Annotated in this window: 50 protein-coding genes; 5 read left to right on the top strand and 45 right to left on the bottom strand. The window is 30.2% G+C overall.

Annotated features, from left to right (window positions below; all coding sequences use genetic code 11):
* Positions 1-40 precede the first annotated feature (40 nt).
* The 25 genes from ppdK to gpr form a co-directional block, all read right to left on the bottom strand.
* Positions 41-2,680 (bottom strand): pyruvate, phosphate dikinase, encoded by a 2,640-nt coding sequence (gene ppdK, locus CLCOS_RS15360; RefSeq protein ID WP_063601561.1) that lies wholly within the window; start codon positions 2,678-2,680, stop codon positions 41-43.
* 67 nt (positions 2,681-2,747) lie between these two features.
* Positions 2,748-3,392 (bottom strand): helix-turn-helix transcriptional regulator, encoded by a 645-nt coding sequence (locus CLCOS_RS15355; RefSeq protein WP_013237478.1) that lies wholly within the window; start codon positions 3,390-3,392, stop codon positions 2,748-2,750.
* Positions 3,393-3,600: 208 nt separating this feature from the next.
* Positions 3,601-4,206: a DUF4342 domain-containing protein gene (locus tag CLCOS_RS15350; RefSeq protein WP_013237477.1), complete on the bottom strand. Its 606-nt coding sequence runs from the start codon at positions 4,204-4,206 to the stop codon at positions 3,601-3,603.
* A gap of 15 nt (positions 4,207-4,221) precedes the next feature.
* Positions 4,222-4,995, bottom strand: a complete 774-nt coding sequence (gene recO, locus CLCOS_RS15345) for a DNA repair protein RecO (protein ID WP_013237476.1) — start codon at positions 4,993-4,995, stop codon at positions 4,222-4,224.
* A 47-nt stretch (positions 4,996-5,042) separates the two neighbouring features.
* Positions 5,043-5,924: a GTPase Era gene (gene era / locus CLCOS_RS15340; protein WP_013237475.1), complete on the bottom strand. Its 882-nt coding sequence runs from the start codon at positions 5,922-5,924 to the stop codon at positions 5,043-5,045.
* Positions 5,925-6,121: 197 nt separating this feature from the next.
* Positions 6,122-6,820 carry a diacylglycerol kinase gene (locus tag CLCOS_RS15335; RefSeq protein ID WP_013237474.1) on the bottom strand — a complete coding sequence of 233 codons (699 nt, stop codon included), beginning with the start codon at positions 6,818-6,820 and terminating at the stop codon, positions 6,122-6,124.
* A gap of 41 nt (positions 6,821-6,861) precedes the next feature.
* Positions 6,862-7,356 (bottom strand): rRNA maturation RNase YbeY, encoded by a 495-nt coding sequence (ybeY, locus tag CLCOS_RS15330; protein ID WP_013237473.1) that lies wholly within the window; start codon positions 7,354-7,356, stop codon positions 6,862-6,864.
* Between the two features lie 37 nt (positions 7,357-7,393).
* Complete coding sequence (locus tag CLCOS_RS15325; RefSeq protein ID WP_063601562.1) at positions 7,394-9,499, bottom strand: HD family phosphohydrolase; 2,106 nt, start codon at positions 9,497-9,499, stop codon at positions 7,394-7,396.
* A 67-nt stretch (positions 9,500-9,566) separates the two neighbouring features.
* Positions 9,567-10,721 (bottom strand): sporulation protein YqfD, encoded by a 1,155-nt coding sequence (gene yqfD / locus CLCOS_RS15320; protein ID WP_029170142.1) that lies wholly within the window; start codon positions 10,719-10,721, stop codon positions 9,567-9,569.
* Entirely contained in the window at positions 10,705-10,989 is a 285-nt protein-coding gene (gene yqfC, locus CLCOS_RS15315) for a sporulation protein YqfC (RefSeq protein WP_013237471.1), read from the bottom strand. Before yqfC ends, yqfD begins: the two co-directional genes overlap by 17 nt.
* Before the next feature lie 231 nt (positions 10,990-11,220).
* The gene (locus tag CLCOS_RS15310) at positions 11,221-11,664 is read right to left on the bottom strand and encodes a GatB/YqeY domain-containing protein (RefSeq protein ID WP_013237470.1); all 444 of its coding nucleotides are present in this window, start codon (positions 11,662-11,664) and stop codon (positions 11,221-11,223) included.
* A gap of 29 nt (positions 11,665-11,693) precedes the next feature.
* Positions 11,694-11,870, bottom strand: a complete 177-nt coding sequence (rpsU, locus tag CLCOS_RS15305; protein ID WP_007061146.1) for a 30S ribosomal protein S21 — start codon at positions 11,868-11,870, stop codon at positions 11,694-11,696.
* A 140-nt stretch (positions 11,871-12,010) separates the two neighbouring features.
* Positions 12,011-12,355, bottom strand: coding sequence for a histidine triad nucleotide-binding protein (locus CLCOS_RS15300; RefSeq protein ID WP_013237469.1), 345 nt, complete (start codon positions 12,353-12,355; stop codon positions 12,011-12,013).
* Between the two features lie 59 nt (positions 12,356-12,414).
* Positions 12,415-13,719, bottom strand: coding sequence for a tRNA (N(6)-L-threonylcarbamoyladenosine(37)-C(2))-methylthiotransferase MtaB (gene mtaB / locus CLCOS_RS15295; protein ID WP_029702468.1), 1,305 nt, complete (start codon positions 13,717-13,719; stop codon positions 12,415-12,417).
* Between the two features lie 87 nt (positions 13,720-13,806).
* Positions 13,807-14,562, bottom strand: a complete 756-nt coding sequence (locus tag CLCOS_RS15290; RefSeq protein WP_013237467.1) for a 16S rRNA (uracil(1498)-N(3))-methyltransferase — start codon at positions 14,560-14,562, stop codon at positions 13,807-13,809.
* 10 nt (positions 14,563-14,572) lie between these two features.
* Positions 14,573-15,514, bottom strand: a complete 942-nt coding sequence (gene prmA / locus CLCOS_RS15285) for a 50S ribosomal protein L11 methyltransferase (RefSeq protein WP_013237466.1) — start codon at positions 15,512-15,514, stop codon at positions 14,573-14,575.
* 336 nt (positions 15,515-15,850) lie between these two features.
* On the bottom strand, positions 15,851-16,999 hold the full coding sequence (dnaJ, locus tag CLCOS_RS15280) for a molecular chaperone DnaJ (RefSeq protein WP_063601563.1): 1,149 nt from the start codon (positions 16,997-16,999) through the stop codon (positions 15,851-15,853).
* A 210-nt stretch (positions 17,000-17,209) separates the two neighbouring features.
* A complete protein-coding gene (dnaK, locus tag CLCOS_RS15275) occupies positions 17,210-19,087 on the bottom strand; it encodes a molecular chaperone DnaK (protein ID WP_013237464.1) in 1,878 nt (625 codons plus the stop codon).
* Positions 19,088-19,171: 84 nt separating this feature from the next.
* The gene (grpE, locus tag CLCOS_RS15270) at positions 19,172-19,813 is read right to left on the bottom strand and encodes a nucleotide exchange factor GrpE (protein WP_063601564.1); all 642 of its coding nucleotides are present in this window, start codon (positions 19,811-19,813) and stop codon (positions 19,172-19,174) included.
* A 50-nt stretch (positions 19,814-19,863) separates the two neighbouring features.
* A complete protein-coding gene (gene hrcA / locus CLCOS_RS15265; protein WP_013237462.1) occupies positions 19,864-20,904 on the bottom strand; it encodes a heat-inducible transcriptional repressor HrcA in 1,041 nt (346 codons plus the stop codon).
* A 189-nt stretch (positions 20,905-21,093) separates the two neighbouring features.
* Positions 21,094-22,242 (bottom strand): radical SAM family heme chaperone HemW, encoded by a 1,149-nt coding sequence (hemW, locus tag CLCOS_RS15260; RefSeq protein ID WP_063601565.1) that lies wholly within the window; start codon positions 22,240-22,242, stop codon positions 21,094-21,096.
* Positions 22,243-22,290: 48 nt separating this feature from the next.
* Positions 22,291-24,099, bottom strand: coding sequence for a translation elongation factor 4 (gene lepA / locus CLCOS_RS15255; protein WP_063601566.1), 1,809 nt, complete (start codon positions 24,097-24,099; stop codon positions 22,291-22,293).
* 121 nt (positions 24,100-24,220) lie between these two features.
* Positions 24,221-24,544, bottom strand: coding sequence for a hypothetical protein (locus CLCOS_RS15250; protein ID WP_192847911.1), 324 nt, complete (start codon positions 24,542-24,544; stop codon positions 24,221-24,223).
* A gap of 98 nt (positions 24,545-24,642) precedes the next feature.
* Positions 24,643-25,716 (bottom strand): stage II sporulation protein P, encoded by a 1,074-nt coding sequence (locus CLCOS_RS15245; RefSeq protein WP_063601567.1) that lies wholly within the window; start codon positions 25,714-25,716, stop codon positions 24,643-24,645.
* Between the two features lie 103 nt (positions 25,717-25,819).
* Complete coding sequence (gene gpr, locus CLCOS_RS15240; protein ID WP_013237457.1) at positions 25,820-26,794, bottom strand: GPR endopeptidase; 975 nt, start codon at positions 26,792-26,794, stop codon at positions 25,820-25,822.
* Positions 26,795-27,244: 450 nt separating this feature from the next.
* Here gpr and rpsT point away from each other — a divergent pair, with 450 nt between their 5' ends.
* Positions 27,245-27,511, top strand: coding sequence for a 30S ribosomal protein S20 (gene rpsT, locus CLCOS_RS15235; RefSeq protein WP_063601568.1), 267 nt, complete (start codon positions 27,245-27,247; stop codon positions 27,509-27,511).
* 29 nt (positions 27,512-27,540) lie between these two features.
* Here the strand turns inward: rpsT and holA are convergent, their stop codons facing one another.
* From holA to CLCOS_RS15220, 3 genes are all read right to left on the bottom strand, one after another.
* Complete coding sequence (gene holA / locus CLCOS_RS15230) at positions 27,541-28,566, bottom strand: DNA polymerase III subunit delta (protein ID WP_023162895.1); 1,026 nt, start codon at positions 28,564-28,566, stop codon at positions 27,541-27,543.
* A gap of 17 nt (positions 28,567-28,583) precedes the next feature.
* The gene (locus tag CLCOS_RS15225) at positions 28,584-30,362 is read right to left on the bottom strand and encodes a ComEC/Rec2 family competence protein (RefSeq protein ID WP_063601569.1); all 1,779 of its coding nucleotides are present in this window, start codon (positions 30,360-30,362) and stop codon (positions 28,584-28,586) included.
* A gap of 91 nt (positions 30,363-30,453) precedes the next feature.
* On the bottom strand, positions 30,454-33,042 hold the full coding sequence (locus CLCOS_RS15220; protein ID WP_063601570.1) for a cation-translocating P-type ATPase: 2,589 nt from the start codon (positions 33,040-33,042) through the stop codon (positions 30,454-30,456).
* Between the two features lie 178 nt (positions 33,043-33,220).
* On the opposite strand from CLCOS_RS15220, the gene CLCOS_RS15215 reads away from it, so the two are divergent.
* Complete coding sequence (locus CLCOS_RS15215) at positions 33,221-33,976, top strand: sulfite exporter TauE/SafE family protein (protein WP_204524439.1); 756 nt, start codon at positions 33,221-33,223, stop codon at positions 33,974-33,976.
* A gap of 64 nt (positions 33,977-34,040) precedes the next feature.
* Here CLCOS_RS15215 and CLCOS_RS15210 read toward each other — a convergent pair whose 3' ends face one another.
* The 3 genes from CLCOS_RS15210 to CLCOS_RS15200 form a co-directional block, all read right to left on the bottom strand.
* Positions 34,041-35,147 carry a LolA family protein gene (locus CLCOS_RS15210; RefSeq protein WP_063601572.1) on the bottom strand — a complete coding sequence of 369 codons (1,107 nt, stop codon included), beginning with the start codon at positions 35,145-35,147 and terminating at the stop codon, positions 34,041-34,043.
* On the bottom strand, positions 35,144-36,622 hold the full coding sequence (locus CLCOS_RS15205; RefSeq protein WP_063601573.1) for a HAMP domain-containing sensor histidine kinase: 1,479 nt from the start codon (positions 36,620-36,622) through the stop codon (positions 35,144-35,146). Before CLCOS_RS15205 ends, CLCOS_RS15210 begins: the two co-directional genes overlap by 4 nt.
* Positions 36,623-36,865: 243 nt before the next feature.
* On the bottom strand, positions 36,866-37,702 hold the full coding sequence (locus CLCOS_RS15200; RefSeq protein WP_063601587.1) for a hypothetical protein: 837 nt from the start codon (positions 37,700-37,702) through the stop codon (positions 36,866-36,868).
* Between the two features lie 316 nt (positions 37,703-38,018).
* Here CLCOS_RS15200 and CLCOS_RS15195 point away from each other — a divergent pair, with 316 nt between their 5' ends.
* Positions 38,019-38,636, top strand: a complete 618-nt coding sequence (locus CLCOS_RS15195; protein WP_063601574.1) for a HutD family protein — start codon at positions 38,019-38,021, stop codon at positions 38,634-38,636.
* A 49-nt stretch (positions 38,637-38,685) separates the two neighbouring features.
* On the opposite strand, the gene CLCOS_RS15190 is transcribed toward CLCOS_RS15195, so the two are convergent.
* From CLCOS_RS15190 to CLCOS_RS15180, 3 genes are read right to left on the bottom strand one after another with little or no spacing between them, the layout of a single operon-like run.
* Positions 38,686-38,985, bottom strand: a complete 300-nt coding sequence (locus tag CLCOS_RS15190; protein ID WP_063601575.1) for a ribosomal protein L7/L12 — start codon at positions 38,983-38,985, stop codon at positions 38,686-38,688.
* Positions 38,975-39,853 (bottom strand): DUF1835 domain-containing protein, encoded by an 879-nt coding sequence (locus CLCOS_RS15185; protein WP_082853570.1) that lies wholly within the window; start codon positions 39,851-39,853, stop codon positions 38,975-38,977. The genes CLCOS_RS15190 and CLCOS_RS15185 overlap by 11 nt, the downstream gene beginning before the upstream one ends.
* A 6-nt stretch (positions 39,854-39,859) precedes the next feature.
* Entirely contained in the window at positions 39,860-40,567 is a 708-nt protein-coding gene (locus CLCOS_RS15180; RefSeq protein WP_063601576.1) for a response regulator transcription factor, read from the bottom strand.
* A gap of 258 nt (positions 40,568-40,825) precedes the next feature.
* Between CLCOS_RS15180 and CLCOS_RS15175 the strand changes: the two genes are divergently transcribed.
* The gene (locus CLCOS_RS15175) at positions 40,826-41,752 is read left to right on the top strand and encodes a DUF475 domain-containing protein (protein ID WP_029170144.1); all 927 of its coding nucleotides are present in this window, start codon (positions 40,826-40,828) and stop codon (positions 41,750-41,752) included.
* Between the two features lie 199 nt (positions 41,753-41,951).
* On the opposite strand, the gene CLCOS_RS15170 is transcribed toward CLCOS_RS15175, so the two are convergent.
* The 7 genes from CLCOS_RS15170 to hcp form a co-directional block, all read right to left on the bottom strand.
* Positions 41,952-42,782, bottom strand: a complete 831-nt coding sequence (locus CLCOS_RS15170; RefSeq protein WP_242866934.1) for a sensor histidine kinase — start codon at positions 42,780-42,782, stop codon at positions 41,952-41,954.
* A gap of 128 nt (positions 42,783-42,910) precedes the next feature.
* Positions 42,911-45,529: an ABC transporter permease gene (locus CLCOS_RS15165; RefSeq protein WP_242866935.1), complete on the bottom strand. Its 2,619-nt coding sequence runs from the start codon at positions 45,527-45,529 to the stop codon at positions 42,911-42,913.
* A gap of 5 nt (positions 45,530-45,534) precedes the next feature.
* The gene (locus tag CLCOS_RS15160) at positions 45,535-46,218 is read right to left on the bottom strand and encodes an ABC transporter ATP-binding protein (RefSeq protein WP_013237444.1); all 684 of its coding nucleotides are present in this window, start codon (positions 46,216-46,218) and stop codon (positions 45,535-45,537) included.
* An 82-nt stretch (positions 46,219-46,300) separates the two neighbouring features.
* On the bottom strand, positions 46,301-47,035 hold the full coding sequence (locus tag CLCOS_RS15155; protein WP_013237443.1) for an ABC transporter permease: 735 nt from the start codon (positions 47,033-47,035) through the stop codon (positions 46,301-46,303).
* Positions 47,035-47,940, bottom strand: coding sequence for an ABC transporter ATP-binding protein (locus tag CLCOS_RS15150; RefSeq protein ID WP_013237442.1), 906 nt, complete (start codon positions 47,938-47,940; stop codon positions 47,035-47,037). Before CLCOS_RS15150 ends, CLCOS_RS15155 begins: the two co-directional genes overlap by 1 nt.
* A 117-nt stretch (positions 47,941-48,057) precedes the next feature.
* The gene (locus CLCOS_RS15145) at positions 48,058-48,735 is read right to left on the bottom strand and encodes a response regulator transcription factor (protein ID WP_013237441.1); all 678 of its coding nucleotides are present in this window, start codon (positions 48,733-48,735) and stop codon (positions 48,058-48,060) included.
* An 806-nt stretch (positions 48,736-49,541) separates the two neighbouring features.
* The gene (gene hcp / locus CLCOS_RS15140) at positions 49,542-51,107 is read right to left on the bottom strand and encodes a hydroxylamine reductase (RefSeq protein ID WP_063601579.1); all 1,566 of its coding nucleotides are present in this window, start codon (positions 51,105-51,107) and stop codon (positions 49,542-49,544) included.
* A 107-nt stretch (positions 51,108-51,214) separates the two neighbouring features.
* Here hcp and CLCOS_RS15135 point away from each other — a divergent pair, with 107 nt between their 5' ends.
* Positions 51,215-51,907 (top strand): Crp/Fnr family transcriptional regulator, encoded by a 693-nt coding sequence (locus tag CLCOS_RS15135; RefSeq protein ID WP_063601580.1) that lies wholly within the window; start codon positions 51,215-51,217, stop codon positions 51,905-51,907.
* Positions 51,908-51,937: 30 nt separating this feature from the next.
* Here the strand turns inward: CLCOS_RS15135 and CLCOS_RS15130 are convergent, their stop codons facing one another.
* The 4 genes from CLCOS_RS15130 to CLCOS_RS15115 form a co-directional block, all read right to left on the bottom strand.
* The gene (locus CLCOS_RS15130) at positions 51,938-53,185 is read right to left on the bottom strand and encodes a sensor histidine kinase (protein ID WP_063601581.1); all 1,248 of its coding nucleotides are present in this window, start codon (positions 53,183-53,185) and stop codon (positions 51,938-51,940) included.
* Between the two features lie 3 nt (positions 53,186-53,188).
* Entirely contained in the window at positions 53,189-53,887 is a 699-nt protein-coding gene (locus CLCOS_RS15125; RefSeq protein ID WP_063601582.1) for a response regulator transcription factor, read from the bottom strand.
* A gap of 386 nt (positions 53,888-54,273) precedes the next feature.
* Complete coding sequence (locus CLCOS_RS15120; protein WP_063601583.1) at positions 54,274-56,820, bottom strand: ABC transporter permease; 2,547 nt, start codon at positions 56,818-56,820, stop codon at positions 54,274-54,276.
* A 19-nt stretch (positions 56,821-56,839) separates the two neighbouring features.
* The gene (locus tag CLCOS_RS15115; protein WP_063601584.1) at positions 56,840-57,520 is read right to left on the bottom strand and encodes an ABC transporter ATP-binding protein; all 681 of its coding nucleotides are present in this window, start codon (positions 57,518-57,520) and stop codon (positions 56,840-56,842) included.
* Between the last annotated feature and the right edge of the window lie 151 nt (positions 57,521-57,671).

Here is a 57,671-nt window from a genome sequence, read left to right as displayed (position 1 = left end):
ATATCAAGCTTTCAAATTAAAATCATACTATTAATTTTATTTATTTGATTGGTCTTGGATTCTTTATCTGAGCCTGAGCTGCAGCAAGCCTTGCCACAGGTACCCTAAATGGTGAACAAGATACATAGTCAAGTCCTACATTGTGGAAAAATTCTACAGAAGATGGATCTCCTCCATGTTCTCCACATATTCCAAGATGAATGTCAGGTCTAGTCTTTTTACCTAATTTTACAGCAGTCTCTACAAGTTTTCCTACTCCAACTTGATCTAACCTTTGGAATGGATCAAACTCATATACTTTTTTATCATAATAATCATTCAAAAATTTACCTGCATCATCTCTTGAAAATCCAAAAGTCATTTGAGTTAAATCATTAGTTCCAAATGAGAAGAACTCAGCTTCTTTAGCTATTTCATCAGCTGTAATAGCTGCTCTTGGAATTTCTATCATAGTTCCTACTTCATATTTTAAATTGATTCCCTCTTTTTGTATTATTTCATCTGCTACCCTCACAACTACGTCTTTAACATATTTTAATTCTTTTATTTCTCCTACAAGAGGTATCATAATTTCTGGAACTATATCATACCCTTTTCTCTTTTTAACATCTATAGCTGCTTCTATAATAGCCCTTGTTTGCATTTCAGCTATTTCTGGATATGAAACAGTAAGCCTGCATCCTCTATGCCCCATCATAGGATTAAATTCATGTAGAGAATCTATAGTATCTTTTAGTTCTTGAAAACTTACTCCCATTTCCTTGGCTAAAGACTCTATATCCTCAGTTTCAGTAGGTAAGAATTCATGAAGTGGTGGATCCAAAAATCTAATTGTGACAGGTTTTCCTTCCATTGCCTCATATATTCCAATAAAATCTTTCTTTTGTCTTGGTAGTAATTTATCTAAAGCTTTTCTCCTCTGCTCTTCCGTTTTTGAAACTATCATTTCCCTCATTTCTGGTATTCTATCTTCATCAAAGAACATATGCTCTGTTCTACAAAGTCCTATTCCTTCGGCACCAAAGCTAATAGCCTGGTTTGCATCTCTTGGTGTATCTGCATTTGTTCTAACTCCCAATTTTCTTATATTGTCAGCCCATCCCATGAAGATTCCAAAATCTCCTGATATTTCTGGTGCTACAGTCTTTATAGGCTCTCCATATACATTTCCAGTACTTCCATCTAAAGATATGTAATCCCCTTCTTTGTAAACCTTATCTAATCTTTTGAAAAGCTTTTCCTTTTCACTTACGATAAGGTCACCACATCCAGCTACACAGCATGTTCCCATACCTCTTGCTACAACAGCTGCATGAGATGTCATGCCTCCTCTAACTGTAAGTATTCCTTCAGAAGCTGCCATTCCTTCTATATCTTCTGGAGAAGTCTCTAGCCTTACAAGTATTACCTTTTCACCTTGATCATGATGTTTCTTAGCATCATCTGCTGTAAAATATATCTTACCACAAGCTGCTCCTGGTGATGCAGGAAGTCCATTCGCTATTACAACTGCCCGTTTCAATTCATCACTGTCAAAGTTTGGATGCAATAGTGTGTCGAGCTGTTTAGGCTCAACTTTAAGTATGGCCTCTTCTTTAGTGATGAGACCTTCATCTACCATATTTACTGCTATTCTAAGTGCAGCTTGAGCTGTTCTCTTACCGTTTCTTGTCTGAAGGAAATACAATTTTCCCTGTTCTATGGTAAACTCCATATCCTGCATATCTCTATAATGATTTTCAAGCTTATTTGCTATACTCATAAATTGAGAATAACATTCTGGAAGGTCTTCTTTTAGCTTTGTTATAGGTTGAGGTGTTCTTATTCCTGCAACTACATCCTCTCCTTGAGCATTTATGAGATATTCACCAAATATGGACTTTTCTCCTGTAGATGGATTTCTAGTAAATGCAACTCCAGTTCCTGAAGTTTCTCCCATATTTCCAAATACCATTGATTGAACATTTACTGCAGTTCCCCAATCACCTGATATGTCGTTTAACCTTCTATAAATTATTGCTCTAGGATTTTCCCAAGATCTGAATACTGCAGTAACTGACTGAATTAATTGTTCTTTAGGATCTTGAGGAAAGTCTTCCTTTACTTCTTTTTTATAAATGTCCTTAAATCTCTGGATTATATTCTTTAAATCGGACTCATCTAAATCTGTATCGTATTTTACTCCTTTAGCATTTTTTACATCATCCAATACATCTTCAAATTCTCTCTTTTCAATTCCCATAACTACATCTGAAAACATTTGAATAAATCTTCTATAAGAATCATACGCAAATCTTTCATTTCCTGTCAACTTTTTAAGTCCTATTACAGTATCATCATTTAATCCTAAATTTAATATAGTATCCATCATTCCTGGCATAGAAACTCTGGCTCCTGATCTTACTGAAACTAACAATGGATTTTCTATGCTTCCAAATTTTTTTCCTGTTGTCTCTTCCACATTTTTAAGTGCATCATAAATTTGATCTATAACTTGCTGCGATATAGATTTACCATCTTCATAATATTTGGTACATGCCTCTGTGGATATAGTAAATCCACCGGGAACGGGTATGCCAAGATTGGTCATTTCTGCAAGATTAGCTCCCTTGCCTCCAAGTAAATTTCTCATGCCAGCATTTCCTTCATTGAAAAGATAAACGTACTTCTTACCATTCATACAAACATCTCCCTTATAAAGTTTTTAACATTTTTGTATATTAACAGGATTTACCTGAATAATCGGTTTATTTACTTTCTCCTATCTTTACAAAAAGTCTTGTTATGTTGGTTTTAGATACTTTTCCTATAATTTTAAACGTCTCGTTTTTGGATTTATCATAAGACTTTTCTACTACTGGAAGACTATCTACTTCATGCTCCATTATTTTTTGAGCTGCTAAATATGCAGGATCATCCTTCTGCACACATACTATATTAGGCATTCTTGTCATTATTACACCTACAGGTATTTTATGCATATCTGTACTGCCCATAGCTATTTTTATAAAATCTTTTCTAGAAACAGCTCCTATCAAAACACCATTGTTTTCTATAAATAAAGTCCCTACATCATTTAGAAACAAGTATAGTATCGCATCATACACAGTAGTATTTTCATCTACCATTACTGGTTTTGACATTATATCTTTTACTTTTATTTCCATTATATAATCATATAATAAACTGTAAGAAGGTTTTTGAGAATATATATATCCAACCTTTGGTTTTGCCTCTAATATGCCTGTCATTGTAAGTATGGCTAAATCAGGTCTTAAAGCTGCCCTTGTAACATTCAATTTAGACGCAAGCTGTTCACTTGTTATTGGTGCATGTTCTTTTACTAATTCTATTATTTTTTCTTGCCTTGGTGATAATTTTATGATGTCCACCCTCTCTCTTCATAGTAAATTAAGTTAATTGTAAAAATATTTACTAAGAGGAATTTACAGTTCATAACTGTATTCTTAAAGCTATTATACCACATATATACAAATTAATAATATACTCTTCTTTGTTTTATTCAAAATTGTCAATATATTTTAAATTGTATATGAGTTGAACCCAAAATATCTTTTTAATACAACTTAATAATAAAATTTATTGCTTATCACTACTTTTTTCCTCATTTTCTCCATATCCTTTTTCATCCTCATCAATGTCATCAAATTTTACAGTATACTTGTATGTGTTTTTATCTTCATCTTCGTTTTTATTAGTAAATTTATCTTTTACAGAAGATGCTGCATTAAAAACTTTATCTTTTACATCATCTACAGTGCTCTTTACTCCACTTTTTATTATTTTATCTACTACTTCTACACTTCCATCATCTTTTATTATCTCTATGCTCAGTTTTGTAAACACAGCAGTCAATATGCCTATAGCTATAAGTGGAGGCCATACAAGTGCTGTTAATGTAGCTGCAATACCTGCATTTACTGGAATATCAAGTACTGTTCTATCCTCTCTTCTTATTTTTATCCTAGTTACATTTCCCTTTCTAACCAAGTCCTTTAACCAATCAAGAAATTCGTCTTTTGTAGTATACATACTATCCTTAGTTGATTTTTCAGTTTCTTCTATATATATAAGTGCATCAACCACATTTCCTTCACAATTTTCTAAAGCTTCCTTTGCTTCGGCGTAAGTTACCCCAGTTCTCTCTCTTATAATATCAATTTTTTCTAATGTTATTTCACTCATAATTTTCTCTCCTTTTCAATTTTTATTTTTTTCAAAACTTTGAAGGCAATTTAAAACATCTAAACTTTTAGGTTTTCTAAAATAGTTTTGAGAAATAATTAATGTTAAAATTTTATATAGTTCTTTTTTTACATCTTCTGATAATATAACCTTATATACATTTTCTAAAGGAATTTTAGACAAATATTTGAGCGCACTTGACGTAGCATATTTTATAGGTATACCATTTACTTTTTCACATTCACTGCAAACTCCACCTAAATACTGAAGATTTAAATAATCAAAAGAGGTAATTTTTTTTCTACATAGAGCACAATGATCAAAATTAAGACCATATCCTGTAATCTGTAAAATTTTTAGTTCAAATGCTCTGGCTAAAGTTTCTACATCAACTCCATGACTTCTTATAAGATAAAAACAAGTAACCAGATATCTAAATAATTCACTGCTAGTTTCACCGTCATTCATTGCTATATCGGTAAGTTCACAAAAATAAGAAGCATAAGTTAAATCATTTAAATCATTTAATAAATCCTGAAATGAATCTATTAAACTACTTTCATTTATTACATACAAGTTCTTACCTTTATACACTACATAATCTCCATAACAAAACTGAAGTGTAGTAGAAAATAGAGAGTTTTTACTACTTTTTGATCCTCTAGCTATAGTTGCTATCTTGCCTAATTTTTCAGTAAAAAGCCATACCAATTTATCTGACTCTTTTATATCTTGAGTTTTAATTATGACAGCTCTAGTTTTGAATATGTTCAGAAAATCATCCCCCACTACAGTTCTAATTATATTATGTCCTTATTTTAAAATAAATTCCCATACTATTTATATCCTAATTCTTTTAACAATCTATCACTATCTCTCCATTCTTTCTTAACTTTAACCCATACCTTTAAATAGACCCTAGTATCTAAAAATTTTTCAATATCTTTCCTTGCATAAGTTGAAATTTTCTTCAACATGGCACCATTTTTACCTATAATTATACCCTTATGGGAATCTTTTTCACAGAGTAATGTAGCTTCTATATTGTAAATTCCCTTTGAGTCTTTTTTCATTGAGTCTATTTCTACTGCTATTCCATGTGGGACTTCTTTGGAAAGAAGCCTGAGTGCCTTTTCCCTAATTATCTCAGACACTATAAATTTCTCCTGTTTATCCGTAATCATATCATCCGGATAATATTTAGGTCCTTCAGGCATATACTTTACCATAAGATCTATTAATTCTTCCACATTCTTTTTCTTTAATGCAGATATAGGTATTACCTCCACAAAATTAAATATAGCTGAATAATTTTTTAAAGTTTCTGCTACTCTCTGTTCTGGATTTTCATCTATTTTATTTAAAACTAAAAACACAGGTACATTACATTTTTTAAGTTCTTCTAAAATATACAAATCCCCTTTGCCTGGCTCTAATTCAGGAGTAGTTAAAAAAAGCACCAAATCTACATCTTTGATGGAATCCTCAGCAGCTTTAACCATATAGTCCCCCAGTTTATGTTTGGGTTTATGTATACCTGGTGTGTCTACAAAAACCAACTGAAAATCATCCTCTGTTAGAATAGTCTGTATACTGTTTCTAGTAGTCTGCGGCCTACAAGATACAATAGACAACTTTTCCCCCATTATATTATTCAAAAGTGTTGATTTTCCCACATTAGGTCTTCCTATTATTGTAATAAATCCTGATTTAAACATAAATTTTCTCCTTATTTTCTAAATCTTTTTTGTAAAAGTTTCTACTAAAGTTTTTTCCATATTTTTATCATACAAATTTTCATATATCTTAAATAGTATACTTTCCATATTTCTGATGAAAATTCTAAAATTACTTGTCTACATAATTCATATTATTCCCCTAAAAAACATATAAATATAATATTTAAATTCTCCTTTTATCCAAATACTCTAAAAAGAAATACAGTTATTAAAACACCAAATGCTCCTCCACAAACTACTTCTATAACTGAATGAGTATCTGAATCCACCCTGCTTTGCGCCACTATAAATGCCAAAAGGTAACTCAATATTACCACTGCTAATTGTTCTGATATCAATGCTATAGTAGTAGCTATAGAAAAAGCTATGGCACTATGACCACTTGGCATTCCTCCTTTTAATGGGGTTCCTTCACCAAAAATCGCCTTTATAATTATTGTAGTTATAAATACAATTGCAAGTATTATAAATATTACATAAGGATTTGTACTTTTTACCTTCCTCATGACTATAAAATTAATATACTTTAGTTTATCCCAAAATATTATATATCCTACCACAACAGCATTTACAGCAGCAACTAGCACTCCACCAGCAGCCACATTTTTAGCAATTTTAGCAAGTGGATGATAGTAGTTTATAGTAGCATCTATAGCAGATTCTACAGCAGTATTAAAAAGTTCCGCAATAATAACAATACTTATCGTTATTATTACGGCTAATATCTCCATTTTACTTAAATCATAAATAAAGCATATAACTAATACTAAAAGAGCTGCTATCATATGTATTTTCATATTTCTCTGAGTTCTTACAGAATATATTATACCTTCAATAGCATAGTTAAAACTATCCAATAGCTTTTTAACCTTCATCTCTATTCCCCATTTTATGTAATTTTAACTTATATACATTATTATAGTTTGAATCCGCTTAAAATTTCCTCTTCCCTCTGCCTCATGATTTTTTTATCACTTTCTTCCATATGATCATATCCTAAAAGGTGAAGTACTGAATGTACTGTTAAATAGCAAGCTTCCCTTAAAAATGAATGCCCAAATTCCTGAGCCTGTTCCTCTGCTCTTTCAAGAGAAAGTGCTATATCACCTAATACTAAATTTCCATCATCCATATCGCTTTCTTCAAATTCATGATTTACATATACCTGTTTAAATACGCTGCCTTCTGGATACTCTAACATTGGAAAAGATAATACATCAGTTACCTTATCTATGTTTCTATTCTCCCTATTTATATTTTTTATCTCTTCATTATCTATAAAAATAACACTTATTTCACATGGAATATTTACATTCTCTTCTTTTAGAGCACATTGTATTACACCTTTTATATTTTCTTCTAACTCTTGTGTTACTTCTAGTTTATTTTGTCTATTATCTATAAAAATCATTTACGTTCCTCCCAATTTAGTATGTAAAAGTTCTACTTTAAGTAGAACTTTTTAATTGATTAATAGATTTTTTAGAGAATTTATCCTCCGGGTATTCTATTCTATGGTGATATATTCCCTGTAAAGCTTTTATAAATGCAATTTTTATTTTGCCTATATCTTTTAAAGTAAGCTCACAATTATTAAGCTGACCTTCATCTAATCTGTCTTTAATTATGTTATTTACCATTTCCTCAATTTTATCCTCAGTTGGGTCATTTATTGACCTTACAGCAGCTTCTACACCATCTGCTAACATTATTATACCCGATTCCTTTGTCTCAGGTATTGGACCTGGGTATCTAAAATCATCCTCTTTTACATCCTCTGGTTTTTCACTTGAATTTTTCATAGTAACATAAAAATATTTTACGAGAGATGTGCCATGATGCTGCTGTATAGCATCTATTATTATTTTAGGAAGCTTATACTCCCTAGCCATTTCAATTCCATCTTTAACATGGGATATTATTATTAAAGCACTTAAGCTAGGAGTTAACTTGCTATGAGGATTATCTTTTCCCAGCTGGTTTTCTTTGAAAAAATAAGGTCTTCTTATTTTACCTATATCATGATAATAAGCTGCTACCCTAGCCAAAAGTGGATTCCCACCTACTTCTTCTGCTGCTACTTCTGCTAAATTTCCAACTAATAGACTATGATGATAACTTCCCGGTGCCTCCATAAGCAATCTCTTTAGAAGTGGATTATTAGGATTAGATAGTTCTAAAAGTTTTATAGTTGTAACTATATTAAATACTCCTTCAAAAAGAGGTAAAAAACCTATAACTAAAATTCCAGAAATTATAGTTGAAATTCCAATATATACTGCCTTTTCAACTACATCTGCCATATTATCACTGATTAAAAACCCCATTGAAAAAGTAAGTATAACATTTATAACTGTCATATATAAACATGAAAATAATATATCCATTCTCTGCTGCATCTTTTTAAGGATAATAGATCCTACTACAGAATTTACCACAGCTAGCACTGTTATGTCCAGGCTAAATTGTACAGCCACACTTATTAAAACACAATTAATAGTACTTATTACTAGTGAAACTTTTTTTCCAACAAGAAGTGATACTATCATAGGTACAAATGTAAGTGGTATTAAGAAAGTAGAAATTATGCCAATGGTCCTAGCCATAAATATAGCTAATAAGCTCAATATATTAACCATTATAAGCATTTTTAAGTCATTATATATTTTAGGACAATATATAGAAAAATATGCCCATTCCAATACTAATACTAAAAGAATCAGTATACCTAATGAAATATAAATATGCCATTGAAAATGTGAACTATTATTTAGAAGTCCTAAGTCTCTTAACACTTCTATTTGGTATTTTGTTACAGGTTCGCCTTCTTTTACTATAATTTGATCCTTTTTTATTATAACTGGTGAAACTTTTTTTACAGCTTCTCTTCTGAGTTCTTCTGTCTTATCTTTATCATAAAAGAAATTTGGAGAAATTTGAGAATATCCTATTTTAGTAGCTATGTCCTTTAAATTTTTTGACAAACTATTAGAAGTACTCACTTTCAGCAATATAATTTCCTGGGCTCTTTTTATATCTTCTCTATTATCCCTTTGTGTGTTATCGCTTATATTATTGCTATCATACATATCTGAGAGAGATTTTTGCAAAAAATCCTGAAGTTGTTTTAATTCATCTTTATTCAACTTTATTATATCCTGATAATCATCATCTGCTAATCCTATATTATCTTCACTTTTTAATTTTTGTATTTTATCCTTTTCTTCCAATTGTGAACTATTTACCTGATCTATTTTAGAAAAAAAACTATTTAACTTACTGATAACTCCCGTTTTCACTTCAGGTTTTTTATTGTATTGAATTGGTACAGAATCCTCTGCCTGTCGAATGCGCGTTTCTGTGGATAATTCATCCTTAACTTCCCTTGGTGCTTTTATATCGACTTTGGCAATATCTCCTTCCTTCAAGTTATATTTTTTTGTCGTTAGTCCAGTTACAAGTAGCGAATAAATAAATATAAAACTTATCATAAAAACAATTATTTTATTAACTTTTTCTTGTAAAAAAACCTTTTTTAATGATAGTTTTTTCAATTAAGCTCACCCTTTATTCTTCATTTTATACGTATCTCTTTATATAATCTTTAGTTATATTTTGCCCTTAATTTGTAATTGTATCTGGAATGGCTATGTTTTCTTCTGCTGTAACTTGTACTTTAACCTTACAAGGATCCTGACCCTCATAAGTAATTACCTTATTTACAATTTTTATAGATTTATCCAAATTGCAAGATATATTATTGTAAAGTTTTTGCCCAGTGTCTTGTACTATTTTTTGAAGATTTCCTTTTACTGTAACTTGTTTAACTTCAAAATAAGTCTCTTTTCCAAAGATGAATTTACTTTCCTCTATTTTATCATATTTATTAAATTTATTATTATCTTTTTTCAGATACTGTTTCTTTCCCCTGAAATTAATATAATAGTTTTCTATTTTCTTACCTGTCCTCTCATTTTTTATATTATTTACTTTTACAGTTTCAGATGCCTCATAGGTAGTCGTGCATATAATATATCCTGCAGCATGAACACTATAAGTTGATCCTTCCAATCCTTGTTCACCTTTTACAAGTAGCTGTCCCTTTTTTACATCATCCCCCACTTTTACAACAACAGTTCCTTTAGTGGTATATGCTCTTACAACTTTTCCATCTCTTTTGGCTATTAAATTACAAGGAGTGTTTTCTTCCACTATATTAGGAGGTGATTTTCTCTGAACTACACTTACATTTAATTCAGAACCCTGTATTCTCACCTTTGCCCACATTATATTGTCATTATCCTTTACTAAATCTTTTTCTATTTTATATACATTTATTTTATCTTTGTTAATACCTGGCTTTATGCCATAAGATTTAAGCTGCTGTCTTATTATATAAGGCGGCAATCCTTCTTCAGAATTTATTTTTACACTCCATATAAAAGTAGATAAATAATATATTGTTCCTATAAATAAAATTATTCCGAATACTAAAGTTATTTTTCTCTTAAGCTTAATTATAAAAAATATAGGACCTCTTCTATTTATTATCTTTATTCTAGTTCCAGTTCTTCTTGCTATATCCTCTATCTTATCATAATCTCTTAAATTTATCTCCATAGTCATAGTTGTAATACTTTTCTTTTTAATATTTTTTATGTAGATATTATTTTTCCACATAACGTTAATAAATTTTTCAGGTATAAGGGATTGTATTTCCAATAAAATTATTCCGCTTCTATAGTTTTTAAAACTAAATTTACTTGTTTCCTTCATAGACTATAGATGTAAATCTTCCTCCTATAGTTATAGTGCTTCCTCCCATAAAAAGCACTTCAAATCTACTTCCATATATGGATATCAATCCTATACCTGAATTAACTTTTATTTGACTTTCATCAAACGCTATAATACCTCTATGATTTTCAATTATTATTTCATTATCTCCTGTAATTTTGATTTGGGGCATATTTAAAATTATATCTCCGGGCAATTCCAGTTTATCTGCAATATTCCGTTTTGCATTGTATATCTTGTCTCCCATAGTATCACCTCTAAGAATTTATATATATTCACTTAAATATATTAGCTTACTCCTAATAATTTATGAGATATGTATATAATAAATTACATAAAGTTCCTAAATTTATCTGATGGTTACCTACTGTAACACTCCCACTAAGTAAGCTTCATTGATTAGGCATCTGTAATTACAATCTTTAAAGCGTACCGGAAGTAAAAAAAGGTTGAGATACAATCTCAACCTTTTACTCATTTAATTTAAATGTTCTTTTACTATTTGACTTACAAGTTTGCCATCTGCTCTGCCTCTAGTTTTAGGCATAACAATTGCCATAACCTTTTTCATATCTTTAATACTTTCTGCACCCACTTCATTAACTGCATTCCGAATAATTTCGGAAATTTCCTCTTTACTTAACTGCTGAGGAAGGTATTCCAACAAGATATCTATTTCAGATTTTGCTTTTTCAACTAGATCCTGCCTTTTCCCTTTTTCAAATTCAAGTATAGATTCACGCCTCTCTTTGACTTCTTTTGCTATTATATCTATAATTTTCTCATCGTCAAGTTTTTTTCCATCAGTTTTTTCTACCAACAAGACAGCCGCTTTAGCCATACTTATAGTGTTTGCTTTAAATTTGTCTCCAGATTTTAAAGCATTCTTCCAGTCTTCTTGCAATCTTTCTTTAAGAGACATTACCAGTTAATACCCTCTTTCAAAGAATTCTATTTAAATTTTCTCTTTCTTGCAGCTTCTGATTTTTTCTTTCTCTTTACACTTGGCTTTTCATAGTGTTCTCTTTTTCTAACTTCTGAAAGAACACCAGCTCTAGCACATTTTCTCTTAAATCTTCTCAATGCACTTTCTATAGTTTCATTTTCTCCAACTTTTATTTCTGACATATTATCTCCCTCCCTCCGCTAGCTCAATTCAATTTAAAAAATCAAATACAGTTAACATGGGTCAAATAGCACATAGCCATTATACAATAAACCTTTCGATACTGTCAACAATTTCATAACTCTTAAATTGTCCTATAATTTTAGCCCGGAGGCCATGCAAACGATCTACCACCTAGTAAATGAAAATGAACATGATGTACTGTCTGTCCTGCCTCTTCTCCACAGTTAGTTACAATTCTATATCCTTTTTCATCTATACCAAGTTTAGCTGCAATCTGTTTTGCAACTAAATATATATGAGCAATTATTTTAGAATCATCTTCGGTAAGATCATTTATACTGCCTATATGTTTTTTAGGTATTATAAGTACATGCACTGGTGCAGCTGGTTCTATATCTTTAAAACTTAGTACCATATCATCTTCATATATTTTCTCAGATGGAATTTCACCCTTTATTATTTTGCAAAAAATACATTCTTCCATAAATTTCACCTCCCTTAACAGTATAATATTCAATAATTAATAATAAAATCCTGCTAAAGTCAAATAAATTTTTTCAACTTTCCTTCTATATATCCATCTTTTGTACCTTCAAGTTGCGTACACAAGATTTTTCCTTCCAAATTTAAAGCTTTTTCGCACTTTGTTATTACCTTTATATAATTTGGAGTATAGCCTTCGAAATATGTTCCATCATTGTCAATTTCTTGTTCATAGAGTACATCCATATTATATCCTAAAAATTTATTCATAAACTTCTTTTCTAATTTTTTATCTAACTCCAATACTTTGCTACTTCTTTCATCCTTAGTTTTACCATCTACCTGTCCGGGCATATCTGCAGCTTTAGTCCCACTTCTCCTGCTGTATTTAAATACATGCATCTTGGAAAGAGCTATTCTATTTAAAAAATCATAAGTTTTATTAAATTCTTCTTCTGTTTCTCCAGGGAACCCAACTATGATATCTGTAGTTATAGATGCATTTTCTATGGCATTTCTTATCTCATATACTATTTTTTCATATTCTGAAGTGGTATATCTCCTGTTCATTCTCTTTAAGGTTTCATCGCATCCACTTTGAAGTGAAAGATGAAAATGAGGACATAACTTTTCTAACTTTGACATTTTCTCTATAACACCTTCTGTAAAAAATTGAGGGTCTATAGATCCAATTCTAACTCTATCGATGCCTTTTACTTTATCTATCTCCTGTAATATTCTCAAAAGATTCCAGTCTCCGTCTATATCTGTACCATAAGATGCAATATGTATACCTGAAAGTATAATCTCTTTAAAATTATTACGAGATAATTTCTCTACTTCCTCAATTATTTTGTCTGGAGATTTACTGCACACAGCGCCCCTAGCAAAAGGTATTGCACAATAAGAACAAAATCTATTACATCCATCTTGAATTTTTAAAAAAGCTCTCGTTCTCTTTTGGTATTCGTCTATCTTCAAGTCTTCAAATGTTTTATTTTTCAATACTTCATTTACTTTGACTATTTTTTTCCCTTCATAAGAGACCCTACTTACCCAATATACTACGTCTCCTTTATTTCTAGTTCCTAGGACTACATCTACCCCTTCTATTTCTGATACCTTGTCTGGTGCAATTTGGGAATAACACCCTACTACAGCAATTACAGCATTACTATTTTTTTTCCTAGCCCTATGTATCATCTGTCTAGATTTTTTATCTCCCATATTGGTTACAGTACAAGTATTCACCACATACACATCTGCATAATCTTCAAAGTCTACAATATCATATCCCTCTTGTATAAATTTTTCAGCCATAGCTTCAGTTTCATACTGATTTACCCTACATCCTAAAGTAGACATACCTACCTTTTTATTTCTTCCATAAGCATTAAAGAATTCTTTGTTATCAAGGGTTAAATCAAATTTTTTTTCATTAATTGAATTCACCTAGTAAAGACCTCCTAAATCTCCTAATTCATACATGATAAGCGATATGCATACAAAACCTGCCGTTTCAGTTCTAAGTATTCTTGGGCCTAATGTAGCTATATGAGAGTTTATATTTTTAAGTTCATCTATTTCTTGTTCTTCAAATCCACCTTCAGGTCCTATCACAATAGCTATTTTCTCTAGATTACTTTTATCTTTTATAGAATTTACTATTTTTTTTATACCTGTATTACTTTCATTTTCATAGGGAACTACTATAACATCCATATATTCCCCTTCACTCAAAAGTTCTTTGAAACTAATTGGAACATTAACCTTAGGAATTATGCTTCTCTTACACTGCTTACAAGCTTCCTTAGCAATTTTATTCCATCTATCTACCTTTTTAAATTCTCCTGAATCATTTTTTACAACAACCCTACTTGTAACAACAGGTGTAATTTCATAAACTCCAAGTTCAACAGCCTTCTGTACTATCAAATCCATTTTACCAGACTTAGGTAACCCTTGAAAAAGATAAATTTTAATCTTGCTTTCATTATATAGCGTAAGTTCTTCTATAATGTTTACCACAACTTCATCTTTATCTATTTTCTCTATAGCACCTAAAAATTCTTTTCCATTACAGTTATTTATGTTTATCTTGTCTCCACATTTAAGTCTAAGTACTTTTCGTATATGTTTTACATCTTCGCCCCTAATATAGGCTGTATTAAAATTTATGTCTTCCTGAGGCACAAAAAATTTATTCATAACATACCACCTATTTCACTGATGCTACTATGCACACCCATTCTCCATCTTCATTTATTTCTTCTATTTTAAATCCTGTTTTATTTAATTTATCAACTACTTCTTCTTTTCTTTCTAATATTATACCGGAGCATATAAAAACTCCTCCTGGAAGCATAAAATCCTTAACTCCATCAGCTAAAAAAATTATAACATCTGCAATTATATTGGCAACTACAATATTCGCCTTGCCTTTAACTACATCCATAAGATCTCCGTGAAGTATATTCACATTTTTAATATGATTATATCCAACATTTGTTGACGCAGATTTTACAGCTACAGGATCCAAATCCACTCCTGTAACTTCTTTTGCTCCAAGTTTTGAAGAAGTTATTGCTAGTATACCTGAACCAGTTCCTATGTCAAATACAGTATATTCAGGTTTAATATATTTTTCTAATGCCTTTATGCACATTTTTGTAGTTTCATGAGTACCAGTACCAAAAGCCATACCTGGATCAAGTTCTACTATTATATCATCTTTTTCTGCTTCATAATTCTCCCATATTGGTTTTACTACTATATGTTTTCCAACTTTATAAGGCTTATAATATTCTTTCCACTTATTCTCCCAGTCTTCTTCATTTACTTTAGATACCGTAATTAAACCTTTTCCTTTATCTATACCAAAACTTTCTAAGTTATTTATACTATCTTTTATGTATTTCAAATATCCATTTAAGTTCTTATCCTGCTTATAATATCCTTTTACTACTGCCGTTCCATCTTTTATTTTAAGCAAGCTCTCATCAAAATAATCCCAATCTTCTGGATGCTTTTTCTTAAATTCTACATCCTGAGAATCTTCTATAGATACACCTTTAACTTCAGTATTGTAAAGTATTCCTGAAACTGCCTCTACTGCCTCACTGCTAGTAGTAATTGAGACTTCTATCCATTCTTTGTCCATAGGTTTCCTCCTATACAAAATTTTAACTTATACGCAGATATATTTTAGATTAATAATTCAACTTTCACAGTTTAAAAATATTGCGAAACAATTTTCCTAAAGTTCAAAGTTCAAAGTTCAAATATCAATAAAGACAATTTTCTTTCTAACGTCAGAAAATATTAAAATTATAGGTTTCCTGAGACACGAGGGAAATCATCTTTATCTGTTCTTTGTTATTTGAACTTTGTTATTTTAAAAAGCTTTGCTTCGCAATATTTTTATATTAAGTCAATTTCTTATGTGCGAAAATTGACTTAATAACTATTAACTATTAATTCTTAACTATTAATTATATTAGTGGTGATGTTTAAGTTTATCAAAGATAGACTTTTTTCCACTTTCTCCTGCAGGTATTTCTCCACTCGCCTCCATAAGCATTACAATGGCTTCTCTCTGCTTTTCATTTAAATCCTTAGGTACATCAACAATTACATTTACATATTGGTCACCTCTACCATGACCATTAACCCTAGGGACACCCTTGCCTTTAAGTCTAAACACAGTTCCTGATTGAGTTCCTGATGGTACATCATACTTTACATCCCCATCTATAGTTGCAACTTTTAAACTAGTTCCAAGGGAAGCTTTACCAAAGCTTATATGTGTATCTGTATATATATCAAATCCCTTTCTCTTAAACTTAGAATGAGGTGAAACCCTTATATTTACATAAAGATCTCCTGACTGTCCACCGTTCTTGCCACTTTCTCCTTGTCCCCTTAATGGAATTATATTTCCATTATCTACTCCTGCTGGAACCTTCACTTTTATCTTTCTATGTTTTCTTACTGCACCTTTTCCTCTGCATTCTGGACAAGGATCTTTTATTATAGTTCCTCTTCCACCACATTTATCACAAGTGCTCATACTTACAAAGCTTCCAAGAGGCGTATTCCTCTGAGTTCTCATCTGTCCTGTTCCACCGCATTTATCACAAGTATGGGGATGTGTTCCTTTTTTAGCTCCTGTTCCACCACAAGCCTCACATTTTTCATTTCTAGCTATATTTATTTCCTTTTCCACTCCAAAAACAGCTTCTTCAAAAGTTAAATTTAGAGTATATTCAAGATCTGCTCCTTTTTGTGGTGCATTTCTTCTTCTGCTGCTAGAGCCAAATCCGCCTCCACCACCAAAGAAAGAATCGAATATATCTCCAAAGCCTCCCATGTCTGAAAAATCAAAACCTCCAAAGCCTCCAAAGCCTGCATCACCGCCGCCATTGAAGTCAGTTGTTCCAAACTGATCATATTGTGCCTTTTTCTGAGGATCTGAGAGTACTTGATAGGCTTCATTTATTTCCTTAAATTTTTCTTCAGCTTTTTTATCATTGGGGTTCCTATCTGGGTGGTATTTCAATGCTAATTTTCTAAATGCTTTTTTTATATCTCCATCACTTGCACCTTTTTCAAGTCCAAGTACTTCATAATAGTCCTTCTGTGCCATTTTTTACTTTTCACCACCTAAAATATTTTCATTAAACTAAAATTTAAGTTCTAATTTCTGTAACTCCTTTTCCCTTCGGTCAAATGAGTAAGTGATTCACGCCAAATCGGAGATTTGGGTTCTCTACTTAAATTAAGGGAAGAGTATAAAAACTCATCCCTTAACTATTACCATTATACACACTTATTATATAATCGTGAAGAGGAAATATTATTTATCATCATCTACTTTGTAATCCGCATCAACTACATTATCATCTTTTTTTTCTGATGCACCTTGAGAACCTGCTCCTGCCCCTGGATTTTGTCCTGCTCCCATATTTGGATCTGCTCCTGGATTTTGTCCTGCTTGAGCATTCTGACTATATATTTTAGATGTAATTCCATAGAAAGTTTGAGTTAAATCTTCAGTAGCTTTCTTTATTGCCTCTAAATCTTCTCCATCTTTTATCTTCTTTAAAGCTTCAATTTTTTCCTCTACAGTTTTCTTATCTTCAGCTGATACTTTATCTCCTAAGTCCTTTAATGTCTTTTCTGTCTGATATACAGATTGATCTGCATTATTTTTTATGTCTATGGATTCTTTTCTCTTTTTATCCTGTTCTTCAAACTTTTTAGCTTCATCTACTGCCTTGTTTATTTCATCATCGCTTAAATTAGTTGAAGCTGTAATTGTTATATTAGCTTCTTTTCCTGTTCCTTTATCTTTAGCAGATACATTTACTATACCGTTGGCATCTATGTCAAATGTAACTTCAATTTGAGGAATTCCCCTTGGAGCTGGAGCTATTCCTGAAAGTGTAAATCTTCCAAGAGTTTTATTATCAGCAGCCATCTTTCTTTCACCTTGAACTACATGAATTTCAACTGAAGTCTGGCCATCTGCTGCAGTTGAAAATACCTGACTCTTCTTAGTTGGTACTGTAGTATTTCTATCAATAAGTGGAGTGGCAACTCCTCCTAAAGTTTCAATTCCAAGTGTAAGAGGTGTAACATCAAGGAGTAATACGTCTTTTACATCTCCAGTTAAAACTCCGGCCTGAATTGCAGCCCCTACAGCTACACATTCATCAGGGTTAACTCCCTTTGATGGATCTTTACCAGTAAAATTCTTAACTGCTTCCTGAACAGCTGGTATTCTTGTAGAACCACCAACTAATATGATCTTATTTATATCATTTATTGTAAGTCCTGCATCATTTAATGCTTTTCTCATAGGTTCAATTGTTCTTTCAACTAGATCTTGAGTCAACTCATTAAATTTTGCTCTTGTCAAATTCATATCTATATGTTTTGGACCAGTTGCATCTGCTGTAATAAATGGTAAGTTTATATTTGTTTGAGTAGATGCTGAAAGTTCAATTTTTGCTTTTTCAGCTGCTTCCTTCAATCTTTGAAGTGCCATTTTGTCATTTCTTAAATCTATACCATTCTTAGCTTTGAAATCTTCTGCTATATAGTCCATAACTTTCTGGTCAAAGTCATCTCCACCTAGATGAGTATCACCATTTGTAGCTTTAACTTCAAATACTCCATCTCCAAGTTCTAGTATGGATACATCAAAAGTACCTCCACCTAAGTCATATACAAATATCTTTTGACTTGTATCAGTTTTATCAAGTCCATAAGCAAGTGATGCAGCTGTTGGTTCATTTATTATTCTACGTACATTTAATCCTGCAATCTTACCTGCATCTTTAGTTGCCTGTCTCTGACTATCGTTAAAATATGCTGGTACTGTTATAACTGCTTCAGTTACAGTTTCTCCTAAATAAGCTTCAGCATCTGCTTTTATTTTTTGGAGTATCATTGCAGATATCTCCTGTGGTGTATAATCTTTTCCATCTATATTTACTTTATGGTCTGTTCCCATTTGCCTTTTTATTGACATTATTGTCTTATCAGGATTTGTTATTGCCTGTCTTTTGGCAACTTGACCTACCAATCTTTCTCCATTTGCCTGGAATGATACTACTGATGGAGTTGTTCTTGCTCCTTCTGAATTTGCTATAACTGCAGGATCTCCACCTTCCATAACTGCAACACATGAATTAGTTGTTCCTAAATCAATACCTATTATTTTTGACATATTAACTTACCTCCTAAATTTAACTGCGTTAAAATTATCTTACATATATTTAATTCAAACAAATTTAATTTGTATGTTTTAAACTTAATTTGCTACTTTAACCATGCTGTATCTGATTATTTTGTCTTCTCTTTTGTATCCTTTTTGCAAAACTTCTACTATAGAATTTTTATCATATTTATCATCTTCTATATGCATAACTGCATTATGTAGATTTGGATCAAATTCTCCTTCGCAAGGAATTTCCTCTACATTTAATTTTGAAAGGGCATTATTAAATTGTTTCATTGTCATCTCTATACCCTTTTTCAAATCTTCTGCATTTCCTTCTACATTTACTGCCCTTTCCAGGTTATCTAACACTGGTAAAACTTCTTTTAATATATCCTTACAAGCATCGGAATAAATATTGTCCTTCTCTTTAACAGTTCTTTTTCTAAAGTTGTCATACTCTGCCATAACCCTTGCAAGTCTATCTTTAATAGAATCCAATTCATTTATGGCCTTTTTATTTTCATCTTTTAATTTTGAATTTTCTTTTTTTAATTCTCCTAGCAAACTTATCTCTTTATCTTCTTCATCTTCTGTTTCTTCTACTTCTTCTTCTGAATTATCCTCTGTGCTTTCATTTACACTTTCATTATCTTTATCTTTTTTTTCATTTTCTGAATCATTTTCACATTCTTCATTAAGGTCTTTTTCATTATCACCTTTATCCTTTAACATTTAGATACTTCCTCCAATCTAACATTTATACCTATTTTACAAAATTCATTCTATTTTTCATCAGAATAGGCATTACTTAAAATATAATTCATTTCCTTTACTACATTTGCAAGTATTGATATGACTTTAGAATAAGGTATCCTTGTAGGTCCTATGACTCCAATTTCACCTATAGGTCTTTCATTCAAACTATAAACAGCAGATACAACGCTGCAATCTTCTGCACCTTCTGTATAATTTTCCTTACCAATTTTTACTGAAATATTTGAATTACTGTTCAGTAAGCTACTAACTTTATCTTTATTATCCATCATAGATAAAAATTCTCTTGCCTTTTCTATATCCTTATATTCCGGATAATTAAAAATATTTGTAGCCCCTTGAGTATATATATTTGAATTATCTACACTATTTAAACTATCATACAATGCAGAAATTATATTATTGAATATATCTTCATATCCTTGAAAATCATTTTTTAAATTATTTATAACTTCTAAATTTATTTGTTCAGCACTTAAATTCTTTAATCTGACGTTTAGCATATTACTTAATTTAACAAGAATATCATCTGAAATAGTTTTTCCTACCTTTATCAAATTGTTCTTTATAATACCACTATCAATTATAAGTACTAATAATATATTGGTGCTTGATTCAATATTTATTAACTGTATATGCTTTATATAACCTCTTTTAACTGAAGGTGCTCTAACTATAGAAGTAAGTTTGGTAAGCTCCGATAAAAGACAAACAGCCTGCTTTAATATTTTATCAACCTCAAATAAAGCTGCATCTATAATCTGTGATTTTATTATATACATTTCTTCTTGGCTCAAATTTGGTATATGCATCAATTTGTCAACATACAACCTGTATCCATTATTGGAAGGTATCCTTCCTGAAGAACTGTGAAGTTGTTCTAAATAACCCATTTCCTCCAGATCCGCCATTTCATTTCTTATAGTAGCTGAACTTACACCTAAATTGTATTTTTTAGCTATGGTTCTGGATCCAACAGGCTCCGCAGTGTTTATATAATCATTTACTATTGCCTGAAGTATTTTTATTTTTCTTTCATCCATTTCCATAATATCTCCTCTTTATTAGCACTCATTGTTGTTGAGTGCTAATTGCTATGATTAAAAAATATCACTCATAATTTTTTTTGTCAATACTATATAACTATATTATTAAGGTAAATAATATGTTTTTTATAATTTAAAATAGAATTAATTAAGGTTTCTCACATTTGCTTAAGATATCTAACTCACTTGAAATTATGTTAATATAAAATCACACATTACACTGTTAGATACTTCTATTCCTCTTTTGCTTAAGTACAGCATATGTCCCTCTTTTATTAAAATACCCATCTTTATGTACTTTTCAATTACATCCCCATATACAAAATAAATATCCTTGTTAAATCTTCTATAGAAATCTTCTGTAGAAATTCCATCTATTTTTCTAAGACCCATAAACACAAATTCCTCCATACTGTCCCAGATAGAATTTTTATGTTTATCTAATCTTAAAAACTGGTTTAAATTTCCCTGTAAAATATATTCTTCTATATTTTTGGTATTTCTATACCTGTACCCATCTACATAAGAATGGGCACCTGCCCCGCAACCTATATACTCCTCCATGTTCCAATAAATAAAATTATGCTTGCATTTTCTATCTTTTTTTGAAAAATTGGATATTTCATATTGTTCATATCCCATTTTAGACAAAAAATCAAGTGTAAAATAATACATCTGTCTTTCTTCTTCTTCTCCAGGCAAATTCAAGCTTTTTGACTGATGTGCATTGTAAAATGGAGTACCTTTTTCCACTATAAGACTATAACAAGATATATGTTCTGGATTCAACTTAACTACATTTTGCAGTGATTCTTTCCAATCTTTTATTGTCTGACCTGGAAGTCCAAACATAAGATCTATGTTTATATTTGAAAATCCAAATTTTCTTGCCATATCATATGTCTTTAAAAAATCTTCTAAAGTATGAATTCTACCTATACATTTAAGTATAGAATTCTGCCAAGCCTGAAGACCTATACTGAGTCTATTTACTCCCATCTTCCTTAAAACTTTGAATTTGTCTTCTGTAAATGTACCCGGATTACCTTCTACTGTAAATTCTAAATTATCTTCTGTATTTATTTTCTTTAATGCCTCATATATGTTATTCCAAGATTCTAATGATAAATAGGTGGGAGTCCCCCCACCTATAAATATAGTTCTTATTTTTCTATCTCCTATAGATTCTATATCTCTAGCTAGTGCTTTTGTATAACTTACCATAAGTTTTTCTTTTCCACTATAAGATGGGAAATCACAATAAAGGCACTTTTTTTTACAGAAGGGTATGTGTATATATAGAGCCACAGCCTTTTTAACATCTATATTTTTACCTTGCATAAAACCACTTCCAAACTCCTACTCTCTTAACAAATTTCCTGTTATATACTAATCCTCAGTTTTAAGTATGGCCATGAATGCTTCCTGAGGGATTTCTACGGAGCCAACCTGCCTCATTCTCTTCTTTCCTTCTTTTTGTTTTTCAAGGAGTTTTTTCTTTCTTGATATATCTCCTCCATAACATTTTGCAAGTACATCTTTTCTCATAGCCTTAACTGTTTCCCTTGCTATAATTTTTCCACCTATCGCTGCCTGTATTGGTATTTCAAAAAGCTGCCTTGGAATTATTTCCTTTAATCTTTCTGCTATACCTCTTCCTCTTTCATAAGCTCTCTCTTCTGGAACTATCATGGACAGTGCATCTACCACTTCTCCATTTAAAAGTATGTCAAGCTTTACTAATTCAGCAGCTTTATATCCTTTTAATTCATAGTCAAGTGAAGCATAACCTCTTGTTCTAGATTTTAATACATCAAAAAAGTCATATATTATTTCATTTAGTGGAATTTCATAATTTAAAGAAACTCTGGTAGTTTCTATATACTGCATATCTTTAAAAGTTCCCCTTCGGTTTTGTGAAAGTTCCATAACTGCTCCCACATATTCAGAAGGCGTTATTATTGATGCCTTTACTATAGGTTCCTCCATATACTTTATCTCCGAAACCTCGGGCATATTTGTTGGATTAGTAAGTTCTATTACAGTACCATCTGTTTTTCCAATCTTATATATAACAGAAGGAGCTGTAGTTATTATGTCAAGGTTAAATTCTCTTTCTACCCTCTCCTGTATAACGTCCATATGCAAAAGTCCTAAAAATCCACATCTAAATCCAAACCCCAATGCTATAGAAGTTTCTGGTTCAAAGCACAAAGCTGCATCATTTACCTGAAGCTTTTCTAGTGCATCTTTAAGCTCGCCATACTTTGCTCCATCTACAGGATATATACCACTATATACCATTGAAACAACAGGTCTGTATCCCTTCAAGGGTTCTTTGGCTTCTCTAGAAGCTTCGGTTACAGTATCCCCTACACGTGCATCTCTTACATTTTTAATAGATGCGGTAAAGTATCCTACATCTCCTGCTTTAAGTTCGTCTCTTGGCATAAAATTAGGAACAAAAATTCCTGTTTCCGTAACCTCATACACTTTTCCTGTAACCATAAGTTTTATCTTCATCCCAGGCTTTATTACACCTTCCATTACTCTTATATGACAAACTACTCCTCTATAGCTATCGTAATTTGAATCAAATATAAGAGCTTTTAAAGGTGCATTTTCATCTCCCTCAGGAGCTGGCACTTTGCTTACTATTGCCTCTAAAACCTGTTCTATATTTAGTCCAGTTTTTGCAGAAACTGTTGGTGCATCAGATGCTTCTATTCCTATAACATCTTCTATCTCATTTTTTACCTCTTCAGGCCTTGCACTTGGCAAATCTATTTTATTTATTACAGGAACAATCTCTAAATCATGATCCAGTGCCAAATAACAATTTGCAAGGGTTTGTGCTTGTATGCCCTGAGTTGCATCCACAACTAAAATAGCACCTTCACAGGCTGCCAAGCTTCTTGAAACCTCATAGTTAAAATCCACATGTCCTGGCGTATCTATAAGATTTAGTATATATTCTTCTCCTGAAGGTCTTTTATATATAAGTCTAACAGCCTGAGACTTTATAGTTATTCCTCTTTCTTTTTCCAACTCCATATTATCAAGTACCTGGGAGTCCATTTCCCTCTCAGTAAGAGTTCCTGTCTTTTCAATTAATCTATCTGCAAGTGTAGATTTACCATGGTCTATATGAGCAACTATAGAAAAATTTCTTATATGTTTTTGTCTTTCGCTCTGCATACTCTTTTCCTCCAATACCTATGAAAAGTTAAAAGATTTTCATTATTTGATTAATCTCTAGCTTTTCTGTACGAATAACTACAGTAAATTATATCATAACAAATATGCAGTGAAAAGTACATTATTTAGGGAGTTTACTTTCTAGATTTTTAAATGTCTCCGAAGTCTTATTTATAATATAAGAAGTACCTGAATGTACTTTTTCTCCCACTATATTTATAACTTGTTTAGATCCGTTTTCAAAATTATAAACTATTTTATTATTTAAACATAATGAATACTCCCCTACATCAACTGTAAAATCAAAGGGAGAAACAGTATAATTTATTTTAAAATTAGATTTATCTTTTATATATTTAGGAAGTCCTGCTGTTATAGTTACAAATCCGAAAAGTACTATCATAATGCAAAATATTATCACAGCCCTAATACCTTTTTTACTCAAAAAAAATCACCCCACATAGAAACTAGATTTAAAAGCATAAAGTTTCTATTATAAGGATGAACATTTTTACTAATTTTATACAAAAGTTTTCAAATTTATCACTTATTATTAAGTACCTCTGCTATTATCCTAGCAACATATTTACCTGTGGCTTTGGATTCATCCGAAGTGTTTATATCTGCTCCAATTTCCATTAGTATTGCATTGTTGCTCTTATCCTGATTAAAGTACCTTGTTCCATAATTATAGTAACAAACTCCCTTGCAAAGTCCTGGAAATAGCTTATTTGAAGTATCTATTATAGAATTTGCCATAGCCATGTTTTTATCAAAGTGAGGATTTTTTCTGGCCATAACCAACATAAATTTAGATATATTTTCTCCATTCATCCTGGCTGTAACTGATTTTTTATCATCTACAGAATCTCTGTGTAAATCTATTATAAGTTTAAAATCACCATACTTTTTTAAATACTTGTCAAGTGTTACAGCAGACCTAGAATAACTTTGAGTATAAGCTTCTGCATCATGCACTGTTTTATCATTTATTGCAGATATCCCATAGTTATTTTGAAGTTCATTTACCATTACATCTCCTACTGCACACACATTTTGAGTAGTATCAAAGCTATTTGCATCTCCTGGTTTATAGCTTTCCGTAGTATGGGTATGATATATTAGCACCTCAGGTTTACTCACATCTAAAGTTTTTTTAAGTTTTGGGTTATACACAGTTACATCCTTATTTTCCAAATTCAAATCATTTTGAGTATTTGATTTAGATGTACTTTCATTTTTTTTTATCTGTTTGTCATCTAACTTAAACTCATTAAAACTTATATCTTGATTTTTTGAATAGCCTAGTCCTAAAAAAGCCACCTCTCTTCCTAAAAGAGATTTAGGATTATTTATGTCTAACCCTACAGTCTTCAAAATAGTGTTTCCTATAGAAAAACAATTTTCTGCCATATCATCTTCAGAAAAAGAAGTAGTCTTTACTGTTGGCATGGCATAGTTTAAGACTTCAACATAGAACATATTTCTCTTTACATTGCTGCTGTACGAATTGGCCTTTGCTATGCAGGGCAAAATGATAACTAGTATTACCGTTAACATTAAGATACACATTTCTAATTTAGGATCACCTTTAAAATTAAATCTTCTGTAATTCAATATTTGACTGCTTTAAAATTTCTTAAAGCAATTCCCCCCTCTCATGTAAATTTAATACTGTTAATTTATATGAAAAGGAAATTAAAATTATCACAAGTGCAAATTAATTTAAATAAGTATTTATGTCCTCTAAATCAAGAGCAGGTTGAAGTGCTATATTTATACCACCAGCAATTATTTTCGAAATTGAATCCATTACTAAATCCACATCTTTAGGAGTCACTATAATATTTTCCCCATAAGGTTCCATTATTTCTTGTATAACCCCTTGTTTTTCATCTTTATCCACAGATTTCAGCATTTTGTAAAATTCACTTCCACCTTTACTTTTATTTATAAGGTCATCCAAAAGCAAGTCAATGGTATCATTGGCCATAGTAGCCGCATCTACTACCGTAGGAACTCCTATAGCTATTACAGGCACTCCTAAGGTTTTCTGGCTCAATTCCATTCTTCTGTTCCCTATCCCGGAACCTGGGGATATCCCTGTATTACCTATTTGTATTGTTGAATTTACCCTATCCATCTTTCTGGATGCCAGTGCATCTATACATACTATTAAATCTGGCTTTACCTTTTCACAAACTCCCCTTATAATTTCTCCTGTTTCAATTCCCGTAATTCCTAGTACTCCAGGAGATATGACACATACTGGCCTTATACCTTCATCTATTTTATCAGGCACAAGCTGCTTTAAATGCCTTGTTACCATTAATTTAGAAATAACCTTAGGCCCTAGTGAATCTGGCGTTATATTCCAATTTCCTAATCCTACAACTAATACCGTAGCGCTATCTTCTATTTTTATTACTCCTGATAATACTTTTCCAACTACTTTACTTACCTTATCTCTAATTTCACCATCGTAGTGGGTAAACTTAGGCATATCTATAGTTATATAAGATCCCTTTGGCTTTCCCATAACTTTTTCTCCTACGTCATCTACTATGTTAACATATGTTATTTTGATGTCATCTTCAATTTTTTCCTCTGTCTCTACCCCTGGAACTTCTTCTCCTCTTTCTTTTCTACATACTTCTCTTGCCTCTACTGCTAGATCAGTTCTCACACTAAACATATTATCCGCTCCTAATTCAACTTTTATTTTTATCCGATGGCTACTATCCGTAACACTCCATCCACTTTAGGTGGGAGATATTAGAACTCTTGAATTTCAGCAATTTAGAGTTCTTATGCTGTGTATAACGGCTAGTACGCCCCTGGATAAGTTCTTCTAAAACTTAGATGGAGAGATGTATTCCTCTTAAGCAAACTCCACCTAAGTCTAAGAATCACTTGATAGGACTTTAAAATAATTGATAAGTTTATTATTAGCTGTTTTCATACTCAATATACCAACACATAACTTCAATTAACAATTGACAGTTCACAATGCACAATTAATGAAGATTTTTTACTTGAAGTAGTTGAAATTTAATGCTATAATATCATTTGTTAAATAGAATGACCCACTAGCAAGTTTCCCCAACGCTGTTGAGGTCTATAAAACTAATAAGGGGGTGAAAGCATGGCAAATATAAAATCAGCAAAGAAAAGAATAAAAGTTATCGAAACAAAAACACTTAGAAATAAAATTATAAAGTCTTCATTAAAGACTACTATAAAAAAATTCTTAGCTTCTGTTGAAACTAAAAACGTAGAAGAAGCTAAAGTTAATTTTACAGCAGCTATAAAAGCTTTGGATATGGCTGAATCAAAAGGTATAATCCACAAAAATAAAGCATCAAGAAATAAATCTAAGTTAGCTTTTAAGTTAAATAAATTAACTGCATAATAAATAAACCGGTTTTAACCGGTTATTTATTATGCAGTTGTATTTATTATCAAAAGTTCCATTTCAGTTTTCTCATCTATAGATAAACTCTTTATTCTCTTTTCTGTATTCAAACACAATGCCACTGCTTTTTTTAGTTGATTTATTGTAAACTTTTTACTTTGTTTTACCATAATGCTGTAACCATATTCTGATTTTATGTTTAATTCTTTCATAATTTCTTCTTTGGTTATTCTCTCTTCCAAGCACATTTTTATTTTAAAAAGAAGGTTGAACTGTCTCTCTACCATAGATAAAATATAGCTTATTTTATACCCTTTATACATGAGTTCATTTAACATGTAAAGTGCATCTTTTATCTTTTTATCAGATATTGCATTTACCAAATCAAATATATCCTCATCACCACTTCTTAAAAACATCTTTTTCATGTCTTCTCTTTCTATATTTCTTCCATAAGTGTAACAACACAATTTTTCTACTTCATTTTCTATTATACTCAAATTATTTTCGCTCATAAGGCTGCAGAATATCCTCAAATCTAATTTTTTTATATCTTTTCCACGCTCATAAAAAAATTCTTGAACTTTATTTTCCAGCTGTTTTCCCTTTACTTTATCAGCTTTTACAACACAAATGTCCTTGTCAACACTATATATTTTTCTTCCTGGTTTATCCCTTTTACTTTTAAATACATAGTAAAATATTAAAATGCAGTACTTAGGTAGGTTTTTCAAGTAACTGTGTATAGTCTTAAATTCAGTGGATAATTTATTTTTATCTTCACCAAAAAAAGAAGCTCTATATACAAGTACAACTTTTTTTTCACTCATAAAAGGCAATGTCTCACAGGCATTTATTACGGGATCAAAACTTTCAAGGGAACTTCCATCAAATTTCATATAATTTAAATCCATAAAATTAGGATTTATAACTTTTTTAATTAAAGCTTTTATATTTTCTTTTATAAGTAGTTCATCTATACCACAAAACAAGTAACAATTCCTCAAATCTCCCTTTTCTAAATTTTTTTCAAAGGTAAATATGTCTATCAATTTTACTCACTTCCATTTTAATCGCATATTGTAGGTATTCTAAAAATCATATTAAATATTATAACATAAGAAGTACTACCTTCTAGTGGATTCTCATACTTTTTAGTTGAATTTTTATTTTGGGATTTAATTCTAGGAATGAATATGCAATTATTTCTACTAAAAACTTCGATATCATTTCTATTTCCATCATCAAATAAAATTTGGAACTCCTTCTTTTTTACATGAAGTTTGGAATTCATATCATTACCTATATTTAAATAGGCATTACTATTTATTATATAGGTAAAGTTTTTTACCGGATTGGTTATTACCTTTCCTATATACTGATCATCTTTTATATTTGTTATCCAACTGGAATGAAAGTCATCATAGCTGCATATCATAACTTTATTTATTCCCTGTTTTATAATTGCAGCCTTTCCATTGTCATTATTTATAAAAGTTATATTCATAAATGGTGCATAAACTCCTAAAAATACTAAAATAAAACATACTATTGGAACATATTTTAATTTTCTATATCCTTTTTTATACATTAAAAAACTTACAAATACTGCAATAAAGGCAAGTCCGTCTATATACTTTAAATATATAATTTCAGGACATAGTTTTAAAACAACCATATTGGCACCATCTATGGCAGTAAAAATAACCTCCATAGCTTTACACAATAATTTAAATAAAGGTTCTACAAAGCATATACAAAGCGCAGCATTTCCTAAAACAACTATAATTGAAAAAAGGGGAAGCAAAAATAAATTGCCAATCATAAATCCCCAACTGAAATTTTGAATTGTAAAAGCAATATAGGGTAGAGTAAATATTTGAGAACTAAAAGTTAAACTCATACTGGAGGCCAATTTTTGTGGAAGCATAAAAAGTTTTCTATAAATTTTCCCATTGTACAGAAGTATTCCAATAGTTGCTAAAAATGAAAGGTCAAATCCTAAATCCACTACATAATATGGTTTTACAGCTATTAAAATCAGAGCTGACAAGCTTAGAGAAGATATGCTATCATATTCTTTAAAAAATATTTTTGATAATTTGAATAAGAATATCATTATAAATGATCTCATAGTTGCAGCTGCCATACCCGTAAAAAATACATAAAGTGCTGATACAATCACAGCTATTTTAAGTCCTACTATACTCTCCAATACCTGGTATATTATAGCCATATGAAAACCTGATACACTTACTGCATGAATTACTCCAAGCTTTTGAAACTTCTGCATTTCATCTTGACTAATGTATGAAGTTTCACCATAGCATAATGCCATAACAAGAGCTGATCTTTCTTCGCCTATGACTTCTTTAAACCTTTCATATATATTTCTTTTAAATTCATATATGGAGTATATAAAATCTTTTTTTCCAGTCTCATATTTTTTTATATAGTAAGTACCTATTATACCTTTTTGTGCATTTAATTCCCTTTTAAAATTACCATATACCTTTATACTCTCTCCTTCTTTTAGCTTATCCAATTTATTTTTTAGCATAATTTTTCTTCCTCTATAGTCTCCTATAAAATAGTAGTTTTTCTTTTCCACTACCCTAATTTGAGAAGAATCTTGAGGCCGTATATTAAAATACATATTGAAACTTACCACTCCAAAAATAAAAAAAATAGCATTTAGAATACAAAATTTAATTTTCAAGGTATAAAACATTATTATAAAAAAAGAAGCTGCTATTACTGCAGCTATAAAAACATTATCTAAAAATACTAAAACGGACAAAGACCCTAACGCCAAGGAGATAGAATAAAACACTAATGGTCTTTTCATATCTTCCTTAACCTATTGTAGTAATAATCATAATATAATAAAGTCAAAAAATCCACCTCCTGTTATTTTATATTATCCAAAAAATAACAGGTTAAACATATTCATTTTTACTAAATTTATAGACCATACAAAATATAAACCAAACGGCAGTCCCAATTAAAAAAATCTTCCAATAATTTATGTCAAATAAAATTTTAAAATTTCCTAAAACTAATATAGCAATCAACTGAACAATAACATTTACAATCACAATTGCATTTGAATATATGTTGTTAAAAAATTTTTCATTTGAAAAGCTGTATACAAACAACGCAGCACAGGTATTTAGTAACGAAATAGAAGTAAATAACGGGAATTTATTTTTTTGTATACTAGCAAAATAAAAAACTCCAAATGCTAAAACCCCCATTAAAAATCCTCCAAAAACAATAAAACTCATGTTTTCTTTAATTATATCTTTATCAATAGTATACGTATCATAGTCGCCTTCTTCTTCCTTGTACTGACACATAAGAGCTAGAGATGATAAAAATACAAGTACGCTGTTGAACCAGAGTGATTCCACAATCATATTATTTGAAATATTGAGATCGAACAACAAACTTATCATTAAGAACGCGAAAAAACCGGTACTACAACTTATAATATATACAATCATTTTTTTTATCATATGCATAATTTTTCTTGAATCTTCTATGGTATCTATAATACTCATGAAATCCATGTTCTCTGTAAATATATCACATAATTTTTTCACTATGTTGCTTTTAGTATTAGTTATTCCAACATTAGACATTTTAAGTGCAGGCAAATCCGTTAGCTTCCACCCAGTTATAGCAGTTATATATCCATAGCTTTTTAAAGTCTTAACTATCTTTACTTTATGCTTAGAATTTATCATAGAAAAAATACTAACCTTTCCTCCTATACGTTCAAATTCTTTTTCTGTCATGTTATCTATTTCCACACCAGAAATTATTTGTGAAAGCCTTGATACAAAATTTAGCTTTTTTCCTACAGATAAAGCTGTAAGTTTATTATCTTCTGTAATTATAATAGGCTTAATGGAAAGTGAAAGGGCCTTCTTTATAGAATTTACTGCATTTTCTTTGAGCATATTATCAAAACCAATTAACCCTACAAACACTAAGTTACTCTCAATATTTTCTTTAGGACTCGGTTCATAGTTGAAATTTCTGTAAGCAAATGCTACCACATAAAGGCAATCATTAGCCATACTAATATCTGCATCTTTTATAGCCTTTATATCTTCTTCTGTTATCTCAACCTCTACACCATTTTTCATCATATGAGTACATCTATCTATAATAGAATCCGCTGATCCCTTTACATGAGCTCTATATTTGTCATCCATTCTATTTACAGTTGTCATTATACGTCTTTCACTATCAAATAAAATTTGAAATATTCTTTTATGTCTTTTGTCCAAATCTTTTTTATCTATTCCATTTTGTTGACAAAATTTTATAAGAGCCTGTTCTACTAAATGTTCTCTAGAATTTTCTATATTACCATTTATAGATTTAACATCATTACATAAAAGTCCTATATGCATCATCCTATACAAGCTTTCATGTATGCCATCCTCTAAAGATTCCTCACTAATATCAATAAATCCAGTACTTCCATAAGCTTTTACAATATCCATTTTATTTTTAGAAAAAGCCCCAACTTTATCTGTACAGACAGTAGATATCTCTGAAAGCTTTTCCACACTAGATAAATCTTTAAAATTTATATCCTTTTTTCCTAGATTTTTAAATAAAATAATTCCCATAAGTAAAATTATTACTGAAAATGTCTGAGGCAAGGAGAGTAAATATACATTTGCCACTCTCTTTAAGCTATAATACATTTCGTGATGAAATATGTAATTGGATACTCCTCCAGCAATTAAAAGACCAAAAATTAAAATTTCACTAAATATATTAAAAATCTTATTGAGTCTAAAACCAAAAGATTTCCTGTCAGCTTCTTCTTTCAGTAAAAGTTTTACCATGTTAGCTACTTGAGTATCCATTCCCACAGCTATAACTATTCCTGTACCATCTCCTGAAACAACAGAAGATGATTTAAATAGTATATTTTTCATATCTGAAAGTGTCAGTTCATTATCATCTATTTTAGATTCATATTTTTCGGATATAAAGCTTTCTCCCGTAACGGAGCATTCATCTATTTTTAAATCATTGCTTTCTATAATTCTCATATCAGCTGGTACTAATTGCCCCTGTTCAACTATAACTATATCTCCTACTACCAATTCTTCAAAAGGTATCCTCATAGTTCTTCCATCTCTTATTACCCTAGCTGTTCCAAAATTTAATTTTCTCAGCTCTTTAAAATTTCTTTCTTCCTTATATTGTTCTAGTGCTACAGCAAAAATATTTAAAAATACTATAAGCAGCGACAAAAATGTCTGTATAAACATACCTAAATAGGAAAATATGGCAGCAAATAAAATTAAAGATATAACCCATATCTCCTTAAACTGCACCATAGTAAGATGAAACAAACCTTTACTATTCGGCATAACAATGTGATTTTTCCCATACTTTTCCCTAAGAGGGGTAATTTGATCTTCATCAAGTCCATAGTATGTATTGCTATTTAATTCCTTTACTATTTCACTCCAGGAGCGTTTGTACCACTCAATCATATATTAACACCTTCCATTTCCAGGTCTAAAGCTATTAGCAATTTATACTTAATACAATTATCATCTTTTTAATAATCGTTTAGTTCTATTACATACTTTAATATTACGTCTAAAATATGGTATAATGCAAACATTATGTTAAGTTTTTTTCATATTTACTTTGAAAGAAGGAATGATGTTGGCAGTACAGATAATACTTGTAATGTTCATAGTTGGAATTGCACTTGGATTTGTAGGGGCAGGTGGATCTGGATTTATAATATCCATTTTGACTGTAATTTTTGGTTTTACCATTCATGTATCCCTTGGAACTGCTTTAGCTGCAATGATCTTTTCATCCATATCTGGAGCTTTTAGCCACTATAGAGAAGGGGATGCTGTACTAAAAGTAGGAATTGCCGTAGGAATTTTCGGAGCTATTGGCTCTTGGACTAGCTCTAATTTTTCTGCAATTATACCTGCTAATGAATTAAAGTGGATGACTTCAGGAATGTTATACTTATCTGCTTTAATCTTATGGATCCGTATGTTTGTGCTAGAAAAAAAGCATTCTTCTGAAAAAAATTCTTTACCTACTGGAATGAATTTTTGGATACGTGCCTGTGGAATAGGACTTGTTACAGGTACCATTTCAGGTTTATTTGGCATAGGATCTGCTTGTTTTATTCAAATCGGATTGATGTTTATTCTAGGTATGTCAGTACGTCAATCTGTAGGGACTACTATGATGGTAATTATACCAATTGCTTTAGCTGGAGGAGCAGGATATTACCACTTAGGATATTTAGATATACATCTTCTTATTGAAGTAGTTGTAGGTACAATAACAGGTTCCTATATAGGTGCTAAATTTACAAAACGAGTACCTATACCAATATTAAAAGTTGCAATGCTTTTAGTTCCTATTACAGCCGCCACATTACTTATAATTTAAATTTTTTATAAGTCATCAAAATAGAGACAAGTGATATAATTTATCCCTTGTCTCTGTTTGTTTTTTACTTGGAATGCTCCAAGCTCTCTACTATTTTCTTTGCCTGCTCCATATTCATAGAAGGGTCTTGTATGAGCATATCATAATTAAAGCCATCTTCACTCCATGATATGCTTTTTACATTATCCTCCATAGAAGTTCCCTTTTTACCTCTTATAGTAATATCTTTTTCCCCATCAAGTTTTAAATCGTCTTTACTAGAGGGTATTTTGTTATCATCAAAAATGATAGTTGTAAGAACTAAAGCTTCTGCTCCATTTTTTTCATAGGTCTGATTTATCTCTTTGTGCTTAACTGCCTTCGCATCCAAGTAGGTAATACTTTTCAATTTATATCCAGACTTTTCATTTAAAGTTAATATAGGTTTTCCTGCTATTTTTTCTGCTTGCTTCATATCAATTTTATTTTGATTAACTTTTTCATCAATCTGTTCTATCTTAACATCAGAAGGTAACTTTTGGGTAAATAAGCTATTATCAAACTTAGGTGAAAAATCAAGCTTTGTATACTCCATACTTGATTTGGTATTAGCATTTTCCGACGTATTTTTTACTAAGAACCAATTGTCCTTATCTATCCAAAAATTCACTTCTCCTATTAAACTCTTTTCCTGTTTTGGTTTAGCAAATATATGGTAAGTTTTAAATCCATTTACAGTTTCCTCACCTTTATAAATTAAAGTATGAGTTTTTGATATTGCATTAAGTTCCCTCATAAGTTGAGATTTATAATCAACACTATTGTCAGTCAAATCGCCATCTGCTTTCATAGTCATTGCCTTTTTTTCTTTTTCCATGTATATGAGCATTTTGCCTCCATCACTTGTAGATATCATTTTACCTGATTCATTGTCAACTTCTATACGCCTTCTTATTTTATTATTTGAATTATCTGTCCATTCCTTTATAGTGCCATTCATAACCGCCTTGCCATTTTCATAATTTTCCATCTTTGCCTCTCCATAATAGGACTTAGGCTTTTCATAGGCAGTCATAGCCTTACTTATAACATCTCCTGGTATTATAGTATCTTTTTTTAGACCATCACATCCACTAAATATACCTGCCGTTAATATCCCCATAGTCAACATTGCTATAATTTTCTTTTTCATAATAAATTTCTCCCTTCAATATCTATTTGATTTTTAATCATAGGTATAGCGCATATAAAAACAGTACTGTTTTCTTCTGAAAATACTTTTACTTCACCGCCATGTTTTTGTATTACAAGTCGTACAATACTTAATCCAAGTCCTACACCTTTCCACATATTTTTACTTCTAGAATCATCACTTTGATAAAATGGCATAAACACTTTTTCCTTTTCCTTATCTTTAATTCCACTTCCTTCATTTTTGATTAAAATCAAAAGCCTTTTTTCTTTCCAGCTTCTTATCTCATTTTGAAAATTAATTTCAAGCCAATTAGGAAGTTCCTCATCAGGTGAAAATGCTCCCATGTATATGGCTCCTCCTTCTTTTGTATACCTAAACGCATTTGCCATTAAATTATCTATTACCCTTGTCATTTGTCTCACATCTACATTGTACTTGCCATTTACTTCTATATTTGAAGTAAGTTTTATTTCCTTTTTTTCGCAGGACTTGTCATATCCTGAGAAAAGCATTTCAAATAACTCTGATCCTTCAAGTTCTACAAACTTCATTTTATAATCTGTTGTAAGGAGGTTGTACATCATTAGATCATCTATCATGTTTTTCATATAATCACTTTTGTGAAGTATAATAGAAACTTTATTTTTTAAATCTTTCATATCCAGGCCTTCTTCACATTCCATTGACTCCGCATAAGCTCTTATTGCAGTAAGTGGCGTCTTTAAATCATGGGATATTGCAGATATCATGTACTCCTTAGATTTTTGCTGAAGTTCTATAGTTTTTCTTTTTTCTTCAATATCATTTTTCATATTGTTAAAGTGGTTTATGAGCTCTCCTATTTCATCACTACATTTGTAATTTAAATTATCCTCATCTCCAACAGCAAACTTATTCATACCTTCTATTAAGAGCTTGATAGGCTTATTAAACTTTTTATTTAAAAGAATTACTACTAATGCGAATACAACTAAAACCATAAATATAAAACATAAAATGACTAAAACAGTTCTATAATTTACAGCTTCAATAAAGTCATCTCTTGTCATAACTATTTTATAAAGTCCAACTAATTTACTATCTTTAAATACAGGCATTTTCAAAGTATTGGCTTTAGTTCCTGTTTGTATTTTATATAGATCAGAATAAAGTTCACTCTTGTCAATATATCCTAACATGTTATCATCTGATGAATATATCTGCTGACCCATTGCATTATATACTTCTATTGCAACAGAACTTTTATCTTCATCCATTACAAATTTTTTATTCATTAAAGAGCTTCCATCGTATATATTTGGATCATCAAGTACTTTCTCATATGCCTTAAATTTACCCATGGTAGATATATAATTCATAACCTGTGTATTTCTGTTGTAACCATTTATAATTACAAACAAGATTAAAGCTAAAATTATAGGGGTCAACATAACTGCTAAATGAGATAATATAAGCCACTTTTTTAATTTCATATCTTTCTCCTAACCTGTACAATATCATTATACAAATACTTTTTATTTCTTTATAAAACTTAATAATTTCTTTATAATTAAGAAAAAAGCTATACCATCCTGCAAAGCTGCACATTATGATATAACTTTTTTATAGTTTGCTAAAAACTAATATGACTTTTTTTGAGTTTCTTTAAAGCCTTCTTATACCCTCTTTCTATATCTCTCCATAACAGTTTATCCCCGCGGCTGAGCAAACAGGACTTATTGTAGAAATTGGTATGAAATACTTTTTAACATTTTCCATAGAAATACTAATGCTACAAATGTGACCACACTAAAACAAATTATCAACGATATATTACTAGAAACGCCCATATTCATTGCAACAGTCATTAACGAAATAATATCAATATTAGTTATTATAGCAAAAATTATCATCATAGGTGCTAAAATATATCCTAACCTTTTCTTTTTAATAAGGCTTATTGCAGCAATAATCATTAACGGAAGGAAAAAAGAAAAATCTAAAGCTTGAACTGGATTTGTAGTCAAATTATCTTTAACAATGCTCTCTGGTACAGTACCCATTAAAACTGCAGGCAATGAATCAGAAAGCCATAAAAAAATGAATAATCCTGCAATTATCAGTAAAAAGCTTCCTACTGCTTTAGTGGGTGTTTTTTCATTAAACCAGCTTTTAAAGTCTTCATTAATATGCTTAGTAAAAAAGCATATTAATGAAAAAATTGATAGTCCTAAAATGCAGCAATAAATATGAAATAAGAAGTTAAAATGTACAGCAAAGCAGTAAATAATGTAAGAATAAACATTAGTTATCATTGTTCCAAGCCAAATTATTTTAAAAGTCCTACATCCTTTTGAAGCTCCAATACCTGAAACTAAAAGAATAGGTACCACAAAAAATAAATTTGAAATATCCTGTCCAATACATTGAGATAGCCAGTCTATAGTTTCTTTTGAATACAACTTTTGATGCCAAATTCCTATGCTACTACAAATAACCATAAGTATAACTATGGGAACGGTAAAATGTATAATATATTTATCTATCTGAAACTTAAAACTATTTTTGTCCATTTTTTCTCCACTTCTAAAGGTCATTATTTTTCATATCCATTTCATCCCTATCTAATATTAATAATCCTTTCTCTTGTAGCTTTAAAGCAACCTGTTTAACATTTTGATGAGAATTTCCCATTACCTTTACAAATAATATATTATCTTTCTTTCAATATGTCAAATACAAAAATCACCTAGTGGAATGATAACTAAGCTTATTTACACAAGATAAATTGAAGTCTGCATTTGTGTTATATTGGAAATCAATTGATTATATATGTATCTTTTAATATAATGAACATAAAAGATACATATGAAGAGGTGCAATTAATATATGAAATATAATGTAGAATTACTAAGGCAAGAAAATTATAAGCCAACATTTTGGTCTGGAGGCATGGCTACAGAACTGACAACATATCCGTTAAATTCTGATTATGCCAGTAAAAACTTTTTATGGAGATTGGGAATTGCTAAAATTGATATACCAGAATCTACTTTTAGTAGTCTGCCAAAAGTTTCCCGTAAATTCATGGTTATAGAAGGGAAAATAACTCTGGACCATGAAAATAAGTACAAGAAATTACTTAATTCCTTTGAGCAGGACCACTTTATGGGCGATTGGAATACTAAAACTTATGGTAAAGCTTTCGTTTTTAATTTAATGACAAGGGAAAATTATAATGGTGAATTACTTCATTTTAATATTAGTCCTAAAAAACAACTTAAATTCCAATATAAAACTCCATTAAATAAAGATTTAGCAGCAATTTGTTTTTACACTGTGAATGGTGGATTTAACTCTACTATTAACGATAAAGTTTTTAAAACTGTTAAAAATGATTTAATTTTAATTAACTGTGTAAATTCAAGCTGTGCTCATAAATTTATGCTTTCTAACAATACTTCAGAAATTACTGATATAATAGTAAGTATAATTTACCGTAATTAGTTTATCGATCCGGGGGTGCGGACATTCTGAAAAGCACATATTAATTATATTATTCATTCTTATCTTGATCCTTATTTAGTTCTGCTTTTAAACTATCGATATATTCCTTAGCTTCAACTAACCCGCAGCCTGTAGATTCTCTATATAATTTAATTGCCTTAATTCTTTCATCCTCTAAAATAAGCTTTTTTAATTCATCCTTTAATGTGTCAAATGCCCCTACTTTTCTAGCAATCCTATTCAAAGTTGTATTCATTCTCATATTATCACTTCGTATTTGGCTTATATCAGTCACTATCCATATTAAAAATCCTACTGCTGCAAGTATCAGAACAATTTTATAATCCATAATTCTTCTCCCAAATCTTGATGGCATCTTTATCAGTACTTAAATACCTGAGTCCTTCATCTGTTATTTTTATTTTCATTCTTCTCATAACTCCAAATTTGCCACTATAATCAATTTTTCCTGCTTTAATTAATTCTTTTATTCTCCAGAATATGTACTCATCTGAAATTCTTTCTTCACTTTTGCCTAATACATCTCCTATTGTTCTTATGGGATTTCTAAATTCTCTTGGTGTATATTTTAGTATATCTATATCAAAATAATTTTCATCTACACTTTCCAATTTTCCATCTTTAATAACACGTAGTATAGAATTATCCTTTTTTAATAATTCCCAGTTATCAAGAAGCTCCCTATATTCATTTAAATTCAGCTTTCTTTTAGCTTCCACATACTTTTCTATATTTTCTGGTATAACTTCTCCAGTGCACCTAGTCGTAAATTCAATTTCTTTTCGTCTAATAATCGTATTTTTCACATTTATTAAATATATATCTAGTTTCTTATTCCTCAGAAGCTCTAAAACATATAACATTCCACAGAACTCTCTACTAGAACCATACCATAAATATAAAATATCACTATCATCTACTTTATAAACTTCACTATGAAATGTACTATAATTTTCTTTTAAATCATCTATATCATAATCAAGAAAAGACTTTAATGAGTCCTCTCCCTTAACAATATTACACCAATTGATTCTTTTATCAATATTTATTTCACCTTTTATATATCCTTGTGAAAGATCATCAAGAAAAAATATTATCTCTTGATGATTTTGAAGTATTTCAGTACTAATAGCATGTTCAAAATTTTCTTTTGCACTTTCTGAAAAGCATATGTTGATTATCCTGTTTTGTTTCATATGTCTCTATACACTCCTTTCTCCTATAAACTTATAACCTACCCCCCATACAGTTTTTATAAAAGTAGGATTTTTACTACTGTCTCCTATTTTTTCTCTAAGTTCCTTTATGTGTACAGTTACAGTATTGTTTCCTTCAACATCCATACTCTCCCATATATGATGATATAATTCTTCTTTTGAAAACACTTTGTTTGGGTTTTGTGCCATAAGACTCAAAAGTTCAAATTCTTTTATAGTCATTTGAATTTCTTTTTCATTCACAGTAACCTTTTTTTCCTCAGGTATTATAATAAGTCCATTTTTAAATTTTAATATTCCATTTATGGCAGACTGCCTATCTACCTTTTTGTACCTTCTTAAATGTGCTTCAATTCTTGCAGAAACTTCAATCAAACTAAAAGGTTTTGTTATATAATCATCTGCTCCAAGCTTTAGTCCTTTTACTTTATCCATATCTGTTTGCTTTGCACTTATTATCACCACAGGTATATCTTCATTTATCCATCTTATATTTTTACAAAGAGTAAAACCATCCATTTCGGGAAGCATTATATCTATCATTACAAGTGCAAATTCATATGTTTTAAAATCTTCTAACCCCTCTTTGCCACTTGATGCCCAATTAACTTCATACCCTTCCTTTTCAAGGTGTTCCTTTAATATGTTTGCAATTGCCTCATCATCTTCAACTATCAATAACCTTTCACCCATCAATAAAACCTCCATATCTAACTTCTAAAATTATAACATGAATTTTCCTTATTTACATTATTAAGTGATTCAAATATTTGATACAGATAAAGAAGTAATAAAGGCTAAAAACTTTATAGTTCAAAGCAATATATCACATTCATATATCAAAATAAAAGACTTAAAAAAATAGAGAGCCCAATGTATGATATTTTGTGAGTTATGTTATAATAAGTGTTATCAAAAACCTGAATTTTTTATTTGAAAGGATCAATTTTTATGGGAATTATATCAATTATTTTGATCATAATAGGCTTATGTTTATTTGAGGTAGTTTCAAGTATAGATAATGCTGTAATAAACGCTGAAGTTTTATCAACCATGTCTGAAAAGGCAAAAAAATGGTTCTTATTATATGGAATATTATTTGCAGTATTTATAGTAAGAGGATTATTACCTTGGGCTATTGTATGGGCTACAAATCAATCTCTTGGTCCTATTGGAGCATTAACTGCAACTTTTTCAAATGATCCACATATAATAGAATCAATAGAATATTCAACACCTATACTTATGCTTGGAGGCGGGGTGTTTCTTGTATTCTTGTTTCTCCATTGGTTATTTATTGAAGATAAGCATTTAGGACTTGCAACTGAAGAATTCTTTCTAAAAAATGGTACTTGGTTTTATGCTGTTGTTTCAGTTATTTTAGTTGGTATTGTAGCAGTAGCTTTAAAATACAATCCAGTACTTGCTTTATCGGCTGTAATTGGATCATCTGCCTTTTTTATAACCGATGGATTTAAAAAAAATGCTGAAGAAAACGAAAAAAAGTTAATTGACAATACTAGCGAAATGTCAGATATAAGTAAAATATTATACTTGGAGATAATAGATACTACATTTTCAATTGATGGAGTTTTAGGAGCATTTGCATTTACAATGTCAATCCCATTAATTATATTGGGTAATGGGATTGGTGCTATTGTTGTTAGAAAGATTACAATGGGAAGTATAGAGAAAATTAAAAAATATATTTATCTCAAAAATGGTGCTATGTACTCGGTGCTATGTCTCGGCATTGTTATGGTTCTTGAAGGGTTTCATGTTGAAGTACCTGAATACATTTCACCTTTACTTACGATTTTAATAATAATGTTTTTCTTCTTTAAATCAAAGATCTATGCTGAAAAAAATCTGTCATAAAAATTAAAATAAATGTTAATATGTACTTAGTTTAAGTCCGTAAATATTTTTATTTCTACTTACATACGATATGTTGACTTGTGAATTAGAAATCAATACAACATATTGTAGTATTTACTTTAGTGCGACAGCCCCTTTTGCTCATAATGTGTACACAAAATTATTTTCGTAGCCAAATTACATCACTTTTATATATTTATTAAATTTTAGGTAATAAAATAAATATTGAGAATTTGCCATCATCATAAGAAGCTTCTATTGTTCCATTTAACCATCCAGTAATTTCTCTGGCTATCGTAAGCCCTAATCCTGTAGTTTTTTTATTTCTAGATTTATCTTTTGTATAAGAACGTTCAAAAATATAATCTAAATCATCCCTGGTCATAGGTTCACTAAGATTAGAAAAAGTAAATATATAACTACTGTCTGCTTCATGGATTTTAAAGCAATATCCTCCATTACCATGTACAATTGCATTAAATAAAATATTTGAAAATATCCTTTTTACTGCCTGTTCATCTCCCTGTATTATACATGGTTTTTCTGGCAAATGAACAGTTGGTTCTTGTCCCTTTTTATAAAAATCATCATAGTACATGGCAAGTGTATCTACCAAAACTTTTTTTGCATCTATAGGCACATGTTCATAAGTAATATCACCTGATTCAATACGTACATACTCAAATAATTGTTCTAGTAGTATCTTAACCATATTCTGCCGTTCTAGTATTATTGCTAAATACTCTTGGTATTCTTCCTCTGTAACACTTGTCTGGAGCATTTGAACATATCCACTAGCAGTTGTTAATGGTGTACGTAAATCATGAGAAATATTAGTTATACTCTGTCTAAAATTTCTATTTAATCTTTTAATTTTTATACGAGACATTCTTATATCTCCTATTAAATTATTGAGTTGATTAACCAACTCCGCAATATCTCTTTGCTTTACTACTACCGTCAAAAGTTCATTGGTATCTTTTATATTCATAATTTCCTTTAATTGTTTTGTAATATGTTTAATATTCATGCGATAATATAAATGATAAAAAATAAGCATGACAAGCATGAAAAGGGACAAAAAAGTTGTAACTATCCAAATGTTTATCATATTAACTCCTTTATATTAACTACCTTGTGCCTATACAAAAGCTAAAATTATACTACTTCATCTTTCATTGCCTCTATAATATTATTTTGTTTAATTGATTTAGAAGAAATCCAATATGACATAAATATAGACATAAATATTATCATAACACAAACCGAAATTGCCGTACCTGGAAAAACAGCTATAAATTCATTCCACGTTATTGATGTTAATCTCAACATATAAAAACAAATGATAAATACAACTGGAATGCCAATAATAATTGGTTTCAATGCAAAAAATAGACCTTCTAATGTCAACATTTTATTTAATCCTTTAGGTGTTACTCCAACTGATCGCAGCATAGAAAATTCTTTCTTATGCAGTCTAATATTATTTGAAACAGTTGAAAATGTATTGAAAATGCCAATTATTCCAATCATTAAAGCAACAGCAAAAACGCTAATTGAAATAACTTTCTGAACAAGCTCTCCATGATGCTTTTCGTCTACTAAGCTCCATATTGTAAAATCCTGCGATCCTAAGTAGGAATTACAAATTTGTGTTAGCTTTTTCTTTACATTTGGACTTGCCTTATCTCCCACTAATAAATCAATTGACATTATATTAGCTTCAAGCTCACGACTTAATGAAAAATTACCAACTATCTGTTTATAATTTTTCATAGGAATAATTAAAGCTAAACTGTATCTATTAGTTTTTATGTCACTTGGAGAAACTCCTGTAACATCACCTACTTTAATCTTGAATTTATTATTTGTTTGCATGTTATCTTCTACTTTTTCATATAAAAGCATTTTACTTCCAGCTTTTGTATTTAACAAAGGTAATAGTTTCACCTCATTAGAATTATCTGGTTTATAATGTGTGCTATTTAATAGTATACCTGTTGCTATATCTTTTTTATAATATTTTCCCGAATTAGTACCAATTTTTCCACAATACTTCTTAAAGGCTTCATCATTCAATCCTACTAAATTAACTATAATTCTATATCTGCCATTTTGTTTTAATACGTTGTACTTTTTGTAGTCAACTCCAGCAAATCCACCAGCTTTAGCAAAAATTTTTGACTCCTGATTTGATGCTAAATAAGTTGATGTACGTACTTGCCTTCTAATTACACTGTCTTTAACTTCAGGTAGAGATATAATTTTATTAATCATTTTTTCATTTGGCTCATCAATAGTATTTAAATTAAGGGTAATGTCATGGCTAACTATTTTCTCGTTCTTAGAATTCGCCAATTTATATATTGAAATAATATTAATATAGGATGCTATTAAAATAAAACATATTGAAATAGATAAGGTAGCTGTACGTAAACTCTTCTTATTGGCTGAAGCTTGAGAACTTGCTAGCTCACCTTCTATACCAAATATTTTTTTAATCATTGAATGATTTTTTATTTTTGCCATTTTGATATTCTGACGTATTCCAGAAACAGCTGACACTTTTGCCACTTTTCTTGCTGGAATATATGCAGAGGTTAAAACAGTAATTAATGAGATGATTACTGAAAAAGCAATTACTATGAATGAGAAAGAAACATGTATGTTACTATAATCTTTTTCAACACTAAGAATTCTATTGACTTTAGAAAATACACCATAACTAAAAACATATCCTGCAATTAAACCAATTGGTAATTGAATAAGCCATAGCAAAAATCCTTCATAAAGAACAGAATATTTAATTTGTTTTGGAGTTGCTCCTAAGCTTTTTAGAATACTCAATTCCTTAATTCTGCTATCAGCAGATAGTGAAAATGCATTATAAATAATAAGAATAAACGTGCCCATGACTAGTAAAAATAGAATTATTACTATAGCCATAATTAGAACAAATTGGGTATTTGCGTCACTGTTATTACTAATTCCATATAAATTTAACAATTGGTTATTATACATAACATTATATTTTCCATATTTATCTTTAGTTACTCCAGAATATTGCGCGATTTGTGGCAATGTTTTATATATTTTATACGGATTATTAAAGAGCATATAAACAGTTAGTTTGTCATTTTGTTTGATATCTGAAATGTTTAAATATCCCATTGCAATATACCCTGGATAAGCTGAACTTCCTGAAATGTCTAATTCACCAACTATTGTATAAGTCTTAGCTCCATTTACCTTAAATGTTTCACCTAACCTTTTATAAGCTTGAGTTTTAAGTACTTTATTGTTTAACATTCTATTTCCTATTGGAAGCGTTAGCTTATCACCAATTTTGTATGCAGGATTATCTGTAAAAAATAATTTTGATACCACTATTTCCCCACTTTTTTTAGGAAGCCTGCCGTGTATAAGCTCATTTTTCAAATTCATATCGTGCCAAAAATTTTCATCTGCATCTCTCATTAAAAAATATGGAAGTTTTGTATCAGAAAGCTTAGCAGTAACCCAAGTTCCTTTAACCATTGTAGTTTTAACAGCTGGATCTTTTTGAACTTTTTTAAGTTTATCTCTAGATATATCCTCTCTTAATTCTCCTTGCCAATAACCTCCATTTTTAATTGTTGATGTTACCTTTGCTCCCCACATAGAGTAAATAAATATACAAAGCGAACATAGCAAAGCCGATGCAATTGTTATAGCCACTAATATAGAGATTGTATGCCTCTTATTCTTTTTTATTTGGTTATAGGTGTATTCATTCATTATTTTCACTGCCCTATCACCTCATCTGAAACTATTTTTCCATCAACAATTTTAATACTTCTATCAGCTAAGGTGGCAATTTCTTCGTCATGTGTAATCATAACAATTGTCTGCTTGTACTCCTTGTTTGAACGTTTTAAAAGATCAATAGTTGTTTTGGTGTTTTTTCTATCAAGATTACCAGTTGGCTCATCTGCCAAAATAATAGACGGCTTACACATTAGTGCTCGTCCTATAGCAACTCTTTGCTGCTGACCACCAGAAAGCTGATTTGGAAAATGATTAAGTCTTTCCGTCAAACCAAGCATTTCCACAATATTATTAAATTCTTCTTTCTTTGGTTTCACATTATCTAATAGCATAGGTAAAAGCATATTTTTCTCCACAGTAAGAGTAGGAATTAAATTATAAGATTGATATATTAATCCTATTTTTCGTCGGCGAAATAAAGCAGACTCTGTTTCGTTCATAGCCGAAATATCTGTTTCATCTATATATATTTTCCCTTTTGTAGGATGATCTACACACCCTAGCATATGGAGAAGTGTAGATTTTCCCGATCCACTTGGTCCAATAATTGAAACAAATTGGCCTTTTTCTACTCTCAAATTCAAGTTATCTAATGCAGTAACCTTTGTATCACCATTTCCATAAATTTTCGAAAGATTTTCTGTTTTTAATATATCCAAAATATTCTCTCCTCTCTTCTTTACCATACATTTTCAAAGAATTTATGATTTATCTAAACATATTTTTGTTCCTTCTTGTCAATCAATCTACATCTCTCTTTGAGAATAATAAACTAGATCCAAAAACTGTAATTATTCCAATTAACAAAAATACAATTGAATAATTCACAACATCCTCTGGTTTTGAATTAAAACTAACTATGGTATTACGCATATTTGTAAGAGAGTATTTTTTAAAAACATCGTTCTTTGTTAGCAAAGTAAGCAGATTTACTATGAAGCTGCTGCTTGCCACTAGCAAAATAGAAACTATAATTGTAACACCTTCATTTTTTAATAAATAAGCCAAAAAAGTACCAATTCCTGATGTACCCCAAAACATGCAAATCATTCCAATATTCATTCGAATAAATGCAGCCGCATCAACTTGTCCTAGTTGAAATAGCATTATAGTTGATAATAAATTTAAAATGCCAAAACCTAATAAAACTATTGTAATAACAGAAGACATAGCTATATACTGTCCAAGAACTAATTTCCATCTGGCTATTCCATGGCAAGTCATTTGTCGTATATTGCCATTGGCATATTCAGCAGTAATCATACAAGCCACAAATATGAGAACGATATAGAAAATAAAATCTACACTATAAGATTCTTGATAACTAGAAATTCCTGTTCCTAACATCTGGGATTTTGTCGCAGTAGACACTGAAACAAAGGCAATAACATTCATTCCTAACAATATAATTGAAACAGCATAAAAAATCCTGCTTCTAAATATTTTATAAAATTCACTAAAAATTACATTCATCATTACTTATCGCCCTCCATCAACTTTACAAAATATCCTTCTATATCATTGCCTTCTAAGCAAATCCTTGATACTAAAATACCATTCTCAACCAATTCTTTATTAATTTGTTCTGGTATATCCAAGCAATCATAAATGCAAATTTTTCCTTCATCAAATACTTTAAAATTTGAGATGTTGATGTTATTTTTTAAAATGTAAGCTGCTTTTTCAGAATTATTCACTACAATGGTAAGACACTTTTTGCAGCGTTCTTCCAATTCTACTGCTTGAAATTCATCAATAAGTACTCCTTTATGTATGACTCCATATTTTGTCGCAAGCTTAGCAAGCTCCCCTAAAATATGAGAGGAAATTAAAATAGTAATTTCATTTTCTATATTTAGTTTTAATAGTAATTCTCTAACTTCTTTGATACCAGAGGGATCTAATCCATTAATAGGCTCATCTAGGATAAGAAAATCAGGATTACCTAATAAGGAAATTGCAATGGATAAACGCTGTTTCATGCCAAGAGAAAAAGCTTTAGTTTTCTTTTTACCTGTATTTTGTAAACCAACCAAACCTAGAACCTCATCCACATTACTATAGTCTGTAATACCAAGCAGTTTATCATAATAAATCAAGTTTTGCTTTGCTGTCATGTCAGGATAAAGTGCTGGCTGTTCAATAACACATCCCATTCTTTTTCTGGCCTTTTCTAAATTGCTACTTTCAAACAGTTGAATATCCCCCTGTTCTTGATAAATGAGTCCACAGGCAATTTTCATAATTGTTGTTTTGCCTGCACCATTTTTCCCTATCAAACCGTAAATATCGCCCTTTTTAATATTAAGATTAACCTTATTTACAGCTATTTGTTTTCCGTATTTTTTAGTTAAATCATTAGTTTGTAATACTAAACTCATATATTTTTACCTCCTTCTTTCTAAAATAAAGTATTATCTAATGCTATATTTAAATAATAAATAAAAGGTATTAAAATAGAATTTAGAATTTATCAAGAAAGTATCAAGTTTTATCAATTAATTATCTTGCATTTTATATCCTATTCCCCAAACTGTTTTTATATATTCTTCTCCATGTTTCAATTTATTACGCAAATTACTAACATGTACTGTTACCACTCTTTCATCCATAATATATTCTTCAGACCAAACACTCTCAAATATATTCTGCTTGGTAAATACTTTCCTGGGGCTACTAATTAATAATTCTAATATACTATATTCTTTTGCAGTAAGTTCAATAGGCTCATCATTAATAGTTACAATATGATTTTCACTATCTAAAATCAGATCTTTAAATCGGAATATGTTGGTTTTATCTATGGTCATACCCTTATTCATTCTTCTTAATACTGCACCTATCCGTACAATTAATTCTTCATTGTTAAACGGCTTTGTTATATAATCATCTGCCCCATCTCGAATCAATTCAAGTTTAGTGTTTAAATCATCTTTTGCCGATACACATATAATAGGAATTTGGAACTGTTCGTTAATCTTCACTAAAATTTCTTCCCCACTTAATCCTGGCAGCATTAAGTCCAATAAAATTAAATCAAAAGACTCTTTTTCTAATAATAAAAGCGCCTCTGTACCAGAAAACGCAGCTACTACTTCATATTCATTTTTTTTCAATAAAGTTTGTACCATTTTATTGATTTTAGGATCATCCTCTACAATTAATATTTTATTCATCCTTCTCTACCCTTCTATAAATAATCTCAATCGATTATACTTTTTAATCTATTTTATATTAATGTAAATAACCTACATAATATTATATCAAAGAATTTTTAAACCCAATAACATAACTTTCAATTTATTAGATATATTTCTTAAACTTGTTTAATTAAGTTATGTGTATAAAATTATTTTGGGAATATAAAAAGGATAATGTATATGGACTGCGTCCTTTTACTTTTTATGAAAATATATTTAAAATTTATTTAAAGACATAGATATAATTTACGGTAAATTTAATCCATAATATTCATTTCTATGTGAATAAATGTGGATTTAAAATTTTAGAATATTTAAATAAAAACCATCCTGAAACACATACAAAAGAGGATGAGAGTTCACCAGGAGGAGAAAACTTTTTTAGGTTTGAAAAGGTAATGAAAGGATAAACTTAATTCGTTAGTTTATGCTAGGAATTTCCTAGTATAAGTTAGCTTTTACATTGAAAGCCCTATATATGTAAGTTTTCTAACTTAAAAATCTATATATAGCGATTCTAGTTGAAATTTTAAATTATACATAAAATAATACTAATAAAATTAAAATCACACTTAAAAACTTTTTTTATAAGTCTTAGCGAGGTATTTTAGAAAATCTTAGAAGCTTATATTTGTCTGAGGTACGAGTTTATATAAGCTTCTTTAGATTTTGAAAATACCGAGCTTTAGACTTACAAAAAGTTTTTAGTGTGATGCATTTTATTAGTATATGGCTTGTATAAGTAAACTTTCTACTTAGAAACTCTCTATATATATTCTATCTTATTTCAATATAGCTTTTAAATCATCATCTACTGTTGTAGTAGGCTTTATGCTAAATTTATCAACTAAAACATTCAACACATTTGATGAGAAAAATGCTGGAATAGAAGGTCCTACATAAATGTTTTTGATTCCAAGGGATAGTAAAGTAAGCAGTATACATACAGCTTTTTGTTCATACCATGACAGTACTAGTGTAAGAGGTAAATCATTTACTCCACATTTAAATACATTTGCAAGTGCTAAAGCAATCTGTATAGCAGAATAAGCATCATTACACTGACCAACATCAATAATACGTGGAATACCTTGAATATCTCCTAAATCTAAATCATTAAAACGATATTTGCCACAGGCAAGAGTTAATATAAGACTGTCCTTTGGTGCTTTTTTCACAAATTCAGTATAATAGTTTCTTCCAGGTTTTGCTCCGTCACAGCCTCCTACCAGGAATATGTGCTTAATTCCTCCATTTTTAATTGTTTCTACTATTTTATCTGCTACACCAAGCACTGCATCATGGGCAAATCCAGTTGTGAGAACACTTCCACCATTTATACCTGTAAAATTTTTATCTTCAGTATATCCACCAAGTTCAAGTGCTTTATTTATAATTTCACTAAAATCTTTTCTTCCATTTTCATCTGCCGTAATATGTTTAAGTCCAGGGAATCCTACAACATCTGTAGTAAATATCCTATCTGAATAATTTTCATTTGGAGGTACAAGACAATTAGTTGTAAATAATATAGGCGCAGGAATATTGTCAAATTCCTTTTTTTGATTCTGCCATGCAGTACCAAAGTTTCCCTTTAAATGTTTATATTTTTTAAGTTCAGGATATCCATGTGCAGGAAGCATTTCTCCATGAGTGTATATATTTATTCCTTTTCCCTCTGTCTGTTCAAGGAGCATCTTTAAATCATATAAATCATGGCCTGTAATAACTATAAATGGTCCTTTTTCAACATTTGTAGTTACTTTTACAGGAGCTGGTTGTCCATAAGCAGATGTATTAGCTTCATCTAATAATGCCATACACTTTAAGTTGACACCGCCAAATTCCATTAAAATGTTTAGCCACTCTTCTACTGAATGCGTTCCCCCAACTGCTCTCATACCTTTATAGAACCAATCCATAACTTCTTCGTCTTTTTTACCAAGCTTATAGGCATGATATGCATATGCTGCCATACCACGAATTCCAAAAAGAAGTGTAGAGCGAAGGGATACAATATCAGTATCTCCATCCCAAAGTCCATTAAAATTAAATTTGCTGTCAGCTTGAAATTTTTCACTTTGTACTTCTACGGCATTTATAATTTCATCAATCCTTGATACATCAAAATTTACATTAGTAACAGTTGAAAACAAACCTTCCATCATAACTTCATCTGCAGCTTTATCTCTATTTTTTCCTTCAGCAGCATAGGCAAGTTCTATGAGTTTACATGTAAGCTTATCCTGTTTATTTGCAACATCAGGCTGCTTTCCACATGCCCCTACTTTTGTACACCCACTTCCACAAGCAGTTTGCTCGCATTGAAAACAAAACATATTATCCATATTTACACCCCATAACCTTATTATTTTTTAATTGCTTTTATGAGATGAGTATAATATAATAATGGTAATAAATCGGTATCCTCTGTTACCAAATTAAAGGTGATTAAATGTTTGAAAAATATGTAGATATATTATCAAAAATTAGCTTATTTCAAGATATTACTAAAGAAGATATTACTGTCATGCTAAATTACATTAAACCTAAAATCAGTCAATTCAAGAAAAATGATTTGATTGCTATAAGTGGAGATGAATTTAAAAGCGTTGGAATTGTAATAGCTGGGAAAGCTGTTGTAGTAAAGGAAAATGCTGCAGGAAACAGAATGTTTATGACAAATTTGAATCCAGGAGACATGTTTGGTGAAATGGCTGTTTTTTCAGGAAAATCTGTACTTCCTGCTACCGTTGAAGCCCAAGATAAGTGTACAGTTTTATTTTTACCTGGTGAAAAAATTATAGGTGAATGTAAAAACATGTGCTCATGGCATCGTACACTTATCCGTAATATGTTTAAAATTATATCCAATAGGGCACTAGTACTAAACAAACATGTAGAGTATTTAAATATCAAAAACTTGAGAGGTAAAATAAGTACCTTTTTAATAGAACAATATAAAAAATCAGGAAAAAGTACTTTCAAACTTCCCTTAAAACGAAATGAATTAGCCGAATTTTTAAATGTTTCAAGGCCTTCCCTTTCACGGGAAATGTGTAATATGAGAGATGAGGGACTTATTGATTTTAACAGATCATCTTTTCATATTAAGGATATTGAAGGATTGAAAAATATGTCAGAGTAAACATAAAATCTATAAGTAAAAAATCTCTATTTAATTTGTATTTAAAAAAGTAATAGTGAAAACAGTTCCCTTACCTATCTTACTTTTTACATCAATCATACCACCGTTTCCATCGATTATGGATTTTGAAAGGGCAAGACCAATTCCAATAGATTCAGTACTTTTATTCGTCTTTCCCTTATAAAATCTTTCAAAAACATGTTTAAGTTCTTCTTTCGGTATTCCTTCTCCATTGTCTTTAACTATGATCCTGGTACAAACCTGACTTACTTCAGTAAACACATTAACTTCCCCACCAGACTTCGTGTGTTCAATTGCATTCTTAATTACATTTACAATTGCTTCACTTATCCAATTATGATCATGCTTTAACATAATTTTATCTCTGCCAGGATAAAATTTGAGTTTAACATTCTTACTTTCTGCTTTTATATCTAAGAATTTTAAAGATTCCATTACAGTTTTATTTATATCTAAACTTATCATTTTAAACTTTATTGCACCTGCATCTAATTTTGCAAGTTGGAGTAAGCTTTTCACAAGCCATTCAATTCTATTTAATTGGTTTTTACTATTTTCTAAAAATTCAATTTTCTTATTATCATCTATCTTTCTATTCAAAAGTATATCGTTATATATTATAAGGGACGAAATTGGAGTTTTTATTTGATGTGATATATCCGACAGAGTGTTAACTAAAAAATCTTTTTCATGCTGTATTTGTGAAAAATTATTTTTTAAAATCACCCTCATGTTATCAAAAGCATAGGCGAACTTTGCAAAAGTACCTTCTGCATTTTCATAAATTCTTATGTCAAAATTATAATCTAACATATTTTTTGCTGCTAGTATAAGTTTTTCAAGTTTTTTATATATTCTTATATATAAAATAGCATTTGTTAAAAACACTATTGCAAAAAAACAAACCATAGAAGTAAGTAAAAATTTAATTAAATTTCTATAGTTATTTTCCAATTGAGGCATCAAGCCTATATTCAATTCTGTGCTATATCCATAATATTTTAGTATTTCTCTTCCACTTTTTATATCTTCCCCACTGCTATTTTTCGTTATAATAGCTACCACTTCATTTTTCAATTCAGGATGAGTCTTTACTATTTTACCAACAACAGCTGCATTATTATCTACATAACTATCCTTTATTCTTTCATAACTCTTATCAATAGTATAAGAACTTATAAGTATTGACAATAAAGCTAAAATCAATATAATACAGGAACTTTTCCTAATTTCCGGATTTTCATAATACTCCTTCATATTTTACTCCTTTTCAACTTCCAAATCCCACTCATATCCAAATCCTCTTTTTGTTTTTATATACTTAGGATTTGAAGAGTCCTCCTCTATTTTTTCTCTTATCCTCTTTATATACACGGAAAGCGTATTTGTATCGAAGTAATCTCCACTTCCATCACTAAGCTTGTCTAGTATTTCTTCTCTATTCATAGCCCTTTTTGGATTAGTCATAAAAAGCAATAACAATTTATACTCTTGCATAGAAAGGGACATATCACATCCATTTCTATAGGCTTCTAATTTGGTTGTATTTAAAACAATTTTTCCAGATTTTAATATATCACTCTTATCCGAATTGTTTTTTTCCGTTCTTCTCAAAATTGCCTTAATTCTAGAAATGAATTCTTTTACTCTAAATGGTTTTGATATATAATCGTCCGCACCTATATCAAGTCCTAAAACAACGTTTACTTCTTCGTCACAAGCAGTTAGAAATATTACTGGAATCTGACTTTTTTTACGTATATATTTACATACATCATATCCACTTCCATCTGGTAACATTACATCCAGTATAATAATATCAAAAGTTTCACTGTCAAAAATTTTTTTAGCTTCACTAACACAGGAACACCTTTTCACTTCATATCCCTCATCTTGAAGAGTAAAATCAATTCCAAGTGCCAGTGCCTCATCATCTTCTAGAAGTAATATTTTATTCAACTTAGCACCTCCACAATATATCTTTAAAATATATTCTATACACTAAATAAGGTTTTTGTCTAGTTATATACACAAATTGATAAGCACCAGATGAAATATTTTTTTATCTGGTGCTTATCAATAGTTATCCGTGTAAATTCGCAGCCAATGGCACTGTATATTTAATTAGAGAAACAATTTGTTTTCTTTACTTTTTATTTGACTTTCTATCTTTTACAACCATAATAATTATAGCAGCGCAAATAAGTCCAGCAACAAACATAAAACCAAACCTCATATAACCACCTTCTACAAGATTAATTTATGGGATTCTCAGTGAAATTTAGCAGCATATGGCCTATATCAAACCAATTTTTAATCTAGAAACCCTATATAATATATTACACTTAATCTTCTTGTCTTATGACATCTATTATATTTTCTCTTTTAATTCTAGCTAAAGGTTTTATTACAGATATTAACCCTATAAATATTGCAGCTAATCCGCTCACAAGTATCAAATTCCATGGAATATTCCACTTAAAATCAATAATTTTTCTCATAGGTGATGATACTGCATAAGATAACAGACTGCCTACAATACCGCCATAAAATGCACCATATAATCCATATAAAACTCCTTCTTTTAATATCATCTGTCTTATATTTTTATAAGTCATGCCAATAGCACTTAAAGATGCTATTTCTTTTTTTCTTAAAATCAGGTTTGTAGTTATAGTATTTATTATATTAACTGCACCTATTAGGGAAATTACAGCTATAAATCCATACATAAGTACCATAAGCTGCAGTGTATTCCCCCTAGCAGCTTCAGCTTGTTTGGATATATCAACAGCCTTTACTCCTTCTTTATCACATATTGGTTCAATAAAACTATTAAACTTATCCTCATCTTTTTTATCCTTTAAACGTATTTCAGATATTTTAACAGGCATCTTATTTAAATCTCTGCCAGTAATATTCTTCATCACATCTTTTGTCATTATAATATGAAAAAGTTTGAGATTATCTGAATAAAATTGATATGGTGCATCATCTACTACTGCTGCTACTTTTACCTTTATCATATTGTCTTTATTAAACTCTTCATTTTCCTTTTTGTTCTTATCAATATAATCTTCTCCCTGTACTGGTCTATACATCATATTTTTATCAATATAAATAGTATCTCCAACTTTTAAATTAGTAATTGAACCATTATAGTATTTTTTATTTACAGTTAACATACTATTCTTTACTATGACAACACCATTTTCCTCAGCCATATTTGAAGTATCTACCTTACCAGATTTAATATAGCTTTTAATGCTTCTAATCTTGTCCTCATCATAAATATCAAACAATGTTGTTATAGAACTCATCTTTTTATTTTCAAATGTTACATCACTATAAGTCTTAGGTGCATTTTTGACTAAGTAGTCATTTCTCTTTTCATTTGGAATCAACATACTAGAAGAATAAGTTCCATAGGATACATATTGTTTATCTACAAGTTTACTTTGCTTTACTTTGTTTATAATATTTTCTTTAAGGGAGCTTGCTCCATTTTTATCAACTACACCAATTAATTCAAAATTCATTTTTACATCTTCAGACTGTGAACCTGTAAAAATTGTCATCATATTTATAAAAGATGAAAAGAATATAAAAAGTGTTATACTTATTACCATTGAAAAAACAGTAACTCGGAATTTTTTCTTATTTCTCTTTATATTTTTAAATGCCATTAAACTTTCAATGTTCAAAAATCTTTTTAAAATATTTCCCCTCTTTTTGCTTATCTTTTCCTTTGATATAGATGTCCTGCTGCTTATAGCAACTAAAGGTGATACCTTTGATGCAGCTCTTGCTGGAATAAATGCAGATAAATATATTGAAATCACTCCAACTAATGCACTTATAACAAGCACATAGTAGGGAATTACTATTTTTAAATTGTTAAACGCTGTATCTGACATTATACTAAATATCTTGCTCACTACAAACATTGCAAATATTCCAGACAAAAGCCCAAGTGGAATGCCTATTGCACTTATTATTGATGCTTCTCTCAAAACTATTTTTCTAATCTGTGCTGGTGTCGCTCCAACAGCTCTCAAAAGTCCAAATTGCTTCATTCTCTCAATTACACTTATCTGAAAAGAATTATATATTACAGCTATAGTTGCTATTACAATTATACCTATTATTACACCTGCTATACCATACAATTGTTTATTTAAATTATTACTGCCTTCACCTGAATAGTCCAATAAATCTTTATTTAAAATACAGTTGTCTTTAAATTTATTACTTAATTCTGATACGGTATTTGATATTCCTGCCTTTTTGTATATGCTCACATATACTGCAGATTTTTCTATATTAAATATAGTAGAATAAGTCATGCCTAAAGCTGTACCATTGTATTGAGTTTCAGCCTGATTTTGAATAATTCCTGTAATTTTAAATTTTTTTTCTTCTCCTTGATCTGCCTCAAATTTTATAGTATCTCCTATTTTAAGATCACCCTTCATATAACTAAATGCCCAGTTTTCAATTGCTATTTCTCCTTCTTTTTCAGGAAGTCTTCCCTTTACTGCATTATAGCTTTTAGGTAAAAATTCTAAAGCAGATTTATTGTATTTATTAATTTCAATCTTTTTTCCATCTTTTAAATTACTTTCAAACCACTTTTCTTGAATACCTACTTTTTCAATTTTAGGATTAACTTTTAACTGGCTGTAATCATCTGCAGTCATTTTTTGAATCTTAACATGATAACTTCCATTTTGATTTATAGCACTTTCAACAAAAGAATTTTGCAGACTTTTAATAAATAATCCCACTGCCGTAATCAATGCCACAGAAAGTATTACTCCTAAAATAGTGAGCATTGTCCTCTTTTTATTGTGTTTTAAATATTTATTTGTTATTTCCTTATAACTATTCATCTTATATCACCTCCCTACTTTAGATTGATTTATCCGCTTTTATTTCCCCATCAAATATAGTAATAACCCTATCTGCTTGCTCTGCTACATTTATATCATGGGTTATGATAATTAAAGTTTGATTATATTTTTTTGATGATAACTTTAAAAGTTCTATTACTTCTTTACTATTTTTGCTGTCTAAATTTCCCGTTGGTTCATCTGCAAGTATAAGAGCTGGTTTATTTATAAGAGCCCTTCCAATAGATACCCTCTGCTGCTGGCCTCCTGATAACTCGGATGGAAGGTGAGTTATCCTTTCTTTTAATCCAAGCATACTTATTACTTCATCTAAGTAACCTTTATCTGCTTTCTCCCTATCCAAAAGTGATGGAAGAGATATATTTTCTTCTACATTTAAAACTGGTATGAGATTAAAAAATTGAAATACAAACCCAATATTTCTTCTCCTGAATATAGCTAATTTTTCTTCATTTAACTTATATATATCTTCATTTTCTATATACACTTTTCCTGATGTTGGCCTATCAAGTCCTCCCAGCATATGTAGAAGTGTACTTTTTCCAGAACCAGATGCCCCTATTATTGCTACAAATTCACCTCTATTAATAGTAAATGATACATTCTTTAGAGCTTCAACTTTATTTTCTCCCTTGCCATAAGTCTTTGATAAGCTTTCAACTTTTAATATTTCATCCATACTGTTATCCCCCTCTATATCCTAAGTACGCTCTCGAAAACTCAGAGAGCTTGATTTTTATATAGTATAAGGTTCAGCATCTCTGCTTCACCCCTAATATTTAAGCTAAATTAATATCATATTTTCCAATAAACTTATTACCAGTAGCATC

It is taken from the genome of Clostridium coskatii (assembly GCF_001675205.1).
GTDB lineage: Bacteria > Bacillota > Clostridia > Clostridiales > Clostridiaceae > Clostridium_B > Clostridium_B ljungdahlii.
The sequence above is the reverse complement of the archived record's forward strand: the minus strand, read 5'-3'. Positions and strand labels throughout refer to the sequence as shown.

What these genes read in the sequence shown, in the direction of transcription:
- ppdK (WP_063601561.1), bottom strand. Translation starts at nt 2,680, where the DNA reads ATGAATGGTAAGAAGTACGTTTATCTTTTCAATGAAGGAAATGCTGGC.
- CLCOS_RS15350 (WP_013237477.1), bottom strand. Translation starts at nt 4,206, where the DNA reads ATGAGTGAAATAACATTAGAAAAAATTGATATTATAAGAGAGAGAACT.
- era (WP_013237475.1), bottom strand. Translation starts at nt 5,924, where the DNA reads ATGTTTAAATCAGGATTTATTACAATAATAGGAAGACCTAATGTGGGA.
- CLCOS_RS15335 (WP_013237474.1), bottom strand. Translation starts at nt 6,820, where the DNA reads ATGAAGGTTAAAAAGCTATTGGATAGTTTTAACTATGCTATTGAAGGT.
- ybeY (WP_013237473.1), bottom strand. Translation starts at nt 7,356, where the DNA reads ATGATTTTTATAGATAATAGACAAAATAAACTAGAAGTAACACAAGAG.
- yqfD (WP_029170142.1), bottom strand. Translation starts at nt 10,721, where the DNA reads ATGAAGGAAACAAGTAAATTTAGTTTTAAAAACTATAGAAGCGGAATA.
- yqfC (WP_013237471.1), bottom strand. Translation starts at nt 10,989, where the DNA reads ATGGGAGACAAGATATACAATGCAAAACGGAATATTGCAGATAAACTG.
- CLCOS_RS15310 (WP_013237470.1), bottom strand. Translation starts at nt 11,664, where the DNA reads ATGTCTCTTAAAGAAAGATTGCAAGAAGACTGGAAGAATGCTTTAAAA.
- rpsU (WP_007061146.1), bottom strand. Translation starts at nt 11,870, where the DNA reads ATGTCAGAAATAAAAGTTGGAGAAAATGAAACTATAGAAAGTGCATTG.
- CLCOS_RS15300 (WP_013237469.1), bottom strand. Translation starts at nt 12,355, where the DNA reads ATGGAAGAATGTATTTTTTGCAAAATAATAAAGGGTGAAATTCCATCT.
- mtaB (WP_029702468.1), bottom strand. Translation starts at nt 13,719, where the DNA reads ATGTCTACTTTAGGATGTAGGGTAAATCAGTATGAAACTGAAGCTATG.
- CLCOS_RS15290 (WP_013237467.1), bottom strand. Translation starts at nt 14,562, where the DNA reads ATGAATAAATTTTTTGTGCCTCAGGAAGACATAAATTTTAATACAGCC.
- prmA (WP_013237466.1), bottom strand. Translation starts at nt 15,514, where the DNA reads ATGGACAAAGAATGGATAGAAGTCTCAATTACTACTAGCAGTGAGGCA.
- dnaJ (WP_063601563.1), bottom strand. Translation starts at nt 16,999, where the DNA reads ATGGCACAGAAGGACTATTATGAAGTACTTGGACTTGAAAAAGGTGCA.
- dnaK (WP_013237464.1), bottom strand. Translation starts at nt 19,087, where the DNA reads ATGTCAAAAATAATAGGTATTGATTTAGGAACAACTAATTCATGTGTT.
- grpE (WP_063601564.1), bottom strand. Translation starts at nt 19,813, where the DNA reads ATGTTAAAGGATAAAGGTGATAATGAAAAAGACCTTAATGAAGAATGT.
- hrcA (WP_013237462.1), bottom strand. Translation starts at nt 20,904, where the DNA reads ATGGAAATGGATGAAAGAAAAATAAAAATACTTCAGGCAATAGTAAAT.
- hemW (WP_063601565.1), bottom strand. Translation starts at nt 22,242, where the DNA reads ATGCAAGGTAAAAATATAGATGTTAAAAAGGCTGTGGCTCTATATATA.
- lepA (WP_063601566.1), bottom strand. Translation starts at nt 24,099, where the DNA reads ATGCAGAGCGAAAGACAAAAACATATAAGAAATTTTTCTATAGTTGCT.
- gpr (WP_013237457.1), bottom strand. Translation starts at nt 26,794, where the DNA reads ATGTTTAGTGTGAGAACTGATCTAGCAGTAGAGGCAAGAGAAGTATGT.
- rpsT (WP_063601568.1), top strand. Translation starts at nt 27,245, where the DNA reads ATGGCAAATATAAAATCAGCAAAGAAAAGAATAAAAGTTATCGAAACA.
- CLCOS_RS15225 (WP_063601569.1), bottom strand. Translation starts at nt 30,362, where the DNA reads ATGAAAAGACCATTAGTGTTTTATTCTATCTCCTTGGCGTTAGGGTCT.
- CLCOS_RS15220 (WP_063601570.1), bottom strand. Translation starts at nt 33,042, where the DNA reads ATGATTGAGTGGTACAAACGCTCCTGGAGTGAAATAGTAAAGGAATTA.
- CLCOS_RS15210 (WP_063601572.1), bottom strand. Translation starts at nt 35,147, where the DNA reads ATGAAAAAGAAAATTATAGCAATGTTGACTATGGGGATATTAACGGCA.
- CLCOS_RS15205 (WP_063601573.1), bottom strand. Translation starts at nt 36,622, where the DNA reads ATGAAATTAAAAAAGTGGCTTATATTATCTCATTTAGCAGTTATGTTG.
- CLCOS_RS15200 (WP_063601587.1), bottom strand. Translation starts at nt 37,702, where the DNA reads ATGGACAAAAATAGTTTTAAGTTTCAGATAGATAAATATATTATACAT.
- CLCOS_RS15195 (WP_063601574.1), top strand. Translation starts at nt 38,019, where the DNA reads ATGAAATATAATGTAGAATTACTAAGGCAAGAAAATTATAAGCCAACA.
- CLCOS_RS15190 (WP_063601575.1), bottom strand. Translation starts at nt 38,985, where the DNA reads ATGGATTATAAAATTGTTCTGATACTTGCAGCAGTAGGATTTTTAATA.
- CLCOS_RS15185 (WP_082853570.1), bottom strand. Translation starts at nt 39,853, where the DNA reads ATGAAACAAAACAGGATAATCAACATATGCTTTTCAGAAAGTGCAAAA.
- CLCOS_RS15180 (WP_063601576.1), bottom strand. Translation starts at nt 40,567, where the DNA reads ATGGGTGAAAGGTTATTGATAGTTGAAGATGATGAGGCAATTGCAAAC.
- CLCOS_RS15175 (WP_029170144.1), top strand. Translation starts at nt 40,826, where the DNA reads ATGGGAATTATATCAATTATTTTGATCATAATAGGCTTATGTTTATTT.
- CLCOS_RS15170 (WP_242866934.1), bottom strand. Translation starts at nt 42,782, where the DNA reads ATGAATATTAAACATATTACAAAACAATTAAAGGAAATTATGAATATA.
- CLCOS_RS15165 (WP_242866935.1), bottom strand. Translation starts at nt 45,529, where the DNA reads ATGAATGAATACACCTATAACCAAATAAAAAAGAATAAGAGGCATACA.
- CLCOS_RS15155 (WP_013237443.1), bottom strand. Translation starts at nt 47,035, where the DNA reads ATGATGAATGTAATTTTTAGTGAATTTTATAAAATATTTAGAAGCAGG.
- CLCOS_RS15150 (WP_013237442.1), bottom strand. Translation starts at nt 47,940, where the DNA reads ATGAGTTTAGTATTACAAACTAATGATTTAACTAAAAAATACGGAAAA.
- CLCOS_RS15145 (WP_013237441.1), bottom strand. Translation starts at nt 48,735, where the DNA reads ATGAATAAAATATTAATTGTAGAGGATGATCCTAAAATCAATAAAATG.
- hcp (WP_063601579.1), bottom strand. Translation starts at nt 51,107, where the DNA reads ATGGATAATATGTTTTGTTTTCAATGCGAGCAAACTGCTTGTGGAAGT.
- CLCOS_RS15135 (WP_063601580.1), top strand. Translation starts at nt 51,215, where the DNA reads ATGTTTGAAAAATATGTAGATATATTATCAAAAATTAGCTTATTTCAA.
- CLCOS_RS15130 (WP_063601581.1), bottom strand. Translation starts at nt 53,185, where the DNA reads ATGAAGGAGTATTATGAAAATCCGGAAATTAGGAAAAGTTCCTGTATT.
- CLCOS_RS15120 (WP_063601583.1), bottom strand. Translation starts at nt 56,820, where the DNA reads ATGAATAGTTATAAGGAAATAACAAATAAATATTTAAAACACAATAAA.
- CLCOS_RS15115 (WP_063601584.1), bottom strand. Translation starts at nt 57,520, where the DNA reads ATGGATGAAATATTAAAAGTTGAAAGCTTATCAAAGACTTATGGCAAG.